Here is a 57,671-nt window from a genome sequence, read left to right as displayed (position 1 = left end):
CCTCCTAGCTTCTTTTTGAGCAGGATGGTGACCAGCTCTACCAGGTCGTCCTCGTGGATAAACTGCCATTGAGGGTCGTGTCCGCTGGCCCGAATCATTACCGGGGTAAAAAGGACGGTCAGTCCCCCGGCAACGATGTGGGGGCCGGTTACGGTGACAGTACGCACGATGGTAACACGGGTATCCGGGTTCTTTGCCATGAAGTCCTGAAACATCAGATCGACTTTGGCCTTGTCATTGGGGTAGAGGAAATCGGGGGTAGGCCGCAGCGGCGCGTCCTCGGGAATCGATTCGGGATTATCGGCATGTGCCCCATAAGTGGTATGGCTGCTCATGTAGAAGAGTTGACTTACCGATGCCTTCTTGCAGGCTTCGAGGAAGTTCTGCGACCCCTGGATATTAATGCTATGGGTGCCAGCCTCATCGTGAATGGGTGTGACCTGAAAGGCCAGGTGCAGTGCGGTGTCGATCTGGTTATCGGCGAAAATATCGGCAAATGGCTTTCGCACATCCTGCTGGTAAAATTTCAGCTTAGAAGAGGCAGCGCCTGGCTCCCTGACATCGAGGCCGATGATGCGCTCCACTTCACCTTCCTGCTCAAGCCTGTTGAGCAATCGACCACCGAGGTATCCCCCTACGCCCGTGATAGCGACATTTTTCATGCCTTCCCCCTGTTCTACGCTTGGCCGTAGTATGGCCCTCTTAGAGTACTCTGTCAAGACGTACTCATGTTAGGAATCTATATTAATATCTACCGATCCATGAATATGGCCGCTTCTTATCTGACAATAATGGCCATCCACATGATTTTTATTGCCCCTCGCCTAATGCCCCCAGCCTGCATCCAGCCAACCCTTATACCTGACAGCCCGCACTACGGTATTGACATGTGTCAAAGCCTCCCTACAAAAATCCACATTTTTGTCAGGGTTTTCCCCACAAAAAAATATACAGACTTTCCCCACAAAAAATACAGACTTTCCCGACAGACAAATGGCGAATCTTGTGTTAGCCTAATATATGAGCCTTGCACCATAGGCGCTTCTTGCAAGTAGCCACAATCACAGCGGGTAAAACTGGGGATTCACACAAAAAAGAATATCGGCTAAAGAAGTATGGTGAATCTATGGTTTTGCCCAAAATAAACCTTCAAGCGAGGCTTAAAAGCCCATCGCTGGAGGCTTTTCCCCTCTGGTAATGTCGCATTTTGTAGGACTTAAGCTAACCATCTAGAAGTGGCCATATGGATGGGATTCTGAACGTAGCGAGGGCAATCTAAGATGTCATTTAAGAGCCTGGGGTATTTTGTCTTTAGGCACCGCCGAGCGGTTATATACGTCTGGTGTGCTCTACTTGTCGTGGGTGCAGTCGTGGGACCAATGGCGATGAATGCCCTTGCTCCCGGTTCCAACCATACAACGTCGGGAGAGGCTGCCGATGGATACAGAATTCTCGAGCAAGAGTTTGGCATCAGACCCACCGTACTTTCGATAGTATTTACCAGTGATAGCTTGCGGGCCGATAATCCACAGTTTATGGATGAGATGGATCAGGCTCTAGTCGGCCTGCAGGATATTGAAAAAATAGACTCTCCCATTACCTATCGTAGTACTGGTGACCCACGGTTTATCTCCGCTGATGGTCATGTTACTTATGCGGTCATTGGTGTAGATGGAGACCTAAGTGAGGGTACTATGTTGGTATCCGATATCAGGGAGGGGCTTCAGCCGCAGCCCCATCTTACCACGTACGTCACTGGCGAAGCAGCCCTATGGTATGATGTTGAACAGTCTGTTATGACTGACTGGAAAAAGGCGGAGATATATACTTTCCCTCTTGTAGCCATCATCCTCATCCTAGTCTTTGGTAGCCTTGTGGCTGCCGGGCTCCCCCTAGCCATAGGTGCTGCCAGCGTAGCACTTTCCATGGCATTGGTATTTATCATGGTCCAATTTACTCCGATATCCACTTCAAGCATGATTGTAATAGTGTTTATTGGGCTCGCTATTAGCATAGATTATGCCCTGATTATGGTAACCCGCTTTCGGCAGGAGTTGAGAGCGGGGAAGGGAATAGAGGAGAGCCTGGCTACTACCGTTGATACATCAGGCAAGGCCATATTCTATGCAGCACTCACCAGCATGATCGGTTTTGGCGCGCTCATAAGCTACAATATGAGTGCGTTTAGATCCCTTGGTATTGGTGGGGTGTCAGTGCTTATAATGGCACTGGCAGCAGGTTTGACACTAGTCCCTGCCATTCTATCTGTCGTAGGGCCCCGTATAAACCGGCTGGCCATCTTCCGGCCATCCCAACGAGAGGGTAAATTCTGGTATAGGCTGGCACGGTGGGAGATGAGGCACCCAGCTATAGTTCTCTTAATAGTAATACCGCTTATCGGATTACTCTCATGGCCGGTATTAAGCCTTAATATACAAAACACGGCAGCCAGTGACGTTACAGAATCAAGCGAGGCGAGGCAGGGTTTTGAAGTTCTAAGTGAGGGATTCGGCGCTGGTGAGCTGGCACCTGTCCAGATTGCTGTTACTACCCGCAGCACCATCCTCGATACAGATAAGGTGGCTGCTCTCTATGATTTCACCCGGGAGGTGGAAGAGCACAAGGAGGTTAGCCGTATCGAGAGTATAGTCAACCTGGACCCATCGATAACCAATGAACAATACCAGTTCATGTATGCCGATCCCGACTCAATTCAAGATCCACAAATAAAGGGTATTCTTAGTCAATTAACCACGGACCAAGCAACCCTGGTCCAGGTATATACCAAGAGCGATCCTCTTTCCCCTGAGGCTGAAGAATTAGTGACCTACATACGCGAGCTTGAGCCTGATGGATTAACAATTCATGTTACTGGTTGTACGGCTCTTCATTTAGATTCGATGGATCAGGCATATAGCTATTTCCCATGGATCCTGCTTATTATTGGATCAACTACTTTTCTGGCCCTATTATGGCTGTTTAAATCTATACTGCTGCCAATCAAGGCTATCGTGCTCAATGTAGCTAGTGTCGCTGCCGCCTATGGCATTGTCGTCTTCATTTTTCAACAGGGCCATTTCAGCGGCGTGCTTAATTTCACATCAACCGGAGGTATAGAACCTGTTATACCGATAATGGCTTTCTGCGTTATTTTTGGATTAAGCATTGATTACGAGGTATTCCTACTCAGCAGGATGAGGGAGGCATGGGTGAAAACCGGGGATAACACCAGAAGCGTGGGTATTGGGTTAGCGCGGACAGGCCGGGTAATCACAGGTGCTGCTGCTATTATGGTCGTAGTCTTTGGCAGCCTAGTTATAGGCGATGTGCTTTTTTTGAAGATTATCGGTGTAACACTAGCTCTGGCCATCTTCATTGATGCTGCGATCATACGGGTCTTTATGGCCCCTGCGCTGATGCGCATCATGGGAAAGTGGAACTGGTGGGCCCCTGCCTTCCTGGAGCGGTTGTGGACACCCCGGGGTGCTGTAGGGATACCTGAATTGGCACCTGGCAAGGCGATAGAGTTCGCGTTGCGAATGAGGGGTGTTTCGCGATCATATAGGATTGGGGATGGTGAAGTGAGAGCGCTTAAGAACGTTACGCTCGATGTGGCACGTGGGGAATTTGTAGTCATCGTAGGGCCAAATGGCTCGGGCAAGACCACCTTGTTGAACCTGGTTGGCGGGATCGAATCTCCTACCTCAGGGAGTATCAAATCGAATGGAATCATGGCTACCAAGCTCAATAATAAAGGTTCAACCGCTTACCGGCGTAACATCATCGGCTTCATTTTCCAGTCTTTTAACCTGGTACCAACGCTAACAGTTAGGGGAAACGTCGAGTTTGCCATTACATTAGTCAAAAGGCCGAGAAATGCCCTGAAAGTGTTGAAGCTCTTAGGGCTCCAAGAGCATGCTGACCATTATCCGAATAAGCTCTCCGGCAGCGAACAGCAGCGGTTAGCGATAGCAGTGGCCTTGGCAAAGGATCCGCCTATACTTCTGTGCGATGAACCGACCGGCGAACTTGATTTTGAGACCGGAAAGCGAATCCTGAGCATACTGCGCAAAATAAACCATAAGTATAACAAGACTGTTATTATTGCCACCAATAATCCTCTTATTGAGCAAATAGCCGATCGCGTTATACGACTTCTTGATGGTGAGATCATTGAGGATAAGCGTAACTACTCTCCTATAGAGCCAGGAGAATTGCGTGCAGAATCCCCATGAGTAAACTTATTTAAATCTCTATTTGAAACCTATGGTCCAGATGTCCATAAATCAATGGAGGTGCACCGTGATAAAAACTGAAAAATGCGAGCCGTAGATTTAACGCCACCAACACTTGGCATCGCATTTTGGATATATTGGATATATACGATGGATTATAATTATCGGCTGTAAGCACTACACTATGGGTTTTTGGGATTACTGGCTCAAACTCGTACTCACGAGTATTAGGAAAGTAGCATTGAATTCTCTCCTTAATATTACAAAAAACACAGAACCTCTTTCAGATGTACCTCTTAGTTTGAAGAAAGTGTGAGCTAAAAAGCCCAGCCAGGCAGATTATAGAGGGCTACCCGATAATGGGTGGCCCCCCTGTTATATCCCCCACAGCCTACCTCAATACCGCTTTAACTACAAAAAGCATACTATTCACTTTGTGACCGGCATCGGTAGGGCCGGCAAACCATTCAAGGTGTTCCATATTATATTATTGGGTAGCATTGACGACTTCTGCCTACAATGCTAGAATGTAAATGAATTAACAAGCTTATCTATTATTAAGTATTAAGGTAGTCAAGGATGGTAAAGGCATCTTGCCCTAAACACGGTATAGACCTATCAGCCAAAAGGCCATGAGCAGGCAAGCTGGCTGCTGAAGAATATGAATTGAGCGAGGCGTCAATTATAAAATACCAAGTCAATCCAACAAGCGTTGCCTGTAGTTTATCACTTCCGCAACATAGTAGTAGAACCGCCACTTCGTGAGCTATTCTCGGGTGTCGGTTTTTTGTGACTTTTATCACCAACGGCTTTCCTTTATACTGTTAAAATAACAAAGGGGGTAGAAATGGCTAAACCGAAGGTGGCTTTTTACTGGTGCGCTTCATGCGGTGGCTGTGAGGAGACGGTGGTTGACCTCAATGAAGATATTCTCAAGGTAGCGGACGCCGTTGACATCGTTCTATGGCCAGTGGCACTGGACTTTAAGCGAAAGGATGTCGAGGCGATGGCCGACGGCGAGATAGCGGTGAGCTTTATCAACGGGGCAGTGAGGACAGAAGAGCAGGAGGAGATGGTAAAGCTGCTGAGACAAAAATCCGGGCTTATCGTTGCCTTCGGTGCCTGCGCCCATCTCGGCGGGATACCGGGGCTGGCAAACTTCTGGAACCGTGAGACGATATTTCAAAGGCAATATATAGAAGTCCCCACCATGGAAAATCCGGAGGGAGTCACCCCACAAGTTAAGACCACGGTTGATGTTGGCGAGCTCACCCTGCCCGAATTCTACGATACGGTAAAAACACTGGACCAGACCATCGACGTAGATTACTACCTGCCGGGGTGTCCGCCGCCGCCGGATTTGATAATGAACGCAGTAACCGCCATCCTCGAGGGAAAACTCCCGGAGAAAGGGGCGGTGCTTGCCCCGAATATAGCCCTGTGTGATAGTTGTCCGAGAAAGGACTCAAGGCCGGATAAACTGTCGATCAAGGAGATAAAGCGGCCGTGGCAAATCAAGATTGACCCGGAGAAATGCTTCCTTGACCAGGGATTGATCTGCATGGGGCCGGCTAGCCGTTCCGGGTGTGGGGAGACCTGCATTAGAGCCAACCAGCCATGCCGCGGTTGCTTCGGCCCGGTGGATGGCGTTACCGACCAGGGGGCAAAAGGGCTTTCCATGATCGTCTCCATTCTCGGGATTGAGGAGGAGGAAAAGATGACGGAAGAAGGTGTCACAAAGTTGATCGAGGGGATTGCCGACCCGGCGGGAACATTCTACAGGTTTAGCCTCCCCGCTTCGCTTCTGGTAAGAAAGAGAATGTAGGGCAGAGGAGTTATAGATAGCATGAAAAAGATAACCATAGATCCGATAACCCGGCTTGAGGGCCACGGCAAGATAGAGATATTCCTCGATGATGCTGGCGAGGTGGCTAGGGCTTACCTTCAGATACCAGAGCTTCGTGGCTTCGAGAAGTTCTGTGAGGGAAGGCCCGCCGAGGAGGTGCCCCGAATAACCACGATGATTTGCGGGGTGTGTCCCACCGCCCACCACATGGCGGGGACCAAGGCCCTTGACGACCTCTTTAAAGTGGAGCCGACTTCGGCGGCGAAAAAGATAAGGGAGCTGATGTATAACGCCTTCCAGTGCGAGGACCACATACTGAACTTCTTCTTCCTCGGCGGCCCCGACTTCGTTGTCGGCCCCACCGCGCCTGCGGGGGAGAGGAATATACTCGGTGTCATTGCCAAGGCGGGAATGGAAGCCGGCGGCAAGGTCATCGAGGTAAGAAAAAGGATGCGCAACGTTCTGCGTATAATCGGTGGCAAGCCAGTCTCCCCCACCTGCGGCCTGCCCGGTGGCGTATCAAAGGGAATCAGTGAGGATGAAAAGAAGACCATCATTGAAGCCGGGGACTACGGCGTTGAGTTCTGCCAATTCGCACTTAAGCTTTTCGATGATATCGTGCTTGGAAATAAAGACTATGTTGACCTGGTCACCGGGGATGTCTATAAGCACCGAACATATTACATGGGGATGGTGGATGCGAATAACAAGGTGAACTTCTACGACGGCGATATCCGCGTTGTGGACCCGAACGGCAAAGAGTTCGCCAAGTTCAAGCCACAGGAATACTTAAGTCACATCAGGGAGCACGCTGAGCCCTGGACCTACGTGAGATTTTCTTTCCTAAAGGATGTCGGATGGAAGGGATTCGTGGATGGGGAGGACAGCGGTGTCTTTCGAGTGGCTCCACTCGCCCGCCTCAATGTCGCCGACGGCATGGCCACGCCGCTGGCTCAGGAGGCCTATGAAAAGCTGTTTTCCACATTAGGCGGCAAGCCGGTTCACAATACCCTTGCGTTCCACTGGGCCCGACTGGTGGAGGCGCTATACGCCGCTGAACGGGTGCAGCAACTGGCAAATGACCCCGAGATAACCTCTCCCGACATCGTAAACCTGCCCACCCAGACCCCCAAAGAGGGAGTGGGTATAGTGGAGGCGCCGCGAGGAACCCTGATCCACCACTATGAAACCGATGACAAGGGAATCATTACCAAGTGCAACCTGATCGTAGCCACGCAAAATAACTCGGCGGCGATTAACATGTCGGTGGAAAAAGCAGCCAAGTTGCTGATCCACAAGGGCGAGGTCCCCGAGGGGATCCTCAACATGATCGAGATGGGCTTCCGCGCCTATGACCCCTGTCACGCCTGCGCCACCCATTCACTGCCGGGGAGGATGCCCCTTGAGCTAAATATATATGACTCCCAAGGGGACTTGGTGAAGAGATTACGCAGAGGCCAATAGAGAGGAGAGCGGGGAATAAGAGAGCGTGTTGAGGAAGTATTTTACGAACACTGGATAGATATCTCTACCTCCCTGTCGGAAATCGTGCCCTGCGGGAGAGGACATTAAGTACAGCGATGCTGCGATTGCTTGCCTTCCTTTGGTCCCCGAGTAGGCCTCCCGGCAGATAATAAATAGCGATGTTGAAAACTATGAGAAGAACCCCCTATTTACAATATACAACTATGTTTGCTATCTCTGTCCAAAGGAGTGCAATAATATTTTGAAGACTATACCAAAGGCAGTGAGACGTTATATAGAGCTATGATCTTTCTCCGCTTGCTAGCGATTACCGCTACCGCGCGCTCAACGAAGGACTTTCCTTCACCACGCTGTAATTGTGTAACAGAGGCAAGTTTAAGGGGTTGGATTAGCCGGTGTCGTTTTGGCTAAAGCATATCCATTTACGAGTCGAACTGAATGAGTATAACTGATGCGATTAACCCTTCGCCCTCAAGTGAACTGCAGAATTTTGTAGAAAGCCGAAGCGGGCAGAAGGTGCTGCGCTGTTACCAGTGCGGAAAATGTAGCGCCGGATGTCCCGCGTCCTACGTCATGGACATGGGCCCGCGCCAGGTTATGCGGGCCATACAGCTCGGACTAAAGGAGAGAGTCCTGGAGAGCTCTACTATATGGCTCTGTATCTCCTGCCAGACCTGCTCCGCCCGCTGCCCCAACGAGATAGATATTGCCCGGGTGATGGAATCGCTGCGGTTGCTTGCTGCTGCTGAGAAAAGCAAACCGGCTGAAAAAGGCATCGAACTCTTCCACAGGCTCTTCCTCGTCATTATCCAGCGCTTCGGCCGTATCCATGAGCTTTCTCTCGGTGTTTCATACAATTTGCTGAGCAGACAACCTTTCGCCAAAATCACGACGCTGCCAGCTATGTTCGCAAGGGGCAAAGCACCCGTTTTGCCACCCAGGGTTAAAGGGGCTGCTGAAATTAGAAATCTATCCGCCAAGGTAAAGGCCATGGAGAATGAGCCTCATAAAAGGGATGCAGAATGATACCGGATACCTTCGCATATTATCCCGGCTGTACCCTGCACTCCACAGAAAAGGAGTACGACGTATCGGCCCGTTTGGTATGTGCGAAGTTGGGACTTAAACTGCAGGAACTGGAGGATTGGACCTGCTGTGGAGCCTCCTCAGCTCATACCATCAATGAACTTTTAAGCATCGCCCTACCCGCCCGTGACCTACAGAAGGCGGAGAAAATGGGGCTTCCCATAGTGGCTGCCTGTGCCCTGTGCTTCTCACGTTTGAAGCATGCTGCCCACGCACTAATAGACAAAGAAAAGCTGGATTTGATTAATAACCTTCTCGGTAATGAGTTTCACAATACCACCGAGGTTTTTCACCTGCTTAAAGTCTTATACGAGAAAAGGGATGCCATAACCCCGAGCAGACCGCTCGGCAGCTTGAAGATTGCCTGTTACTACGGTTGCCTGCTGGTTCGCCCCCGCGAAATAGTCGATCTAGATGATGTTGAGGACCCTCAGATTATGGATCGGCTGATGGAGAGGCTGGGCGCTGTAACTGTGGACTGGGGTTTTAAGACAGAGTGCTGCGGTGCCAGCCTGCCTATCACCAAACCTGAAATGGTGTTAAAGCTTTCACATCGCATACTCTCCCAGGCAAAGCAGGCAGGTGCCGACTGTGTGGCGGTGGCTTGCCCCATGTGCCATAACAACCTGGACGCCTACCAGAAGGATATGAAAAAGAAATATAGCGATGAGTTTGAGTTGCCGGTGCTTTACTTCACCCAGCTTGTGGGGCTTGCCCTGGGCTTCTCGCCCAAGCAACTGCTCCTCGACAAGCACTTCACCAGCCCACTACCCATGCTTAGAGATAAGGGACTGGCAGATGAAGGAATCGCTATAGCAGAGGTTAGCCATGGCTAGGACCGGGGTTTTTATATGCCACTGTGGAACCAACATCGGCGGCACGGTGGATGTCTCCAAAGTGCTAGAGGCTGCCAAGAGCATGCCAATGGTAACCTTTATCGATGATAATACCTATACCTGCAGTGAACCAGGGCAGGCATCCATCCACGATGCCATAATTGAGAATCGGCTGGATCGGGTGGTTATTGGCAGCTGCTCACCCCGAATGCACGAGAATACCTTCCGCAAAACCGTTGCCTCAGCGGGTATTAATCCCTACCTTCTAGAGATAGCCAATATACGAGAGCATTGCAGCTGGGTACACGGGGATGATAAGGAAGCAGCCACCGAAAAGGCTATCGAACTGATCCGGATGGCAGTAGCCAAGGTTGCCGCCCTTGAACCCCTTTCCCCCGGGCAGGTTGGGGTCACCAAACGAGCACTTGTCATCGGGGGTGGCATCGCCGGGATCCAGGCAGCCCTGGACATCGCCAATGCCGACTACGAGGTAGTCTTAGTAGAGCGTGAACCTAGCATTGGGGGGCGCATGGCTCAGCTGGATAAGACATTTCCCACCCTGGACTGCTCGGCCTGTATTCTCGCCCCCAAAATGGTCGATGTGGCGCAGCAACCCAATATCACCCTCCTCACCTATGCTGAGGTACAGGATGTAAGGGGCTTTGTGGGTAATTTCGAAGTAAACATCCTGCAGAAAGCGAGGAGGGTAGACCATACCAAATGCACTGGCTGTGGCACCTGCTGGCAAAAGTGCCCGGAGCGAGCACCATCGGAGTTTAACTTGGAGATGGGGAAACGCAGCGCAATCTACGTCCCCTTCCCCCAGGCGGTCCCGCTCAAGCCGGTCATCGACACCGAGCACTGTGCCCATTTCAATTACCTGAAAGCCAAGGAAGAGGGCAAGGAATTACCCGACTGCAATATCTGCCAGCAGCTCTGCCCGGTAAGTGCCATCGATTACGAGCAGGAAGACCAAGTCATCTCGGAGAGGTTTGGTACCATTATCGTTGCTACCGGCTATCAGACCTTCGACCACAGTGTCTACCATGAATACGGAAGCGGCAGGTATCCCGATGTCATCACCGGCCTGCACCTAGAGAGACTGCTAAGCGCCTCGGGCCCCACCGATGGGGAGGTAATCCGCCCCTCTGACGGGCTGCCACCGAAGACGGTGGTCTTTGTAAGCTGCGTGGGCTCGCGGGACGAACAGAAGGGACGGCCCTACTGCAGCAAGGTCTGCTGTATGTATATGGCAAAACAGGCCATCATGCTCAAAGAGCATGACCCCGATGTGCAGTGCTATAATTTCTATATCGATATTAGGGCAGGGGGCAAGGATTTCGATGAGTTTTCCCGGCGCGCTCAGGAGGAGTATGGCACCATATACCTGCGTGGTCGAGTATCCAAAATCTACGAGGAAGGCAAGAAGCTAATAGTATTAGGCGAGGACTCTCTCATCGGGCGACCGGTAGAGATTGCCGCTGATCTAGTCGTGCTCGCCACAGGGATGGAGCCCAGCATTGGCGCTGCCGACCTGGCCCAGAGACTTAATATCAGCTACGACACCTATAACTTCTTCATCGAGGCGCACCCCAAGCTACGCCCGGTGGAAACTAACACCGATGGCATATTTCTCGCTGGCTCCTGTGTCGGCCCACGGGATATCCCGGAAAGCGTCGCCCAAGGTGGCAGTGCCGCTGCTAAAGTCACAGCTCTCTTTAGCCAGGATGTCCTGACCACTGATCCCATGGTAGCCACTATCGATCCTATGAAGTGTAGTGGCTGTCTTCTCTGCACCCAGGTATGCCCCTTCAATGCTATCGACACCCAGGTCACCCGGGATGGCCGTACCATCGCGGTAGTTAATGAGACCATGTGCAAGGGCTGTGGCCTGTGTGTTGCCAGTTGCCGTTTTGGGGCCGCTGACCTACGTGGCTTCACCCAGCAACAATTACTGGCCCAGGTAACATCACTATGGCAATAGAATATCAACCCAAGATAGTCGGTTTCCTGTGTAACTGGTGCAGCTACGCCGGTGCCGACCTGGCTGGCACCAGCCGCATCTGCTACCCCCCGAATATCCGCATTATCCGCGTGCCCTGCTCGGGGAGGGTCGATCCCCTGCTAGTGGTTAAAAGCTTCCAGCAGGGGGCCGATGGTGTCCTGATCGCTGGCTGCCATCCCGGCGACTGCCACTACACTGAAGGTAACTACTATGCTCGCCGCCGCCTTGCTCTGCTTCGCACTTTCCTGGAGTACATAGGCATTGAAAAGGAAAGGTATCGAGTGGAGTGGGTGTCTGCCTCCGAGGGGAAGAAATGGGCCCAGGTGGTTTCCTCATTTACCGATGAACTCCATAAGCTGGGACCAAGGGAAATGACCTTGGTTAAAGGAACCGGGTGATGGACTTAAGCGAACAGATCCGTAACAAAGCTAAAGAGCTCCTTGAGAGAGAAACTGTAGATTGCATCATCGGCTACGAGCGTGCTACTGACGGAGTCGGCGCACGTCCACTGTTCGCCTATAGGCCAGAAGAGGTCGATCGGCTTATCTTCGACCAGACCTGCACCCATAATCTAGCCAAGTACCTGCTCAACCGCAAAGATAAAGCTACTGCCATCGTGGTCAAGCCCTGCGATTCCCGGGCTATCAATCTGCTTCTCAATGAGAGCCAGATTCAGCGGGATAAGCTGTTTATCATCGGGGTAGCATGTCCCGGAATAGTGAAGACTGATCGGGATAAGACCAGTGAAGAACTGCAGACCGCCTGCCAGGTCTGCCAACAGCATACACCGGTAATCTATGACTTTCTGGTGGGAGAACCGCCGGCGTCGGAGCCGGATGTAGCGGAGGCCTATGCCGATGTTTCTGGGATGGAAGGCCAATCAGCGAAGGAGAGACGAGCGTTCTGGGAAGAGCAATTCAGCCGATGTATACGCTGCTACGCCTGCCGTCAAGTTTGCCCCGGTTGCTATTGCCCCGAGTGTTTCGTTGAGCGACTGGACCCCTTGTGGGTAGGCATCAGGATAGCCCCGGAGGAAAACGAGGTATGGAATACCATACGCGCTTTTCATCTGGCCGGGCGCTGCATCGCCTGCAATGAATGCGAGCGGGTTTGCCCGGTAAATATCCCGCTCAGCCTGCTCAACCGCAAGCTGGAGAAAGAGGTGAGGGAGCTTTTCAATTTCCATGCGGGAATGGACGCCGAAACCCCAGCTCCCTTCGCAACCTATAAGAAAGAAGAGGCTTTTCCTGGGCTAGGATGAACATCGATCTGGGTAAAATCGACTCCATAATAGAGCCCTACAAAGGCAGGCAGGGTTTGCTGATCTCTCTATTGCAGGATATCCAGGCCGAATGCAACTATCTGCCTCAGGAAGCGCTGATTAAGGTCAGCCAGGCCTTAGAGCTCCCCCTTAGCCAGGTATTCAGCGTGGCCACCTTTTTTAAGGCTTTCAGTCTGGAGCCTAGAGGACGTCATATAATCATGGTCTGCCTGGGCACTGCTTGCCACGTAAGGGGTGGGGAGAGGCTGGCACAAAAACTGGAGAGAGATTTAGGCATAAAGCCTGGTGAGACTTCGCCGGACTTCAGCTTCACGCTGGAAGCGGTGAATTGTTTGGGGTGTTGCGCTTTAGGTCCGGTTGTGGTTATCGATAGCAAATATGAGAGCAAGGTGGACTCTGCCAAGCTCGATAAAATATTGAAAAGGTATCAATCAGAGGCTAACGAGGGCTAATGGTGCCAGAAAAAGTGCTGGGAAAAAGGATAAACAGTCCCCTCGAACTGGAAGCTCTGGGGCAGTCAATAGTTGCCAAGAGGGACCCCGATAAACCCTGCGTAGTGCTATGCGCCGGGACAGGCTGTCGTGCTGCCGGTGCCGAAGAGGTGGTGGATGCTTTTAGGGAAGAGATCAAGCAGCAGGGTTTGGGGGATAAGGTAGAGGTAAAGGCGACCGGCTGCCACGGTTTTTGCGAAAGGGGGCCACTGGTGGTCCTGCGACCAAAAAAGATTTTCTATCAGCAAATAACCAAAGAAGATATCCCGGAGATCGTTTCCGAAAGCCTGGTCAATGATAACATAGTGGAGAGGTTGCTTTATACTGACCCGGCAACAGGTAAGAAGATAGTATATGAAGATGATGTGCCCTTCTATAAGAAACAAACGCGGATCCTTCTCGGAGCCAATGGAGAGATCGACCCCACCGAAATCGATGATTACATCGCTATCGGCGGTTATTCCGCTCTGGCTAAGGCCCTTTTCCAGATGTCCCCGGAGGAGATTATCGAGGAGGTAAAACAGTCGGGCCTGCGGGGGCGGGGGGGTGCAGGGTTCCCCACCTACAGAAAGTGGGAATCCTGCCGCCACGCCAGAGGTGCTATCAAATACGTCATCTGCAATGCCGATGAGGGAGACCCCGGTGCTTATCAGGACAGGAGCCTCCTTGAAGGAAATCCCCACAGTGTTCTGGAGGGGATGATCATCGGTGCCTATGCCATAGGCTCCCATGAAGGCTACATCTATGTCCGCAATGAATATCCCCTGGCAGTAAGACATATCGAAAGAGCGATCGAGCAGGCAGCAGAGTATGGATTGCTGGGTGAAAACATCCTCGGGTCCGGCTTCGATTTCAGCGTAAGCATAAATAGGGGCGGGGGGGCCTTTGTCTGCGGGGAATCGACGGCGCTAATGGCTTCACTCGAGGGTAAGATAGGAGAGCCAAGAGCAAAGTACATTCATACCGTGGATAAGGGCTTATGGGATAGGCCAAGCAATCTCAATAATGTCAAGACCTGGGCCAGCGTTCCCCTGATAATAAATAAGGGTGCCGATTGGTACTCCCAAATGGGAACGGAGGGGACCAAAGGCACCATGATATTCTCACTGGTAGGAAAGGTAAATAACACCGGCTTGATAGAGGTCCCCATGGGAACAACCTTGAGGGAAATAATCTACGATATCGGTGGAGGAATCCCCGGGGGGAAGAAATTCAAGGCAGTGCAAACCGGGGGACCTTCGGGGGGCTGCATCCCTGAGGGGCTTCTCCATCTACCGGTAGATTTCGATGCGCTGACCAAAGCCGGGTCGATGATGGGTTCCGGCGGGATGATAGTAATGGATGAGGACACCTGTATGGTAGATATAGCCAGGTATTTCCTAACCTTCCTTGAAGAGGAATCCTGTGGCAAGTGTGTACCCTGTCGAGAAGGGATAAAGCGAATGGGACAGATACTAACCGGCATCACTCAGGGAAAGGGAAAGGAAGGGGATATCGAGATACTGGAGGATCTAGCCGGTGTCCTCCGTGATGGTTCTCTTTGCACTTTAGGAACAACAGCGGCCAACCCTGTCCTGACCACTCTTCGTCACTTCAGAGATGAATATGAGGCACACATCAAGGAAAAGAGATGTCCTGCTGCCGTTTGCCAGGAGCTGATCCAGTATTCCATTATCGAGGAGAAGTGTCCTGGATGTGCTCTGTGTGTAAAGGCCTGTCCAGAGCAAGCGATAACCCTGGTAGCGAAAAAGCAGCCGGTAATCCTGGATCAGAGCAAGTGCATTAAATGTGGAGCATGCTACGATGTCTGCAAGCTCGGGGCAGTGGCAAAGCGGTAAATCATGGTAACCTTAACTATCGACGGCAGAGAAATAGGGGCAAGAGAAGGGGAAACCATACTGGAGGCGGCAAGCCGCGTCGGTATCGAGATACCCGCCCTCTGCTACCACGAGGCCATTTCCCCTTACGGGGCCTGCCGTCTGTGCACCGTGGAGGTAAATCAAAGGGGGCGAGTCAGACTTGTGGCCTCGTGTCTCTTCCCCGTGGAGGAGGGACTGGAGGTAAAGACCGACTCCGAGAGTGTCAGGAAGCTACGCAAAGGGATAATGGAGCTGCTTCTCGCCAGCTGTCCCGATTCCGAGAGGATACAGAGTTTAGCCAGTGAAATGGGAGTCGCCCAAACCAGGTTCGCACTCGAAGATAAAAATTGCATCCTCTGCGGCCTGTGTGTACGGGCCTGCCAGGAAATATCGGAGAAGAGCATAATAAGCTTCGTTGGTCGGGGGACTAAAAGGAGGGTTGCCACCCCCTTCTATGTTCCCTCCGAGGAGTGTATCAAGTGTCAGGCCTGTGCCTATATTTGCCCTACCCGAGCCATCAGATTCGAAGAAGGCAAACTGGTATTGCCGACATAGATTAGAGGACGGGGAAGTGACACAATTTATATCTAAGAAAGACCTGCTCACCTGGTTGGGTCAATTGATGGACGAACGCAATCTAGTAGCGCCTATCAAGGTGGATGATTTGCTCCTTTCCCGCAAGATCGACCGGGTAGAGGATATCGTCTTCGACTTCGACAATACCACCTTATCTCCCAAAGAGTGGTTCTTCCCTCCTTCTGAAACCCTGTTCTATATTAACAGGAAGAACGGGCAGGTAGAATTAATACCAGCAGCTATAGAGAGAGAAACAGCGATATTTGGCGTTCGCCCCTGCGATGCCCGGGGTATGGCCATGAACGATTACCCCTTCCTAGAGGAGCCGGCGGATGCATTGTACCGGCAACACCGTGATAAAACTACCCTCATCGGTCTAGCCTGCCTCACCGCTTGCCCCGAGTGCTTCTGCACCAGCATGGGCAGCGGTCCCCACGACCCAGCTAATTTGGATATCCTGCTCACCGAGGTAGCGGACGGCTATATCGTTCAGGTGCTTACGGATAAGGGTAAAGCCCTGTTGCCTGACAAACTGATAACCACGACGGATGTATCACCTCCCCCGGCTCCGGCCCCCTCAGAAGTCCCCAGCGAGGGTATTTCGGAGAAGATGAGACGAGCCTTCGACGACCCCTTCTGGGACCGGCTGGCCGATAGATGCATCCATTGCAATATCTGCGCCTATGTCTGCCCCACATGCTACTGCTTCGATGTTCGGGACTACACCGATAAAGCCAGGATCGAGCGGGTGCGTAGCTGGGAGAGCTGCCAGTCCCCGGGGTTCACCCGCATTGCTGGCGGCTATGACCCCCGCTCCACCAAGGGGTTTCGACTCAGGCAGAGGTTCGCCCACAAGCTATTTTACTTTCCCGAGCAGTTTGGAGCCTTGGGCTGCGTCGGCTGTGGCCGATGTGTCAGGGCCTGCCCGGTAAACATCGATATTCGTGAGATAATACAGGATGTTCAGCAGCTTGGAGTAAAAAGTGAAGCCTGAGAATCCGCTTCTGCCCTATTTAGCTACAATACAAGATGTGATTAACCTCACACCTGATGTTAAGCTATTTAAGCTAGAGCTGAATGACCCCGATATCAGAGACAGTTTCGACTATAAGCCGGGGCAGTTCATCTTCGTCTCCGCCTTCGGAGTGGGCGAGGCGCCCTTTGGCCTAACCTCAGTATCGCACCGCAAAGACGGCCTGGAGGTTGCCATAAGGCAGGTTGGCACCGTTACCGCTTCCCTTCACCAGCTTGAGCCGGGGGCGATCGTGGGGGTGCGGGGACCCTTTGGCAACCACTTCCCGCTTGATGACTATAAGGGGAAAATCATATTCATTATCGGCGGCGGCATCGGCTTTGCGCCATTGCGTCCGATAATCACCACCATTCTCGACAATAGAGATAACTATGGAGACCTGGTCATCATCAATGGAGCGCGCAGCCCTCAGGACCTGGTCTTCGCACCTGAGTTCGATGCCTGGGCAACGGCACCCGGGACAAAGCTGGAGCTCACCGTCGATGCCGGTGACGATAAATGGACCGGTAGAGTAGCCCTGATTCCCGCAGTGGTGAGTGAACTCAAGCTCTCACCGGAGAATGCCATTGCCATTACCTGCGGCCCGCCTATCATGATCCACTTCACCCTTATTGAGCTAAGGAAGCTGGGCTTCGCCGATAACCAAATCATAACCACGCTAGAGGGCAAGATGAAGTGCGGTTTGGGCAAGTGTGCACGATGTAATGTGGGTGAGAAGTATATCTGCCAGGATGGCCCCGTCTTCTCTATGGAGCAGATCTCAGAGCTAATCGAGCAATTTTAAATCGGATTAACGTCCTTAGAATCCTGATGAGGAAACAAGATGAAAAGCGTCGCCAATATATATACAGCAATATAAGGAGGTATACCATGCGGGAGAAGGTAGAAGCAGCTCTAACTGAGATAAGGCCGTCATTACAGGCAGATGGCGGCGATGTCGAGCTGGTGGATGTGACCGATGGTACGGTCACGCTGAAGCTGACAGGCGCCTGCAGCGGCTGCCCGATGGCAACCCAGACGTTGCATCAGGGGATTGAGCGCGTGCTCAAAGAGCAGATACCCGAGATCAAAGAAGTGATTGCCGTCTGATTATATCCTTCGCAGTCCGCTTCTAGTGCATTGGGCCCAGGGAATTGGCAATATAAGAAGGGCAAAATTAAAGGTGAAGACGCTCGTTTTGGGAATCGGGAACCCGATCGTAACCGACGATGGCGCCGGCCTCAAGATAGCCCAGCAGATCAAGGAAAGAAATCCTGAACTGGAAGTGATCGAGGCCTGTTCCGGCGCCCTGGGGCTGCTCGATGATGTAGCCGGTTACGATAAGCTTATCATTATCGATTCGGTTATGACTGAAGGGGGCCAACCTGGGGAACTGTATAAGCTGGAGCTGGAGGATTTGCAACCGACCCTGGAACACGCCACATCTCACGGCCTCGATATCGCCAGTGCGTTCAAACTAGGGAAGGGACTGGGGTACAAGATGCCCCAATCAGTCATCATCTACGCTGTCGAGATAAAGGATAATACCAACTTTGGCGAGGAGTGTACCAAAGAGGTTATGGAAAAAATACCCCTTATTGCCCGGAGAATAATGGAGGAGGAGAATCTATGAGTGAGTTTATCGACAAAATCACCGGGCTTGGCCCGCCCAGCGGTACCAAAGTGAGTGTCCAATGAACGATAATAAGGAGAGAGGAGGTAAATTGAGCGAGCAAATCACTGAAGAAATGGTGGCCGTCAAAGTAACGGAGGAATCTTGTAGCACGTGCGCGATCTGCTACTCCGTTTGCCCTTATGAGGCAATAAAAAAGGATGCCGAAACGGGCAAGGCCATCCTGGAAATAGAAAAGTGCCAGGTATGCGGCCTCTGCTATTCAGCATGTCCTTCCAAGGTCATCGACATCATCTATTATGACTTAGATTCCCTGACCGGGTATCTGGATCGGGCAAAGCAGAAATATGACAGTGACACACTGGTGATTATGTGTAAAGGAAGCGCCCCCGACCTTGCCGGGATCGAGAGGCAATTCGGGGTGACAAAGTTCATCCCGCTATCCGTGCCCTGCGTGGGGCGTATTACCGTAGAGGTATTCCTCAAGGCTATAACTACGGGAATAAAGAAAATCCATGTCCTCGCCTGCGATGAGGATTACTGCCGATATCAGCGGGGAAGCCCCGTCGAGGGACGTCGAATCGCCGCTCTCAACATCTTGTTGGAGCAGCTCGGCTACGGCAAAGAGGCGATAACCCTGAAGCGGAATAGCCTGAAGGTACAGGTGAAAGAAGACCTGTGCATCGGCTGCGGCAATTGTGTCTTTTACTGCCCCTGGGATGCGCCCAGGCTGGTGAGCCCGGGGATCGTTAAGATCGATATGGACGCCTGTCACGGCTGCGGCCTGTGCGTCTCGATGTGCCCGGCCTTCGCCCTGGACCTGGAGAATTGGGAGAAGGATCGCATTTCAATGTTGATTTCCCAGTTCGCAGCAGAAATGGCCCCGCCCAGGATTCTGGTATTTTGCTGCCAGTGGGCTGTATTCCCTGAGCTTGAGGACGAGCCCGACAAGCACACGCGCTATATCTACCTGCCCTGTGCCGCCAGGGTTGATACCTCTCATATAGTGGAGGCTTTCCATACCGGCGTCGATGGCGTTTTAGTGGCTGCCTGCGCCGAAGATGACTGCAAGCTGGAGAAGGCGGGTGGGAAAGCCCAGCGTCCGGTAGAGGCACTCCAGAAAAGGCTGGGTGAAATAGGCCGTGGCGAGCAACTCAACTTCTGCACCGTAGCGCCACGATACCCGGAGGCGTTTAAGAGGGAACTAGCGCAGTTCAGCGAAAAAATTGCCGATATTTATGTAAGGGAGTCAGCATGATAGTTACGACGCAGAAGCCTTTGGATGAGATCCTGGATTTTGTCTCCCCCTATAAAAACATCCTGATCGTTGGTTGTGATGGCTGCACCCAGCCACCGCGAGGCATAAGAGAGGCGGGGACCTTGAGCCAATTGCTCGATCTTGGCGGCAAGCTGCGAAATAAGGAGTTCGCCTTCAAAGTGAACACGCTGGTGAAGCAATGCGATTCCCACTTGACCGCGGTTGCGCTTAAGGACATGATAGATGGCGATGTAGAGGCAGTGCTCTCGCTGGCCTGCGGACTAGGGCCGCAGACTATAGCCAGTCTCTACCCCGAGCTTCCAGTATTTCCAGCGCAGAATACCGTCTTCATGGGTTCTCAGGAAAGGGAAGCGGGCACCCTGGAAGAGAGGTGTGCCGCCTGCGGCGACTGCGTCCTGGGCCTGACCGGGGGCATTTGCCCGATTTCCAGGTGTGCCAAAAGCCTGCTCAACGGCCCCTGCGGCGGTTCGCAAAACGGCAAGTGCGAGGTCGACCCGAATAAGGACTGCGCCTGGGCGCTCATTATAGAGCGCCTGGATAAACTGGGGAGACTCTATGTATTAGAGGAAATCCAGCCTGCCAAGGATCACCAGGCAGTGGCAAGACCGGGCAAGATAACGCTATAAACAGTTCATGGGAGTAGCCCCTGTGGTGCTCATCAACGAGGGAAAAGCGGCCAGGATAAGTGTGCGGGGGGTAGTGCAGGGGGTAGGCTTTAGACCCTTTGTTTACCGGCTGGCTCACGAGCACAGTTTAAAAGGCTGGGTGCGTAACACCTCGGGAAATGTCGAGATCGAGGTGGAAGGAGATAGGGAGAGGATAAGGAATTTCATCACGGACATCGAAGCGAAAGCCCCTCCCCTGGCTCGAATTGAAAATGTCGCCGTCACCTTCCAGCCCTCGAAGAGCTACACCGGGTACGAGAAATTCGAAATATACCAGAGCCTGAGCCAGGAAGGAAAATATCAGCTAGTTTCGCCGGATATCGCTACCTGCGAGGACTGCCTCAGGGAGATCCTCTCCCCTACCGACCGCCGCTACCGCTATCCCTTTACCAACTGCACCAGTTGTGGCCCGCGATTTACCATCATCGAGGATATACCCTATGACCGCCCCAAGACCACCATGCATAGGTTCCAGATGTGCCCCCGGTGTCAGCAGGAATACGACGATCCCCTGGACCGCAGGTTTCATGCCCAGCCCAACGCCTGCCCCCAGTGTGGCCCCAGCCTGGCACTGGTCGATAGCCAAGGTAACCCGGTGGGGGGTGAGGATGCTACTTCGGCAGCCAGCGAACTGCTTAAGGCAGGGAGAATCCTGGCGATCCGCGGCCTGGGCGGATTTCAGCTTGCCTGCGACGCCACCAGTGAGGAAGCGATAGCCCTGTTAAGGAGCAGAAAAAGGCGCCCCTCCAAACCATTTGCCGTTATGGTAGCCACCCTGGAAGATATTGAAAGGCACTGCCTGGTGTCGCCCGAGGAGAGGAAGCTGCTTAACTCTCCAGAGTCACCCATCGTTCTCCTGAGGTGGCTGCAGAGCTCATCCGATATCTCAACGTCAGTGGCTCCAAATCTGAGGTACCTGGGGGTCATGCTGCCCTATACCCCGCTACACCACCTGCTGCTAAGGGAGAGCGCTATCCCCCTGGTGATGACCAGTGGCAACCTCAGCGAGGAACCCATCGCCAAAGATAACGATGAGGCGCTAAGGAGACTTGGAGGGATTGCCGATTATTTCCTGCTTCATAACCGCGATATTTACGCACGTTACGACGATAGCGTCTCTATAGTGGAAGGAGTGCCCCGGGTTATGAGGCGCGCCCGGGGATACGCACCATATCCAATTTTACTACCTTTTCTATCAAAGCAAATCCTTGCCTGCGGGGCTGATCAAAAGAACACCTTCTGTCTCACCAGAGGGGAGCATGCCTTCCTCAGCCAGCATATCGGGGATATGGAGAACGAGGAGACACTGGAACACTTTGAAAACACTATCGATCTTTATAAAAAGCTGTTTCGCATCGCCCCGGAGGCTGTCGCCTATGATATGCACCCGGAATACCTCTCCACCAAATACGCCCTCGAGCTGGGTGCAGAGCAGGGTTTAAGCCTTATCCCGGTGCAACATCACCACGCCCATATCGCCAGCTGCCTGGTGGAGAACGGGGTCGAATCACCCGTTATCGGGGTTGCCTTCGATGGGGCGGGGTACGGCAGCGACGGCACGCTCTGGGGAGGTGAGTTCCTGATAGCTGACCTGCGCCGCTTCCAGAGGGCGGGGCACCTGGAGTATGTGCCCCTGCTCGGAGGTGAGGCGGCGATTAAGAAGCCTTATCGCATGGCGCTAAGCTATATCTACACTTTACTGGGAGAGCAGGACCAGAAATTATCGTTGGACGGTCTTCCCGTCAGCAAGCTCCATTCCGCCGAGCTTGACCTGCTTAAACAGCAGCTAACGCGAAGGATAAACTGCCCTCTTACCTCTAGTGCGGGGCGGCTTTTCGATGCCGTTTCCGCCCTGGCCGGGGTGAGGGAAGAGATAGAATACGAAGCCCAGGCCGCCATCGAGCTGGAGATACTGGCTGCGGATGAAGGGGATGAGTTCGAGGGGAAACCCTATCCCTTTTCTGTTGTCGAGCATCAGGGAATGAGGGTTATAAAGTTAGGGGAACTAATCGCAGCGATAGCCGAGGATGTTATGAATCAAACCCCTATCCCCATTATATCGCTCAGGTTTCATCAAACTGTGGCTCTAATGGTCCTCGAAACGTGCAAATCGATCGCAATGGAGAGCGGTATAAATAAGGTAGCATTGAGCGGCGGCGTTTTCCAGAACCGCCTGCTCCTCAGGTTGGCTACCGCTGCTTTACAGGGGGAAGGCTTCAGCGTCATAACCCACCATCTGGTGCCCTGCAATGATGGTGGAATCTCCTTGGGACAGGCAGTAATCGCTAATTTTTCTCGTTTAAGTTAATATGGTAAGGTAGAAGGCGTAATCTATAGCAAAAACGAATTTAAAAATGGGTGAACTGTAAGAGTGCGGAAAACGAAATATGTGCCTTGCCATCCCGGTTCTAATTAAATCTATAGAAGATAAGGAGGCTGAGGCTGAGATCGGTGGCATCAGCCGCCGCATCAGCCTGTGGCTCACCCCGGAAGCCGAAGTAGGGGACTATGTGCTGGTCCATACCGGCTATGCCATAAATGTCCTGGACCAAGAAGAGGCTGAGGAAACCCTGAGGCTCCTGGAGGAAATAGCTGAGGTGGGTGGGGAGGAAGGTTGAGATTTATTACCGAGTACCGGCGCTCTGACCTGGCCCAGGGGCTGATTTCACAGATTCAACACAGTGCGAAAACCCCGTCACGTTTCATGGAGTTCTGCGGGGGCCATACGGTAACCATCTTCAGATATGGCATCCGCCAGGTTTTACCCAATACCATTGAAATGGTATCCGGCCCCGGTTGCCCCGTTTGTGTTACCGCAAACGCCGATCTGGATAAGGCAATCGCCCTGGCTCAAATCCCGGATGTAATCATCACCACCTTTGGCGATATGCTCAAGGTCCCCGGCAGCCGCACCAGCCTGCAGGAACTAAAGGCTGATGGCGCCGACGTCCGCATGGTATATTCGACCTCGGACGCCCTAAAAATAGCTGAGGATAATCCCAGCAAGGCTGTGGTATTCCTTGGCATCGGGTTTGAGACCACCGCCCCCACCGTCGCCGCCGCTATCCTTCAGGCAGAGGACAAGCGGATAAGTAATTTCTATGTCCTTTCGCTTCACAAGCTTTGCCCCCCGGTTATACGGGCCATTCTGGACTCGGGCGAGGTGGAGCTTCAGGGTCTGGTATGTCCCGGACACGTGAGCGCCGTTATCGGCTCCCACCCCTGGGAGTTCATCGCCCGGGATTATCACATCCCCTGTGTCGTCTCCGGTTTTGAACCGCTGGACATATTGCAGTGCGTCTCCATGCTGGTGGCTCAGGTTGAAACGGGACGCTCTGAAGTAGAGATCGCCTATCGAAGGGGTGTGCGTCCCGAGGGCAACCGGGAGGCTATTAGACTTATGGAGCAGGTATTTGAGACTGGCCCTGCCTCCTGGCGGGGGATGGGGGAGATTCCCCATAGCGGCCTAAAGATTAGAGCCGGGTATCAGCACTTCGATGCCGGGCTCGCTTTTGACATCCACCCCGGCCCGCCCTATGAGCCCGAGGGCTGCATCTGCGGCGACATCCTGCGGGGGGTTAAGACGCCCCTCGATTGTCAGCTCTTCGGCAGTGTCTGCACCCCACAGTATCCGGTAGGGCCGTGCATGGTCTCTTCCGAGGGCACCTGCGCCGCCTATTACAATTATGGGGAGTAAAGGTAATGGGAGTGTTTTAAAAAAGGTCCCGTGACAGGGGAGCTCGTTAGGGAGTAGCGATGCAGGGAGAGTCTAAAAAGATACTGCTGGCCCACGGCAGCGGTGGGAAGCTGGCTCATGAACTGGTGGCGAAAAGCTTTGTCGAGGCACTCGCCAACCCGGTTCTGGATAAGCTCGATGATTCGGCGGTAATTGATTTCAGCGGCAGGCTGGCCTTTACCACCGATAGCTACGTGGTAAGCCCGGTCTTCTTCCCCGGCGGTGATATTGGAAAGCTCGCCGTCTGTGGCACGGTTAATGACCTGGCCATGTCAGGTGCCAGACCGCTCTATTTAAGCCTTTCCTTCGTAATCGAGGAGGGCCTCCCCATGAGCGAGCTAGAGGAAATCGTTGGGTCTGTTAAGAGAGCATCTCAGGAAGCGGGGGTGAAAATCGCCACCGGAGATACCAAGGTGGTGAACCGGGGCAGCGCCGACAGGCTCTTTATAAATACCTCGGGCATCGGCGTAATACCTGATGGGGTCGATATCTCCGGAAGTAACGCCAGGCCGGGAGACAGGGTGCTTTTAAGCGGAGCCATCGGCGAGCATGGAATAGCGGTGCTCAGCCGCCGGGAAGGTTTGAGCTTTTCCACACAGCTGGAGAGCGATTGTGCCCCGCTTAACCGCCTGGTAGCTGAGATGCTCAACGCCAGCCTAAATATTCGTTGCCTGCGAGACCCCACCAGGGGAGGGCTGGCTACTACCCTTAATGAACTGGCAGAGCAGTCGGGGGTAAGCATAAGGATCGAGGAGGAAAGGGTCCCGGTGCGTGAAGAGGTGCTCGCTGCCTGCGAGATGCTGGGCCTTGACCCGCTTTATATAGCCAATGAAGGTAAGCTGGTGGCGATAGTCAAGGCGGAGGATGCAGATATAATCCTTAAAGCGATGCGCAGGAACCCCTACGGAAGAGAGGCCGTCACAATTGGTGAGGTAAGTGCAAAAAAACCGGGACGGGTTGTAATGAGGACCACGATTGGGGCCTCCCGAATAGTAGATATGCTGGTCGGCGACCCGCTTCCCAGGATATGTTAAAATGCATGAACTGGCCATAACAGAGGCCGTGATCGGGCTTGTCAGGGAACATGCGGAGAAGGCCGGCGCCAGGAAGGTGGGCAGAATAAATCTGGTCGTTGGAGAGCTGACCGGCTTTGTGGGCGACTGCGTGCAGTTCTATTTCGACCATATGACCAAAGGTACAATCATGGAAAACGCCGAGCTGACCTTCAAGACTATTGCCACAACCGGTCGATGCCGGGACTGCGGTAAAGAATTCGAGATCGTGGAGATGGACTGGACCTGCCCGTCCTGCAAAGGCAACAGTATACAGCTTGTCGGCGGCAACGAGCTGTTCGTAGAGAGCATTGAGGTGGAAGAGCATGGAAATAAAGGTTCTTAAAGACATTTTGGGCGCTAATGAGCAGATCGCCAAGCAAAACCGCCAGTTGCTGGATAAAAACAGCGTATTTGCGGCGAACGTGATGTCTTCGCCGGGCGCCGGCAAGACCAGCCTCATCCTGGAAACAATAAAGCGGCTGAAAGGGGAGACCAGGATCGGCGTTATCGAGGGCGATGTAAGCTCCAGCATAGATGCGGAGACAATAGGTAGTGAGAACGTGCCGGTGCTCCAGATAAACACCGGCGGGGAATGTCACCTCGACGCCAATATGACCCAGCGGGCGCTCGATAGCATGCAGCTTCAGGATATCGAGCTACTATTCATTGAGAACGTGGGCAACCTGATCTGCACCGCGGAATTCGCCATCGGCGCGCACAAGAACCTGGTGATCGCCAGCACCCCCGAGGGAGATGATAAGCCATTAAAATATCCGCTGATGTTCACCGTAGCGGATGTCGTGCTCATAAACAAGATCGACCTGCTTCCGCACCTGCAATTCGATACGATGGCCTATAAAAAAGCGGTTAAAAACCTGAACGACAGGGCGGAAATCTTCGAGGTCTCCTGTACCACCGGCCAGGGTGTGGACCGGTGGCTCGCCTGGCTCCGGAACCAGATGCGCCTTTTTAAAAACCCCAAAAATCGCTAAATCAGTCCCCCAATCACTGAGAGATTGCTGAAAAAGAGGTGCAGGATACTTCCTGCTGGGGGTCTGGGGGTATCCCCCAGATTTAAAAGTCCCCCAAGATTGGGGGATTTAGGGGGTTGATCAAGAATATTTCAGCAATCTCACTAAATTCAATGTGGGGATTGCCACCCCCGAGGCCGACAGGTCGGCCGACGCTTCGGCCTACATCGGGGTCTCTCTCAGAATCTCTGGAATCTGACGCGGGGAAACACAGAGTCGGAGCGGATGCTCCAACCTACACATAAACAAAGACCCCTGCCCACAATATAGGCCTCAGGGGCCCCTCCTTCGTGGAAGGTTTATAGCCTTTTGTCTGGCAAATAAAACGGGGATTGGAAATATATCCTAACCCCCGTTATCTTCTCGTCTATTCTTGGAGCGCCTACGCCGTACGCCTCCTCTTCATTATCACCACGACCGCCATGGCCAACGCCATCAGCGCCGCCAGCCCCAGCCACGGCATAAGTATCTGCAACCTGTCCACCGGGTAAACCTCCCCCCCGACGATCAGTGCTCTTCCCGGTTGAGCAGGGGCTCCCGGCTCCTCGATCACCCAGTTAGCGGTCCCATCGGCGTCCCCCAGCCCGCCATCGGTGATTGTGAGGGTCAGCACGTTGTCGCCGTCATCGTCACCCAGAAGCGATGTCACATCCACCCATGTGTTGTTTTGGCACTTCCAGTACTCGGTTCCCACCGGGACAGCCTGGGGTAGGGTGATATTGATGGTCACCGTGTCGCCTGTGAAGCCTGTTACATTGAACGAGAGGAAGCCATGTGTGAATTCAAGATTCGGTTTTCCCTCCTCGGGGCAGGCCAGCGAACCTTCACCTACTGCTGTCAGGTTTTCCATTACGCCTGAGGACACACAAAGCTCGACTGTGCCCGTTGCGGTGGCTGTAGCTACCTCATCGCAGCAATCACCTACTTCATAGGCGCCGATGTCGCACTCATCTCCCTGCGGGCGGGAGACGCCGCGCTGGTCGGTGGCCACGGTACAGTTTCCGCCGGTGCAGCCGTCGATTGCCAGGCTGCCAATCCCCAGAGCGTGTGTGAAGGTGGGACCTCCATTATCCCGAAGCTGACCGAGGAGGGGGTCAGGGTCGCCGTCCGGGTCACCGACGATGTTTTCGCCTGCATCAGTATAGCCGCCATCGATATCGTCGGGTGTGTTGCCATAGACGATGGTACACGTCATCGTTAAATTTAAAACAGAATCATCATTATTAATGCCGCCGCCCTCGTCGGCGGTGTTGTCGCTTATGGTGCAGTTGATCATCGTCAAATTGCCTATATTATAAATGCCGCCGCCCTCGTCGGAGGTGTTTCCGCTGACTGTGCAGTTGGTCATCGTCAGCTCACCGTTGTTAAAAATTCCGCCGCCGCTCATCGCGTCCCCGGCAGTGTTGCCGCTGACGGTGCACCTCACCATCACCATCGTCATCTCGAATCCATTAAAAATGCCGCCGCCGCTATCGGCTGCGATGTTGCCGCTGATGGTGCAGTCGGTCATCGTCATCTCGTCTTCGTTATCAATGCCGCCGCCCCTGTAACTAGCGGTGTTGCCGCTGATGGTGCAGCTGGTCATCGTAACATTGCCCATGTAATTATAAATGCCGCCGCCATTTTGTGCGGTGTTGTCGCTGACGTTGCAGCTGGTCATCGTAACATTGCCCTTGTAATTATAAATGCCGCCGCCATAGCCGCCGCCGCCATTTCCCTCAGCGGTGTTGCCGCTGACGGTGCAGCTGGTCATCGTCAGGGTATCCTCGTATCCATTAAAAATGCCGCCGCCGCTTTGATTGGCGGTGTTTCCGCTGACGGTGCAGCTGGTCATCGTCACATCGCCCCCATCTCTATAAATGCCGCCTCCCAAAGAATTAGCCTCATTTTCACTTATGGTGCAGCTGGTCATAGTCACATTGCCACCTTTGTTATGTAGGCCGCCGCCATCTACGGCGGTGTTTCCGCTGACGGTGCAGCTGGTCATCGTAACATTGCCCATGAAATTATAAATGCCGCCGCCATAGCCGCCGCCGCCATTTCCCTCAGCGGTGTTGCCGCTGACGGTGCAGCTGGTCATCGTAACATTGCCCATGTAATTATAAATGCCGCCGCCGTTTTCGCCTGCGGTGTTGTCGCTGACGTTGCAGCTGGTCATCGTCAGAAGACCATCGTTATAAATGCCGCCGCCCCTGTCGCCGCCGATGGCATCTCCATAGGCGGTGTTGTCGCTGACGGTGCAGTTGGTCATCGTCAGGGTATCCTCGTTATAAATGCCGCCGCCATTGTACTCAGCATAGTTTCCGCTGACGGTGCAGCTGGTCATCATCAGCCCACCTCCCGTATCCCCCCTGTTAAAAATGCCGCCGCCATCACCATCACCATCTCCATAGGCGGTGTTGTCGCTGACGGTGCAGTTGGTCAGTGTCACATCGCCCCCGTCTCTATAAATGCCGCCTCCATAATCAGTAGCCTCATTTTCACTTATGTTGCAGCTGGTCATAGTCACGTTGCCACCGTTGTTATATAGGCCGCCTCCGTTTTCTGAGGTGTTGCCGTTGCGGATTGTCATGCCGGACATATCGACCGTGGATTGGTTTATATAAAACACGCGAGAGGTATTATTGCCGCTGATTTCAAGAAAGGCCTCGCCGGGACCGGTGATGGTAAGGCTTTTATCAATAGTAAGTTGACCGCTGGTCAGGGTGATGGTGCTGCCCGTGAGCGTGTCAGAGAAGTTAATCGTGCCACCGGTAATGGAGTCAGCAATCGCCTGTCGGAGCGAACCGAGACCGCTGTCGTTGGTATTCATTACTTCAATGTTCAAAGCCTGCGCTGGACTTGCCGGAATTATTACTGTTGCCAGCGAGAACACCAGCGCCAGCGCTGCTACCATCGAAATGGCAGTGAACCTCCATATAGAACAACTCAACCCACTACTCTTCATTCTCTTACTGCATTAAGCTATTACTATGCTCCCATTAAAGCGCCCGGATTACATTTGAAAGTCTATTAATTGCCCGTAGACGGCTAAACTATCAGTGTTCGTCAAACAATACACTTGATGGTGCCTGATTGTCAACCCAGTTTACTCGTCCATTACATTTTTAACATGACCACTAGCCTGCTGTGGATGTCATTGCGAGCGGCCTGTCTTTTCCCACCCACCCACCCTGAAAGGTTTTTCTGGGGGACACCCCCATACCCCCGTCAGAGGGGAATCCCCCTCTGCACTCCCCCTTTGTTCCGCCTGCCCTGGAATGCATTTCTGCTCCGAGGCCAATATGCCAGCCAACACTCCGGCTCAAGGCGTGGGGGCCCCCCCCAACCTGGGCCGAAGCGTCCCCCCGTTTATCTGGTTGACAAACCACAGTCACAAATTGTAAGATGATTACCTGGTTGCCATGAGTAGACACACATCAGCAGAGACAGATTAGCCAGATGGAAAAGGGACCTAAAGGTAAATCCCCCGAGCCTCAGGAGGAGCCCAGATACACCAGTGGCGGCATTCCAATCAAGGGCGTCTACACGCCGCAAGATATCAAGGACCTGGACTACACCAAGTATATAGGCAACCCCGGGGAATACCCCTTTACCCGAGGCATATACAGCGGTTCGCGGGGTATCATATTCGCCCAGCGGCCGGTGCTGGGCTTCGGCCTGCCCGAGGAGACCAACAAACGGATCAAATACCTGTTTAACTACGGGATGGCGTCCCCCAGCGGCATGCCCAGCTACAACCTCACCATGGATATGACCAGCGCCTACGGCTTCGATTCCGATGACCCCCGCATGGCCCAGTGGGTTGGTGTATCCGGCCCGCCCTGCAACTCGATCGAGGACAGCGAAGCCATCCTGGAGGGGATCCCACTCGAGGGGGTTTATCACGGGGCACTCTCCTATGCCCCTAACTGGCGGGTGTCTCACTATATCGCAATTGCCGACAATCGCGGTATACCGCGAAGCAACCTGCTGGGGGCCACCCTGAACGATTCGCTGCACGGACCCATCGGCGAGGGTGTCCACCTTTTTCCGCCGCGCGCCTGCCTCAGGCTCATAGTCGATACACTGAAATTCGTCACCGCAGAAATGCCCCGTTTCAGAGCCTGCGATGTTCAGGCATACTCCAGCCGCGAGGCAGGTTGCACCGCGCCCCAGGAGGCCGCTTTTGCCATCGCCGACATGATAGAGGTGGTACAGGGCTGTCTGGAAAAAGGCCTTGATATAGACGAGCTGTCTCCCCACCTCACCTTCTTCTTCGCCTGCTACAGCGACTTCTTCGAGGAGGTGGCCAAGTTTCGTGCTGCCCGCAAGGTATGGGCACAGGTAATGAGGGAGCGGTTTCACGCCAAATCCGACAAGAACCTGCGCATGCGCATCCAGGTAAAGACATCGGCCTCCACCCTCCCGGCACAGCACCCGCAGCTCAACATATTCCGCTCCGGCCTTCAGGCGATATCTGCCATCTTCGGAGGTGCCAGCGGTCTCAACATCACCTGCATGGACGAGGCGTTCAGCGCGCCCACCGAAGAGGCGGCACGCATCGCCCTGCTCACCGGTAAGGTTATCGAGCACGAGACCGGGATCGTTAGTGTGGCAGACCCGCTCGCCGGCTCCTACTATATAGAGTACCTGACCCATGAGATGGAGAAAGCCATCCGGGAATACCTTGAAAAAATCGAAGCGATGGGCGGTTATATCGCTGCCCTGGAGAGGGGCTACCTGCAGCGAGAGATCGCCGCCGCCAATGTGAAACAGTCCTATGACCTTGATAGCGGCAAACAGGTTATCGTCGGACTCAACCGGTTTCAGCCCGAGGAAGGTGAGGAAGCTCCCATCGATATCTTCGAGCAGGACCCGATGAGAACACACAGGATAATGAGTGAGCGGCTGCAGAAGCTGCGGGCCGAGCGAGATAGCGGGCGGGTCCATGAGGTGCTGGCCGAGTACAGGGAGGCCGTCACCGGTGATAGAGATATGATGCCCGTAATGGTCGAGGCGGCCAAGGCTCACTGTACCACCGCCGAGGTCTTCGGCATACTCAAGGAAGAGCTGGGCGAGGACAAGAGTTGCCTCATCCCGCCCGATTGGTTTTCCACGGTTTAGGAACTGTCAGGTGACATCGAAGCGAAAAATACGGATTTTACTGGCAAAGGCAGGGCCGGATACCCATGTCAGGGGGCTCTCCATCCTGATGGTGAGACTTCGGGATGCCGGCATGGAGACCATATACACCGGCCTTTACCAGACACCGGAAACCATTGTCGCCGCCGCGATCCAGGAGGATGTCGATTTTATCTTCCTGAGCAGTCACCTCGGCCGCCACATGGCACTGGCAGAGCAGATAATAGCGCTGCTGAAGGAGAAGGGGGCGCAGCACATCTCCCTGGCAGCAGGGGGTGTAATTCCCCCAAAAGACTTCCCCGCGCTCAAGGCACTGGGGGTCAAGGGGGCCTTCCAGCCACATACGCTGACCGGCACGGTGATCGACTTCGTTAATGAGCAGGTATCAGCAGCACAGGAGAAATGATCCCGGATTATCCCTAAATTTTACCAGCCCCGTTTAATCAAGGAAGGAGAATAGCATGTCATTTGTTTTCAGCGATGAAGAGGAGCTTTTCCGGCGACAGGTCCAGGAGTTCGCCCGGAAGGAACTGGCACCCAGCGCCAGGGAGCGCGCCAAGAAGACTAAAGTTGACATGAAAATCGTAAAAAAGATGGCCGACTTGGGGCTCCTGGCGATGAATGTCCCCGAGAAGTACGGAGGCCAGACGGTCAGCTGGGTTACCGTAGGCATTGCCATCGAGGAGCTGTCAAAGGCGGATTTCACCGTCGGCGTACTGCCGATAGGCTCCTGCGGCTTCCTGGGCCAGGCGCTCTCATATGCGCCCGATTACCTGCAGGACAGGTGGTTCAAGCCTCTTATCCAGGGCGATATACTCGCCTGCCTGTGCCTGACCGAGCCAGACTGCGGCTCTGACGCCGTGGCCCTAAAGACCAGGGCGGTGAAGGACGGCGACTACTACGTCATAAACGGGGAGAAGACCTCGGTTAGCTGGGGTATGCAGGCCAAGATCGGGGTTATGTTCGCTAAGACCGACCCCGAAGCCGGGGCCAGGGGGGTAAGCGCCTTCCTCCTTCCCATCGACACGCCCGGGCTTACCAAGTCCGCTATCCCCGATATGGGCTGGCCCTCGGCACAGCGCGCCTCATTCTTCTTCGACGATATGCGCATACCCGCCGATCACCTGCTGGGGGTGGAGGGCCAGGGCTTTTACCTGGCCATGGACGTGATCGGTGTGGTGCGGGTGGCACTGACGCTGCAGGCCATTGGTCAGGCCGAGGGCGCGCTGGAGGAGGCCATCGAGTATGCCAAGCAGCGCACCGCCTTCGGGCGACCCCTGGCCAAATTCCAGGCTATATCCTTCAACATAGCCGAGCAGGCCACCAAACTCGAGGCCGCCCGCCTCCTCTGCTACCGGGCCATGGGGCTCAGGGACAAGGGCGAACGCAACCTCAAGGAAGCCTCAATGGCCAAGTGGTATGGCGCCCGCGCTGCCATGGAAGCCTGCCACGAGGCGCTGCTCGTCCACGGACAGATAGGCTTCAGCGAGGAGTGCCCCGCAGAGCAACGGCTGAGGAACGTGATCGGCTGCGAGATCGGGGACGGCACCGCCGAGATAATGAAGCTAAATATCGCCAGGGAGATAATCGGCAAGGAATTCCAGCCTATGTAATTCCCCCGCGAATTAATAAAAAGCCAGCGCCCATTTCATTGAAACGCTGGCTTTTTGTTGTGCCCTGGTTCTAGTCTTCCATCCAGAACTCCCACTGGCAGGGGATCTCGTCCGGGCTCTTTCGCGGCGGCAGCTTCGTCGCCTTACACTTTATCTTAGGATTGACATACTCGGCGCTCAGCGGGATCAGGGGCCCGTCCAGCTCGTTGCACGCCAGGTTCTGCAGCCAGGTATCATTGTGCCGCTCGCAGTACTCCAGCGTGCGGCACTTGGTCACCGTCAGTTTACCATGCTTCCCATCCTCACTGACCTCGAAGTCGATATCGAACATCGCGGCAAAGCCGGGGTCGACCTGCCAGCACTTGAACAGGGCAGCGATGTCATTCCCCTGGATGTTCATCCACTTCCGGGGGCGATCGATCTCATGCTTCCAGTTGGTGTCCCACACCTCCTTGGAACACGAGACGGCTACGTCATCGCCGTACCTCTTGCGGATGACGGTGGTCCACATCCCGTCGGCCCCCAGATACAGCTGGCCAGCCATAACCAGAAGCTTCTCCAGCGCCTCTGAGGTAAGGTCGCGCGGCTTGAAGTTGGGGTCGAAAGGGCCGCTCATATCGGGTAGGTCTCCCATACTTTCCTCCTTCTATATTTATTACTAGCTGAAAAGCTATGTCTCTAGTCTGAACTCCCACTGGCAGGCGATATCATCCTTGCTCTTTCGTGGAGGCAGCTTTAGAATGTTTGTCGTTATCTTGGGATTGAAGGTACGAGCTGTCTCCGCAATCAGGGGCTTGTCCAGCTCATTACATGCCAGGTTCAGCAGCCAGTCGTCGCCGTGCCGCTCGCAGTACTCCAGCGTGCGGCATTTTGTCACCGTCATCAAGCCGTAGTTACCGCCATCCTTAAGTTCGTAATTGATATCGAACATCACGGCAAAACCGGGATCGATCTGAAAGTACTTGAACATGCTGGCGATATCGTTCCCGTGGATATTCATCGCCTCCGTCGGCCTACGCATCTCCTGCTTCCAGTTAGTATCCCAGACCTCCTTGGAACATGAGAGCGCCGCGTCATCACCGTATCTCTTGCGGATAACCGAAGTCCACATCCCGTCAGCCCCCAGGTACATCTTGCCTGCTGCGACAAGCAACCTGACCAGCGCCTCCTTGGAAAAGTCGGTGAGCTTCAGGTTGGGGTTAAACGGGCCGCTATAGTCTTCCAGGTCCGGCATAGTATCCTCCTTCTGGCTCATAACTATACTTCCAAGCTTGAACTCCCACTGGCAGGCGATCTCATCCTTGCTCTTTCGCGGGGGCAGCTTAAGCGGCCTGGTTTTTATCTCCGGGTTGAAATGGCGTGCCGTCTCCGGGAGCATAGGCCTATCCAGCTCATTGCAGGCCAGGTTCATCAACCACTCATCGCCATGGCGCTCGAAGTATTCCAGCGACGGGCAGCGCTTCACCGTCATCAGGCCATATTTCCCGTCATCGCTGAGCTCGAAGTCGATATCGAACATCACGGCGAACCCGGGGTCGACCTGAAAGAACTTGAACAGGGAGGCGATATCGCCCACCCCGATGTTCATCGCCTCTGTAGGGCGGCGCAGCTCCTGCTGGCCGATGGTGTTCCACACCTCCTTGGAGCAGGAAAGGGCTACATCATCGCCATATCTCTTGCGGATAACGGTGGTCCACATGCCGTCCGACCCCAGGTACATCTTGCCCGCTGCCACCAGCAGCCGCAACAGCGCCTCTTTGGAGAAGTCGGTGAGCTTCAGGTTGGGGTTAAACGGGCCGCTATAGTCTTCCAGGTCCGGCATAGTATCCTCCTTCTGGCTCATAACTACGCGTCAAACTTGAACTCCCACTGGCAGGCGATCTCATCCTTGCTCTTGCGGGGAGGCAACTTAATTGGCTCCACCGCTATTTTGGGGTTGAACCTTTTCGCTATCCACCTGAACGCGGGTAAGTCTATCTCCTCACATGCCAGCTTCTGTAAAGCGGTGTCATTGTGCCTCTCGAAGTATTCCAGCGAATTGCAGCGGGTAACGGTCATTATGCCGTGGTTCTTGCTCTTTAACTCAAACGTAACGCGCGGCTCAAAACCGGGCGGGGGCCCAACGTATATCACCGAGAACGCCGGACCGAACTGGAGGTACTTGAACAGGGTGGGGATGTCGTCCCCCTTGATATTCAGCGCCTCCACCGTCTGACGTATATCGATCTCCAACCCCTTTGAGAACCAGACCTCCTTATCGTAATCGAAAGCCGTCTTATCGCCGTACTTCTGCCTCATGAGGCCTGTCCAGACCCCATCTATCCCCAGATAGAGCTTGCCCGCTGCCACCAGCAGTCTTATAAGCGCCTCCCTGGAGAAATCGGGAAGGGTCAGATCGGGGTTAAACTCTCCGCTATAGTCGTGTAACTCTCCCAAGGCAACCTCTTTCTTTGGGAGACTGCTGAAGAAGTCTGAATCAACCCCCTATATCCCCCAATCTTGGGGGATTTTTAAAGCTGGGGGACACCCCCAGACCCCCGACAGGAAGTATCCTGCACCTCTTTTTCAGCAGCCTCTTTGTAGGAAATTACTACCGCTCATTGTTACTGTTACTGAAGTAACTAGTCGGGTAGATACCTTCTTCGCTAATCCTCCAGCTTATACTCCCACATGCAGACCGGGACTTCGTTCGGGCTTTTACGCGGCGGCAGCTTCAGCGGGCTTACCTTTATCTTGGGGTTGAAATGATCGGCATAGTCCTGGAAGGCCGGCGGCTCCAGGTCATGACACAGCGGCTTGATCCTGCCCGGGTCGGTCTTCTCGAAATAGAGCAGTGAGGGACAGCGGTAGATGGTCATTATGGCATATTTAGGGTCCCTGATATAGATGTCATACTGGTACAGCCCGTCGGTGTAACAGGGATCCAGCTGCACCGCTTTGAACATGGTGTAGAGGTCGTTCCCCTGGATATTGGCGGTTTTCTGCAGTCCGCCGAGCACATGCCGGACTATCCTGCGCCAGACCTTCATCTCCCACTCCCACGCCTTCTCCGGGCCTACCTCCTCAGCTACGGTGGAATACCATAGCCCGTCCATCAGCTCGTAAAGCCTGCCGTATTCACAGAGCAGTTTCCCCAGTAGTTCCTTGGAGAAATCTTCATATCTGAAATGCCTTATAAACTCCCCGCTATAATCGTTGCGCTCTTCCATGTCTACCTCCTTCCAGCTTTATCGTATTGCACAATGTTCCCTGGATCTTTAAAATCCTGATCACACCTCCTTGTCTGGCTTACCCAGTGTAAACACACATTAGCCAGCCTTAAAAATCTGGCCGTAGATTCCCCCATCTATCTCCAGTATCTTTCCAGTCACCCAGCTAGATGCGGGAGAGCTCAGATATATTGCCGCCAGGGCTATATCCTCCGGAGTGCCCATGCGATCCAGCGGGGTGCCGCGGATAATCCTATCCTTCGCCGGTCCCAGCGTCTCGGCGCTGGTTTCGGTCCAGACGGCGCCGGGGCTGATACAGTTCACCCTTATATGGGGAGCCAGTTCAAACGCCATCGTCCTGGTGAGGTGATTCATTCCAGCCTTGGAAACACCGTAGGCAATCATGCCCACCGCCGGCTGGTCGCCCGCCCGGCTGGAGATATTGACGATTGAGCCTGCTTTCTGCTCCAGCATGACTTTGGCCACTGCCTTGCTGCAGAGGAAAGCGCTGGTCAGGTTCTGCCTGATCTGGAACTCCCAGGCGCGCTCGCTGGTCTCTATCGCCGGCTTGAGGTAGCCGGCCCCGGCATTGTTAATCAGGATGTCGATACGGCCGAACTCCTCCACTGCCTTGCTCACCATACCCTCCACCTGTTCGGCCTCGCGGACATCGCAGGGGACAGCAATTGCCCTTCTACCCAGGTTACGGATTTCTGAGGCTACCGATTCTATCTCGCTAATAGTACGGGCAGCACATACTATATCGGCACCGGCCTCGGCGAAGCCGAGAGCTATCCCCCTGCCTATACTCCTTCCCGCCCCGGTGACGACGGCCACCTTACCGGTTAGAGCAAACTTATCCAGTATCATCTTGGCACGGCAGTAGAATTTTAACAAAAAGAGGCATTACAGGTCAACCGCTACCGGGGATTAGGGAATAAGGGAACTGGCGATTGGTAATGGCTTATTGATATGCGAGCCGAAGGCCCGGCAGCCGCCGGAGTAGTAAAGAAATGATGCGGATTTCCGTAAGGAAGTACCAGCCCTCAACCTGCGAGGCAAGGCTCCATGAGCAAGCCGACTTCCTCTTCGACCCGAATTGGCCTTACCACTTTTCTTGCTGCAACCTAGCGATGAGCCAAGTTCGTAGCCGCTCGTCTAGCTTGCCTACCCATGACTCGATTTTACGGATGTCGCCACTAACTATGGCAGCCTTTTCCTCGGGAGTTAGCTCGTATTCCTTAAGCGCTTCGGCAGGATTTTCTGCAAGCCGAGCAAAAAAGTCATTGTCTTGAGTTGCTCTATCCAGCACCGCAAGCACTGCCCTGACCGCTGAGACCTTAAACTCGGGTATCTTAGCCACCGGATCCAGGGCGGTGCTGGTCAAGACATTTGCCGGCGACTCACTCCAGTGGAAGGCCATGAATGCAAGCCCTGGCGGGGTCTTATCCGTAACATGAACCTCAGTCTCGATCTTCCCTCGCTCCGAGGCTAGGGTTACTGAGTCGCCATCCACAATCCCTAGCTTCAGCGCATCATCCGGATGAATATCAACCTTGCCACTGGGATGAAGCTCATCCAGCACTTCAGACCGCCGGCTCATGCTGCCTGTATGCCAGTGCTCCAGCACCCTGCCAGTAGTGAGGATCAGGGGATAGCCTTCAGATATCGACTCCGCCGGAGGCTTATATTCGACGGCATGGAACTTGCCACGGCCACGGGTGAATTGGCCCTCGTGAAGTGTAGGGGTTCCCGGATGTTCCCGGTCACGGCATGGCCACTGCAGGCCATAACCATCCAGCCGATGGTGATGGATACCGCCATATATAGGAGCAACTGATGCAATCTCCTCCATTATCTTCTCTGTACTCTGGTAATCAAAGGCATACCCCATCCTCTCCGCCAGTTCAGAGAGGATCTCCCAATCCGGCTTGGCATCTCCAGGTGGGTCAACCGCTTTCCGCAGCTTCTGTACCCGTCTCTCGGTGTTGGTAAAGGTGCCATCCTTTTCAGCAAAAACGGCAGCGGGTAATATGACATCAGCAATCACTGCCGTATCAGTAGGGAATATGTCCTGAACCACCAGGAATTCGAGATTTTTCATCGCCTCCCTCGCATGGTCCAAAGAAGGTTCGCTCATTAGAGGATTTTCACCCACCACATACATGGCTTTAATTTTCCCCTGGTAAGCAGCCTCCATCATCTCGGTAACTGGCAGCCCAGGCTTCTCGCTCAAGGAACATCCCCAAGCTGATTCGAACTTGAGCTTGACATCGGGACTATCTACCTTCTGATAGCCAGGGTAGACGTTGGGGAGGGTACCCATGTCACACGCTCCCTGGACATTATTCTGGCCTCTTAATGGACTGAACCCCGTGCCTTCGCGTCCCATATTGCCGGTGAGCATCAACAGGTTGGCTACGCTCTTGACATTGTCCGTGCCCGTGGTGTGCTGGGTTATCCCCATGCCATAGAGGATCGCTGCCCTCTCGGCACTGGCAAAGAGGCGGGCCGCCTTCACTATGTCAGCCTGTGGAACACCGGTTATCTCCTCGGCCCTCTCAGGAGTGTAACCCTTGACAGTCTCTGCTAGTTCCTCAAAGCCCTCGGTACGCTCCTCAATGAACGTGGTGTCATGCAGGCCCTCGGAGATAATCACATTCATCATGGCATTGAGTAAGGCCACATCCGATCCCGGTTTATGGGGCAGGTGAACTGTAGCCAGGTTGGAAAGCTCAATGGCACGAGGATCGGCAACGATTATCTTTGTGCCGCGTGACTTTACCCCCTGGCGGATGGTGCGTCCGATAATGGGATGACACTCGGTCGTATTGGAGCCGATTATGAAGAGGAGATCGGACTTGGCAAAATCAGCAATGGAGTTGCTCATAGCCCCGTCACCGAAGGCGGCTATGGCACCAACCACCGTCGAGGCGTGACAGAGACGGGCGCAGTGATCAACGTTGTTGGTGCCCAGCACAGCGCGAGCGAATTTCTGCACTAAGTAGTTCTCCTCGTTGGTGAACTTGGCAGAACTAAGCACCCCGATGCTATCCGGCCCGTGTTTCTCCTTGACCTGGGAAAGCCTCTCCGCCACCAGTTCCAGGGCCTCATCCCAGCTGGCCTCGTGGAAGACCTCCCTGAAATTGCCATTAACCTTTATGTCCTTGCCCCGACCTTGGTTTCTAATCATGGGCTTGGTCAACCTGTCAGGGTGACTCACGAAGTCGAAACCGAAGCGTCCTTTAACGCAGAGGCCACCGTGGTTTACCGGGCTGTCCATATCTCCCCGTACGCTAACGACTTTATTGCCACGAATGCCCAAATACAGCGAACAGCCAACCCCGCAATAGGGACAGATCGTTTTAACTTCACGCAAGGCCTGCTTTTCATGCTTGGGAACCAGGGCCCCGGTTGGACACCTTGCCAGGCACTCGCCGCAGGATTCGCAGATCGATTCCAGTATCGGCTTATCGCCCGCGGTTACCACTCTCGCCGAGTAGCCGCGGAAGGCTAAGCCAATGGCACCGACGCCGGCTATCTCGTGGCAGGCACGCACACATTTACCGCACAGGATACATTTGTTGAGGTCTCGCTCGAATGCCGGATGACTACGGTCAATAGGAAGAACCTGCGTCCCCTTTCGCAGTTTGTCGAAGTGCTCCTGATCGATGTCCAGATAACGTGCGATATTTTGTAACTCGCACTGCTGGTTCTTAGCGCAGGTGAGACAATCACCATGATGATTGGCCATGATGAGTTCCATGGTGATGCGGCGTGACTGGTTTACCCTGGGTGTCTCTGTATGTACCACCATTCCGTTAGTAACCGGGGTTGTGCAGGAAGTGGGCAAGCCACGCATACCCTCGATCTCAACCACACAGAGTCGGCAGGCTCCGTAGGGATTCATGTCAGGGTCATAGCAGAGGGTTGGGATGTAGATACCCGCGCTTCGGGCTGCCTCCAACACCGTCATGCCCGCGCTGGCTTCTACATACTGGCCATCGACGCTTAATGTAATCTTCTCCGTTCTGATTTCCGTTCTGGTTAATGTACTCTTTTCCATCATCGCATACCTCATTCATCAGAAGATCCACTGGTAGCCCCTACAGCTGACTTCGTTCCCGTAACCGCGATGGGTTCGCTTGGAACCGTTACTTCCTCGCCGGAAACCTTCGACACAGCACTAAACCGGGTCGGGCAAACCTCGAGGCAAGTACCGCACCTGATACACTCATTCTGATCTATAATGTGCACCATCCGTTTACCACCGGATATGGCATCGGTCGGACACGCCCTGAGACATATACCACAACCTTGACACGTATCTGGATTGATATAGAAGGAGATCAACTCCGTACAGGCCAATGCCGGGCATCGTCTCTCATTTATATGGGTCTCGTATTCATGCCGGAAATAACGAATGCTAGTAAGTACGGGATTGGGTGCTGTTTGACCCAAACCGCATAGCGAACCATCCTTAACCGATTCAGCTAGTTCCTGCAACAATTCAATATCCCCCGATCTACCCTTCCCATTTGTTATGTCCTCCAGAATATCTAGTATTTGTTTGGTTCCCCAACGACACGGTATACATTTGCCGCAGGACTCGGCCTGAGTGAAGGTAAGGAAAAATCTAGTCATATCGACCATGCAGGTGTCCTCATCTATAACCACCATCCCTCCGGAGCCCATTATCGAACCTGCCTTCGCTAACGATTCATAGTCAACCGGAAGGTCTATTAAATCCTCTGGTATGAAACCGCCTGATGGGCCGCCAGTTTGAACCGCCTTGAGTCTTTTGCCCTCAGGGATGCCTCCACCGATGTCATAGACGATCTCGCGCAGGGTAATCCCCATCGGAACCTCTACGAGCCCTGTACGGACGACTTTACCCGCCAGAGAGAAATTCTTTGTGCCTTTGCTTTTCTCGGTACCATAGCCTGAATACCACTTGGCACCCTTCTCTAGGATGGCTGAGACATTACTCCAGGTCTCCACATTGTTAATATTCGTTGGCTTTCCCCACAAACCGTACTGGGCAGGGAAAGGGGGCCGGGAGCGGGGCATCCCTCTGCTACCTTCGATGGAAGCCATAAGTGCCGTCTCCTCACCACAGACGAAAGCACCTGCCCCCTCTTTCATCTTAAGGTGGAAGCCGAATCCTGAGCCCAAAATGTTATCGCCCAGTAGCCCATATTCCCTCATCTGCTCTATGGCAACCCCGAGCCTCTTAATCGCCAACGGATACTCGGCTCGGATGTAAATATAACCTTCTGTAGCACCTATGGCATAGGCACCAATGAGCATTCCTTCCAGTACAGAATGTGGATCGCCTTCAAGGAGTGCTCGATCCATAAATGCTCCTGGGTCACCTTCATCAGCGTTACATATTACATACTTAATATCACCTGGCGCATCGTGGCAGAACTGCCACTTAACCCCGGTGGTAAAACCGGCACCACCGCGGCCACGTAGCCCCGATTTCTTGACCTCTTCAATCACTTCCCCGGGGTTCATTTTTACGGCATTGACCAAGCCCAGATAGCCACCATTAGCGATATACTGATCGATGTTTTCTGGGTTAATATTGCCACAGTTACGTAAGGAGATGCGGACTTGTGGCTTGAGCACCGGTAGGTCAAAGAGCTTGGGAATGCCTTCTAAAGCCCCCTCACCACGGGTACCCAGAGCTAGATCTGCACGTGGATTGCCGGCGATTAAATAGTCCTCAACGATTTCAGATACAAGCTGGGGTGTAAGATTACCATAGAATACGCTCGGTTTGCCTGGTATAATTACCTCGATTAGTGGTTCGGCAAAGCATAGGCCTATACAGCCAACATGGGTAACATCTGCTTGAACATTATACTCAGCTAGTTTTTCGGTGAGTGCCCCTATAACATCTTCCGCACCTGCTGCTATGCCACAGGTTCCCATACCTACCAAGATGCGAGGCTTTTCGCTGCGTTGCATGGCATCCCACTGCGATACCGCGTTGCCTTGAATCTCCTTAAAGTTAATCACAGCTCCTCCAACTGTTAAATAGTCTATTCATCCTTTGGGCCATTAGATCTGCTGCTATCCAAAATAGCTTTCACTTTTTGTGGTGTTAGCCGGCCATGAACATGACCGTTAATTACCATAGCAGGTGAGAGTGCGCAGGCACCGATACAAGCTACAGTCTCCACACTGTATTCAAGATCTGGTGTAGTTTCGCCAGGCTTTATACCCAGTTGGCTTTCTACTTCCCGCAGAATGCGGGCACCACCGCGTACATAGCAGGCAGTCCCTCGGCACACCTTAACAATGTTTCGACCCGTCGGGACAAGCTTAAACTGGGCATAAAATGTAGCCACCCCAAAAATAGTGACCTCTGGCAGATGAAGGAATTTGGCTATACCTTTTATAGCTGTCTCCGGCACATAGCCAAAGGCTTGCTGGACTTTCTGCAGGATCGGAATAAGCTCGCTTCCATTGCCGCTATAAGTGGATAAAATCTCACTTAATCGCTCCTCAAAAGTAGCTTCGTGCCCCGGCTCGAGCACTTGAGTATCTTGCACTGCTGAAGTGTTCACCATTTCTTACGCCTCATTATCTACCACTTTTCCTGGCTCAACCGGCACCAGAGCCAGGTTGCCAGTCGCCTATCCAGCTTGCCGACCCAACCCTCGATCTTCTTTATATCGCCACTAGCCAGTGCGGCTCTCTCCTCAGAGGTTAAGGTGTAATACTCTGCCAGAGCCTCGCTTGGATCATCCGCCAAACGTGCTAAGAACTCACTCTCCTCAGCAGCCCTTTCGAGTATTGCCAGTATCACCTCTTTCCCCTGGAGAACCTCTGTAGAAATGGACTCTCTTGCTTTCGGGGCCTCTTCTGGCTCTACAAGCTTAGCCACTTCCCTTGTTAGGGCACCAACCTTGACACCTTTTTCCTCCTTTGTTTTTCCCTCCTTGATCACCCTTGCCCTATGTTTAGTTTTACTTTGCATAACCATTTTCATTCTCCTTCCTCTATCTTTTCCTCCTATTCCTATGTATACGATACCAGCTTCTGAGTTACCAGTCATCGACCTTTTGGGCACCAATCTAGAGCCTCGGGGCCAATTTTAGGTATGGCCAGAGGTACACCGGTGGGTGTACTAAAGTACACTATGCAGATAGGGAGAAAAAGAATTCGTCCTGTTGCCACAATAGGCCCCAATGCAGTAAAATCAACCCGTGGCAAGAGTACAAAGCGGCCCTTCTTAAAGAAGCCGTTTTGAGGACACCGATGATAAAGATCAGGGTAGTAATCGCCGATGACCATCCGTTGCTGCGAGAGGCAATGCGAAATACCTTCGAACGTCACGAAGATATAGAGGTAGTGGGTGAGGCAGGTGATGGAGAAGAGGCAGTCAATCTGAGTTCAAAGTTGAAGCCAGATATAGTGATAATGGACATCGTGATGCCAAAGCTTAACGGAATCGAGGCAACCAAGCGTATTAGGGAGATAAGCCCTGCTACCGCGGTGCTGATCCTAACCGCCTATGATGATGATCGCTATGTAATCGGCTTGCTGGAAGCAGGGGCAGCCGGTTACCTGTTAAAGAGCGCCCGTGGCCAGGCGCTAGTCGATGCTGTTCGTACTGTGAGCGCGGGTGAGTCAGTACTTCATCCTGCTATAATTGCCAAAGTCCTAAAATACGGCGTAAGGACGCGGGGAGAGGGTAGTGAACACAGGGCAGAGAAACAACTTAGCGACAGGGAGCTACAGGTCTTAAAATTGGCTGCTAGAGGCATGGGTAATAAGGATATAGCCAAAGAACTCTTCCTCAGTGTCCGTACCGTAAAAGCTCACCTATCCAGTATCTTCAACAAATTGGATGTCGCTTCGCGTACTGAGGCGATACTTAAAGGGGTAAGGGAAGGCTGGCTTACCTTGGAGGATTTGCCTTAGGTATCCAAAAAGGAGGCTAACCGTTAGTAGCCCGCTATTAAAAATAGCCTATAAGGGGTAGTCATGACCCGCACTCGACAGGACAAGGATGAAACGAAAGACCAACTCATGAATGAATTGGTAACACTGCGGCAACGAATTGCTAAACTGGAAGCATTGGAGATCAAGCATAAACAGGTGGAGGAGGCGCTACGGGAGTCGGAGGAGACATACCGGGCTTTGGTCGATCATATGACGGAAGGATATATGATTGTTCGTGGCAATCGGATATGGTTTGCCAATAAAAGATGGTCTGAAATTCTGGGAATACCCGCTGAGAAGCTAATTGGATCAAATTACTGGAAACTCGTTCCACCTGAGAACCAAGAACAGACAAAACAAATCTTTAAAGAGATCACAGAAGGAGGGGAGACACCTAGACTCTGGGAATTCGTGCACCCGGTGGCGGGTGGGCGTTGGGTCCCCATTGAGGTTAGCATCCGTGAGGTCATCTATAAAGGCAAACCTAGTTACGCCGTTGTCTTGAGGGACATCACCAAGCGCAAGCAGGCAGAAGAAGCAGTCAAGGAGTCAGAAAGGCGCTACCGAGAGCTTTTTAACAGCGCCAGCAATGCTATAATCATTCGCGACCTGAAGGGCAATATTTTCGAGGTCAATCAGGCAGCGTCGGACCTCACTGGATACACGGTCGATGAGTTAACAAATATGAACATCTCCCAGCTCCTTATACCTGAGAGCTTCAAGGTTGCTATGGAAAAGCAACAAAGGAAGATAGAGGGCGAAACCGCCAGCCAGTGCTATGAACTGGGGCTCGTCAGAAAGGATGGGACGGGAGCGATTATCGAGACGATGATCAGTATAATCAGCGATGGCGAGCAACCTGTAGCTGTCCAGAAAATTTCCATAGATATAACCGAGCGCAAGTGGGTAGAGAAGATGCTACAGGAGAGTGAGAATGTACTGTCACAAATAGTCGAGGGAAGCTCGGTAGCGACCTTCGTAATAGACCAGGAGCACAGAATCACCCACTGGAACAGGGCTTGTGAGAATCTCACCGGTATTTCTGCAAGTGAAGTAGTCGGCACCAAGAGACAGTGGTCGCCTTTCTATTTCGAAGAAAGGCCGATCATGGCTGACATTGTAGTGGATAAAGTACCTGATGAAGATATAGCAAGGTATTACGGCGTAAAATATAGTAAATCGGCTCTTATAGAGGGAGCATACGAGGCTGAAGATTTCTTTCCTCACTTCGGAACGAGCGGGAGGTGGCTTTTTTTTACCGCAGCGCCACTTAGAGACCATAAGGGAAATGTTATGGGGGCAATAGAGACATTACAGGACATCACCGAGCGCAAGCAGGCAGAAGAAGCGGTTAAGGAATCGGAAAGGCGTTACCGTGACCTGTTTGACAGCGCCAGCGAGGCTATCTTTATTCGTGACTTGAAGGGCTTCATCCTTGAGGCTAATCAGGCGGCGTCAGACCTCACCGGTTACACAGTCGGTGAGCTTGCCACTATGAACATCCGGCAATACTTGACACCGGCGAGCTTCGATATTGCTATGGAGATGCAGAGAAGGCAGATAGAGGGCGAAACCGCCAGCCAGCGCTTCGAGCTAGAGATAATCAGGAAGGATGGGGCAAAGGCGATCATCGAGGTAGCGATCAGGCTGATCACTGGAAGCGGAAACGGGCAGCCGACGGGTGTCCAATGTATAGCTAGAGATGTCACTGAGGAGAGGAAGATGCGGGAAGGCATGCACTTCTACCTCCAGAAAATTCTGGTGGCCCAAGAGGAGGAGCGCAAGCGTATCGCTCGAGACCTGCATGATGATACCAGTCAATCCCTGTTGCTGCTAACACACCAGCTAGACGCAATAGCCTCCGAGCCCAAGAACAAGCTAGCTAAGCCAGTGCGGGAGAAGTTGAATGAGGCATATAATTTAGCTGTGGAGACCTTGGGCGGCTTGCGGCGCTACGCTCAGGAGTTGCGGCCGGCCATACTGGATCACCTGGGTTTGGTAGCGGCGATGGAATGGATGGCCGACAAGTTAATTACAGAAGACAACATCGACGCCGATGTTCAGCTAGACATGCAAAGGCAGGACTTACCGCACGAGGTCCAGTTGATACTGTTCCGTATTGGCCAAGAGGCTCTGGGCAACGTTAAGCGACATGCCGAGGCATCAAAAGTAGTGATCCGCTTGGAGTCGGGGTCGGGGAAAATAAAGATGATCATCGTAGATAATGGAAAAGGTCTGGCCCAAACACAGGTAAGCGACCTCAGCATCGCGGGGAAGTTGGGTATTATGGGTATGCAAGAGCGAGCTCAATTACTCGGTGGCACACTGAAAATCGAATCGGAGTTGGGCAAGGGTACAGCCATAATCGTAGAGATCCCGCTTGAAGGGCTGACATTTTAGACACCCTTGTCTAGAGAGACCAAGCTAACATACAAGCAAGCACGGTGAGGCTTTGGCGACAGTAGCGCCACGTAGACTCCATACCCGATTTCAGCTTACTGACTACTCCCAGATAATCCATGAATGTGAAGCAATACATATATTCTGCTAAGTATTTATATGTAAGCCAGTAGCAAATCAGCTCGCAGATTTTTTTATAATCCTGACAAGACCACGTTAGAACCAGACCCAGAAAAGCCCAGCGCTGTCCCCCTGCCGATACTCCTCCCCACCTCAATGACGATGGCTATCCTACCGGTTAGATCAAGCTTTTACAGGCTCATTTTAGTGTCGTGGTAGGACTCCGGTAGGAATAAGAGCGCCGGGTCAACCGCCACCGGGGATTGAGGGGATTAGGGAACTGGTGATTTGTGATGGCTTATTGCTTCATGTTTGAAGTGATATATCACCTATACACCATGCGAGTATACTTATTTGACAAACCAGTGAATTCTATCTATCCTGTGAGACATCATAGGGTCGAGGCCATACCGCGAATATGCCAGAGCGTAAATACACCGGCCTAGCAATACAGGCAAATAATCTATCCTTCAATTACAAAAACATCAAGGCAGTTGACCGGCTGTCGCTGGAGATTCCAAGGGGCATAAGCTTTGGGATTCTCGGACCCAACGGCTCGGGGAAAACGACTCTTATCAGGCTCCTGGTCGGTTTGCTAAGGCCGCAGTCCGGCACTATCCGCACGCTGGGAAGACCTCCCTCCCGCCAAATGTCTCGCAACATGGGCTATATGCCGCAGCTCGCCTCGCTATATGCCGAGCTGTCAATAGCCCAGAATGTAGATTTCTTCGCCCGCATTTACGGGCTGATGGACAAGGCTAAAAGACGCAAACAGGTTGATGAGGCGATCAAGCTGGTGGGACTGTGGCCCCGCCGCAGGGACTCGGTGCAAAAGCTGAGCGGGGGCATGAAGCAGCGGGTCAGCCTCGCCTGTGCCATAGTCCACAGGCCGCCGCTTTTATTCCTGGATGAGCCCACGGTAGGGGTTGACCCCAAGCTGCGGGTTACATTCTGGGAGTACTTCGAAAGGCTGACCAGAAGGGGCGTCACCATAATCATCTCCAGCCATACCATGGATGATGCCGCCCACTGCGACCGCCTGGCCTTCCTGCGTGGGGGCAGGATAATCGCCCAGGGCACCCCCCGCGAGCTGAGGGAGGCCACCGGAGAGCCTGAAGCCAACCTGGAAGACGCCTTCCTCTATTTTGTCCGCTACAGGGAAAAGGGTGATGATTCCGAGTAATACCGTGACCATTGCCGCCAGGGTGGTGCGCCAGTTAGTCCGGGACCGCCGTACAATAGTGATCATCTTGGTCGTGCCGGTGGTGATAATGACCCTCCTTAACTACAGCTTCCCTGAGGAAAGCCATGCTCTGGACGGTGCCTACCCTGCGCTGCTGGCAACCATGGGGCTACTCCAGAGCTTCCTGATCACCGGCATCAGCTTCCTCCGTGAACGCTCTCAGGGCACCATGGAGCGCATGATGGCATCACCGGCGTCGCGCCTGGATATGGTGCTTGGCTATCTGCTCGGCTTCTTTGTATTAGCGGTGATTCAGATCCTGGTCGTGGTACTATTCACTATATATGTGCTGGAGGCACATCACGAGCCTGGGTCTCTGTGGCGGATCTGCGTATTTCAAATCTTAGTGGTGACTGTGGGAGTTAATCTGGGCATCTTCATCTCCGCCTTTGCCCGTAACGAGTTCCAGATGGTTCAGTTCATCCCCCTGATCATATTCCCGCAAATACTCCTCTGCGGGGTTATTTGGGACGTGGGCCAGATGCATACCGCCCTCCAGTGGATAGCGAAATTTCTCCCGCTTAAATACGCGGTGAACGGAATGCAAGACATCATGCTCCAGGGCCAGAGCCTTATAGATGTAGGTTATGAGATAGGGATACTTGCCGCTTTCGCCGTGGTTATATCCTTCCTGGCAGCGATGACGCTGAGGAGAAGGGCCGCTTAACCGCTAAAAGAGAAGCCCCCGCTGCCTTTTACAGCGGGGGCCATTATCCTTTCTTGATCTGAGACTTCGATTATTCGCTACGCTGCTACCTTACCCTCACGGGGCACCGCCGATATTTTACCCCTCTCCGGTATGTACCATGGCGACGGGTACCACCAGTCGCCCGGCTCGGCGATCCCATCCTCGATGAGGCTGTGCATCAGGTTGTAGGTGTTGGCCATCAGGCACAGCCCGCCGGGGTGCGCCGCCGTCTGGTGGCACAGGTAGAGCCCGTCGATGGGGGTGCGGTAGCGAGCCATCTCGGGCAGGGGACGCTGGGTCCACCACTGGTCATCGCATTGGCGGGTGCCGCAGTATGTGCCGCCTATGAGACCGGTATTACGAAACTCCGACTCATAAGGGGTGTTGGCCCAGTGGTAAACGATGTTGTCCGAATCGAGGTTCTCTATCACCTGGCTGAAGGCCTTACGCATGTAAGCGTTCATCTCCTCTTTCTTCTTGTCTATGGCATCCGGACTCTCCACGTGATACTCCGGCGGGGGAACAAGGACATAGAAAGGAGACATAACATATTGACCGGGTCGGGTGCATTGCGGATGGTGGACGTTGAACCTGTTGGAGGGGGTTCCCAGCCACATCAACCTCTCCGGCGGCACAGTAGGGTCGCCTTTACGACTATCCACATCCGCTACATGCTCAAAGTAGATCTCCCGCGAGTCGCAGGGGTAGGGCCCGATACCAGCCTCGTCTCCCATAAGCTCGCTGCGGAACTGGGGGCGGGCGCGGAGCTTCTCGCGGGTGAGGATGTGGCTAACGTAGATGCTCCCCCCCTTGAGACTGATGTCATTGACGCGCTGCAGGAGGCTCTTGTCCACGTGCTGCGGCCCGATGAGCTTATTAAAGGTCTGCTTGAGGTCAACATCGCTGATCACCGCCTTGTCCGCCCATATCGTCTTCTCCGCTGTAGCGGCATCATCCCTGAGGCGTACCCCCACCGCCCGTCCGCTTCTGACGATGATCTCATCAACCGGGCAGCAGGTGCGGAACACCGCACCATGGTCGACGGCACAGCGAAAGATGGAGTGGAGATAGCCGTGCATGCCCCCGCGGGGAGCGCTGACTCTACCAGCTAGACAGAGAGTTATATTATAGGCGAGGGTAGGGATGGCCATTCCCTCCCAGTGAGCGGCGGACCCTGAGTACCAGCATATCATCGCCTGCTGTATCTTGAAGTGCTCGGTCTCACAGTACTCGTCCATGAGGTCAAACAGGGTCATCTCAAGGAGCTCCTCGGTCCACAGGCCAGGGTCGTGCTTCTTGTAGACCTGCATAAAGGGGATGGTCTCCGCATTTACCTCCACCTCCGGGGGGTGAGGCGGGCACCAGAAGGTGGCGCGCAGCAGCTCGTACAGGAACGGGGGATCGGTGAGCATGCCGGTTATCCTGGCCCAGCCCATTATGTCCTTTTCGCTCATCGGCAGCATCCCCTCGGTGGTCAAAGCACCCCTGCCCACCTGCTTGGTTAGATCCTCCATGAATGGACTCCAGTCCATTCGGAAGCCGTACTTCCAGAGCTCTAGCTGTTCGAATCCGGGGGCCGGTCCGCCATACATCAAGATGGCATGGGGATTTATACGCACCCCGGCTAATGGCTCGGTGCTCTCACACGCGCCGCCGCACTCCACCCTCTCCTCCAGCACGCACACGCTCAGCCCGCACTTGGCGAGATAGGCTGCGGTTGTGACGCCGTTGAAGCCACCGCCTACAATTACAATATCATACCTTTCATCTGCGCTCATTTGGTACCCCTTTCCCGCTGAAGTAGAGGTATTATAACAGGCAAACGCTCCAAAAAGCAATATTTCCGCCGCTCCACGCACTTAAAGCCCGTTTCTATGTTGCAGATTACAAATGGAAGTCCCCCCGAGTCCGAGCCGACAGGTCGGCCGACACTTCGGCCTAGACCGGGGACGGGGGTATGGGATTATGAACAGGTTAGAGAATCATCCTCAACAACGCCCGGAGCCGATGCTCCAGGCTACCCGTGGGTCTCACCAGACAAGGGTTATAAAGGGGAGTCCAGAGGGGAACCACCTCTGGCGAAGGTTTCCCCGATAGTTCGGGGCAAATAAAACATCCCAGGGCGGCCGGGTGGGGGGAAACAGGCTCCTCCTCATTTTCTTCCTACAAAGGTGATTCCAGAGGGGAGCCACCTTGATATGACCGATACCAGTCATAGAACGTAACCGAAGAGATTGCCAAAACAGTCTCAATCAAAACCAATATAATGGTCGATAACCTGATTGGATTTGAGCGATCCCGATGGGGTTCGGGGCAACCTGCAATATCTCTCTGCCGGCTTCTATCCTGCTAACGCCCCGGGCTATCCACTAATTTTGTGGACAGAAAGAATCGAGCCTACTCTATGGCAGAGCTCACCAAAAAAGTGCAGGGCTGTAAGCCTGAGAAGATTGCGAGGGAATGTGAGGGAGGTTTGCCCAGAATCTTGTTGCTGGTTGCTGGCTCCGCTATCAGACCCATCACCGGAACGCGGTCCGCCTCCTCATGATTCAATGCGGTGAGAACGCGTTCTTTGAAGTCCATCACGAGGCGCTCCATTTCTTGATTATGTCCGTGCCCGTCACTGCATCGGGCGCAAAGGCATCTACACCTGCTTCCTTGGCAAACTGCTGCGTTAGCGCGGCTCCGCCTATGACGACTTTGACCCTGTCCCTGAGGTTCTGCCTGTTCAGTTCTTCTATAACCTTTCCTATCTCCATGTCCGTTGATGTTAGGAGACAGGACATCCCGAGGGCAAGGGGACTGTGCTCCTTGACGGCATCAACGAACTTCTGAGTAGGTACGTCGGTGCCGAGATCGATCATATTAAAGCCTGCGCTCTTCGCATAGGTTATGAAGATGTTCTTGCCAAGGTCGTGCAAATCGCCCGCTACAGTGCCTATCACTATGGTCCCTGCTGTCTCCATCGCTCCGGCCTCCATCAGGGGCGACAGGATATTCATCGTCTCCTTGGATATCTCACCTGCATATACCAGTTCAGCCAGATACCACTCCCCGTCTTGAAACCTTTTACCCACAGTTTGTAACGCCTCGGTAACCGCATCTACAGCACCTTTAACAGCCTGGGGGTCGCCTGTCTGCGCTACCGACTTAGCAGCATCGACTGCAGCATCCATGTCAAGCTCTAATAGGCCGTTTTTTAGCCGCTCGTAAATGTCACCTGGTATTTTGCATTCCCCCCTATCACAATGTAGCATTCGATTCTAGCAAGCGGAGTTTACTATTGTCAAGCTACCAGTGTGTGGCGAGTGGGGATAACATAAGACGGCGGCGATTTCTTCTCACTTCAGCAGCTCCTTGGCCACACCAGCCTGGAGATGGTGAGAAGGTATGTAACTCTAGCCTCAGCCCAGGTCAGGGTTCAGCACAGGAAGTTTTCGCCTATGGACAAGATGAATCCGGGGAGGGTGAGGCTTGGACGGACTGGTAGAACCGGGGGCAGGAACGGGCGAAAAGTAAACAAAGGGTTGGTGGCAGCTTAGTGCAAGCTTGGTAAACTGAGGGTCTTACTGACACATCTCCCAGTCGGCGCAGACACAGCCTGTGTGCGTTATGATATATGCCTGATTGGCATCCAGACCATAAATGCCCAGGGCGCCAGCGCCGCTATCGGCATCGGAGGTGTAAGCCTCCTGGACTGACCATTCTTGCTTATGGAATATATTCTCCCCCGGGGAATGCTGTAATCGTACCGACAAGGTACTGCGCCAACAACTGCAGGTCTGCTACGTCAACACTGCCGTAGTCATTTACGTCAGCGGCTAGGAGGTCATCGCCGCTCAGCGTTATAGCCCCCATTATATGCTGGGCTATCAACTGAGAGTCTGCCGAATCAATTATATCATTGCCAGCACCCAGCGGGTGAACATCACCCTCCAGTCTGTCCGCAATACAAATACAATCGGTAACCGGAAATGGGGTTATTGGCTGGGGAAAGCCTAACGTCCCATCAAACATTGATATGACCTCGATATCTAGGTCGCTGCACTCTCCAGCGCCTCCCTTATTCAGTAACGTCACTGTCGCAAATGTTAGAGTGCCTGTTGGCCCGGGTGAATACCCTACGGCTGCTGACATGGTGGTGATGCCGCCCACCGTATTAGAATAAACTGTGCCAAGGTCTCCATCTGCGATATGGACTACTTCGGTAGAAGAGGTATCGACTGCAAGCGTTATGGTAGCTGAACCTATGCCCTGCGGGTCATCCGTATCTATTGTAATTTCGACATCGTCAGTCTGGCCCTCTGGCGCACTGGCGCAATCAATAGCTACCGAGGTGCTCGATGCAAGTATGGGTGTGGGTGTGGGAGTGGGCGTAGGTGTGGGTGTAGGGGTAGGGGTAGGTTTAAACGCAATCTTCTGGCAGATGGCTTCCTTGAACATGACAGTATTAAGTCCAACCTTATACACCCACCCGGGTGCGAATGGTGGGGCTATGGTACCGGGCTGGGGCCATACAATTTCATCCCGCAACCAATTTATGTCCGCGGGTATTATATCGCCGACGCCCTCAGAGCTGATCTCAAGCTGATGAATTCCGTGCTCTATATTTGCTATAGCGTTACCCCGTGCTATCTCTGTGGCGTCGTAATCAACCATAATATGTCCAACGTCACCGCTGATATTGATAATCTGTCTCGGAGTAGTGGAGAAATACGGAGAGTTGGTGAGTTTCACCACAGCCAGGTCTATACCGGCTTCTATAGGCGTTATCCCTTCAACCTGGATGATATTCAGGACTTCAGCAGCAACGCTATAACGGTTGCTGTTGGTGATGACAATGGGGGGGATTTCCGTCCTGGCTCCGCCGGGCAAGTCACCGGCGAACTGGATCACCGTTAGCTCCACGCAGTGATCGGGCATGCAACCGGGGTCAATGATAGCGTCGTAGAGCCCGTTTATCTCGGTGTTCCACTCTTGCGCGTCAATAGTGCCCGACCCATCCAGTAGCACTGCAAGCTGCCTATCTGGAACGCCACACGTAGGTACAGGCGTAGGCGTAGGCGTAGGTGTAGGCGTGGGAGTGGGAGTGGGGGTGGGAGTGGGAGTGGGAGTGGGGGTTGGCGTTGGTGTTGGGGTTGGTGTGGGAGTAGGGGCAATAACAACCTCTATTTTCTCGCAGACCGTGTCCGCAAACGCCTGAGCGTCGGGTACCACACGCACCCAGCCACCTCCATTGAAGGGAGGGGCGATGTAGCTGCCGGGCCACACAATACTAGCCCGCAACCATTCGCTGGGTGCACCCTCGATGCCGATGAACTCGGCATCGAACTCATCTTGATCGGGAGACATATCTAATAGGTCTAGAGCATAGTTACGGGCTGCCACGGCACTATCTCTGGCAGCTTGTAGGCAAGCGGGTTCTGTACAACCGATATTACCTATTGCCTCGTAGCCATCGCAAGCCTGACGAGCATCGCCATCCGTGACCAGATTGATGGCCTGCTTGATACTGGGGTTAAAATTCGGCGAGTTAAACACGGTGTAAGCAGCCAGATTGATCCCGCAGGCTATGGGCGTGCCACCTTTTGCCTGATTAATATCCCTGATAAATGATGCTACGCTGCCTACATTGGTCGCGTCAATAATCGTCGGGTATAGCTCGACTTCAGCCTTTGGCAGGTTATTGGGGGTTGTACCAATCCACCATCCGAACTGAATAATCGTCAGCTCCACTGTGCCGTCTCGTGGAAAGCAGTCAGGATTCTCGACTGCAGCGGCCAGCCCGTTTACTATCAGAGTCCAGCCATCATCGGAGATACTGCCCGACCCATCTAGGATGAAGCATAGTTGGGTCTGCACGCCGCCCGCGCTGGTAGAAGCCGGTTGACCCAATCCTATAATTGCTACGAAAAACAATATTGGTACAAAAAGTACAACCGCTACTCTTGATATGTAGTAGCCTCTTTTTCCCAGCATCGTCTTAGCCAGCTTCTCTATGATATCTTCCTCATAAACGATGATTTTCCTTCTGTCCTGAATGTCGAGCAGTTAGTCCGGGCGACGGAATCCCCCTTATACAGATATCATATAAGATGACTAATGTCAACTTACTTAATCTTATTCTTACTACCATTAAGTGCTATCAAGAATCAACAAGAGCCCTACACATACACTTGCTCTCCCAATCCTGGATATATACCTTTTTGTCCGACTAAGGAAGCCTTTGCCCGCCCCGGGGCCTGCTAATTTAAATTGGCGATTCATCCCTGGCACAAACGAGGTAAATCACCCCTAGTCATTGCGAGCGCAGCGTGGCAATCTCCTCATTGCATAAAGCATACATATCTGGGGATTGCCACGGCACTTCGTGCCTCGCAATGACGGGAAAATCTAGGGACTGCCTGCGGCGCGCAACACAACCGTCATTGCCATGAAAATAGCGCCCTGATATGTATGGACAGACTCTACACCCCTGTAATTCCCGCGCAACCCCTGTCATTCCCGCGCAGGCGGGAATCCAGGCCCATCGGTCTCCGTTGCCCTGCTTCCATAGTACTGACAGACAAAGCCGGTTCAAACATGCACCATTTTCATAACTCGCCCCTTGTCATTGCGACCCTGATTTAGGCCGAAGGGTCGGCCGACCTGTCGGCCTCGGGGGTGGCAATCTCAGCGTCTCACCACCGGGGCGTACTTCATCCCCCTGCAAATTGTTCCATTGTTTTAATCTTGAGATTCCGAAACAAGTTCGGAATGACATGAAAAGCGGTGATTTCTTATGGGCGCTCGCAGATACATGGTCGTGATACTAAGTTATAATGGTTGTCTGTGTCTGTGATATAATTCCAGTATACTTGTAGCTTTGGTGACGTTTTCAATGTTGCAGAGCTAATTTACCTCCTCGACCACTGCCGGGTGAAAGAACAAATAGTGAATAAAGGGGAAATAAGGGGGCCTACGATATAGATGCCGATAGAGAATGGGAGTTCGAGTAAGGCAATTTTATGGTCTAATGCTGAGCAATTGCCCATAAGCGTGATTTGCTGCCGAAACCATATGAAATCTGAAATCCGTCAAACAATAGAACGGGTTGTGAGAAATGGTCTCTGTACCGGATGCGGAACCTGCGTGGCCATCTGCCCCAGCTCGGCGCCAGAGATGGTAAGAGACGAGTCCAAGGGGACCTACCTTCCACAGCTAGATAATGAGAAATGCGATGAATGTGGGATATGCCTTGAGGCCTGCCCTGGCTATTACGTTGACATGGCCGGGCTGAACCTGGAGGTATTCGGCAAAGAGCCGGAAGACAGCCTGCTGGGTAACTACATAGGCTGTTACCTCGCCCACGCCACTGATTCCGAGATTAGATACAACTCAGCATCGGGTGGACTGGTGACATCGCTGCTGATCTTTGCCCTCGAGCAGGGCCTCATCGATGGCGCACTGGTGACGAGGATGAATAAATACAGCCCTCTAGAGCCTGAGCCCTTCATAGCCAGAACAAGAGAGGATATCCTTCTGTCCATGGGCTCCAAGTACTGTCCTGTGCCGGCAAACATTGCTCTCAGGGAAATTCTCGAAAGAGATGGGAAATATGCGGTTGTAGGGCTTCCCTGCCACATTAATGGTATTAGAAAGGCCGAAGCTGGCGACGAAACACTGAGGGAAAGAATAGACCTCCATTTCGGCATCTTCTGTTCCCATACGGTCAGTTTCGATGGCACCGAATACCTGCTGAGGAAGCTCGGCATCAGAAGTGAAGAGTTGGCAGAAATATCCTACCGCGGAGGTGGGTGGCCCGGAAGACTGGGGATCAGGTTGAAAAATGGAAGCGAGAGGTTCATACCTAACCTGGGTCCGTTATGGAACAGTATTTTCAGCAGTTCTTTCTTTACCCCATCCTGCTGCCTGTCATGCGGTGACGTGACCAATGAATTGGCTGATATCTCCTTCGGCGACCCCTGGCTGCCGGCGATAGTTAAAGTGGAACGTGAAGGTAAATCGGTTGTAATATCCAGGTCGGAGCGGGGTGAAGCCCTACTGCATGCTGCAGGCTCAAAGGGGGCAATCGGATTAGAGGCCGTGGATGCCAAGGATGTCATCAGATCACAGCGGGTATTCTTGCATTTCAAGAAGGTGAATATCAACTGGCGTAAGGGGCCATCGCATGTCTCTGAGAACCGAGTTGATACGTCTTCAAGGACAGGGGCCTGCTTCTCCAATAGACTGATAGCATCTTCAACACTTATAAACAGCCGTATCGGCTCCTCCAGGGCAGGCAGGTTCCTATTGAGATATATCCCGCTCAAGGTTTTGCGTATGTATACCAACTCTTTCTATAAATACTACTCCAGGGTCATAAATAAGTACTTCGACAAATCAAGGTGAAATGCATTGAAAATTCTAATCTTGCACGCTCACTGGAGTAATCGGGGCGACGAAGCCGCCATAAGGGCGATGATCGATTCTTTGAGAGCAGAGCTTCCCGTCGAGAAGATGTGGATCATGATCGTGGGCTTGTCTGAGCAGTTCCCTTACGGTGATATTGAAATGCTTGAGCTTTATCCAACTTGGTTAGGGTTGGCCCGTCTAGTGGAGCGTCTGGACGCCGTATTCAATATGTTAACATTCGGGAAGTTTTCGCTTACCAGGCGGGGCAGAAGATTTATCCGGGCGGTGAATGAAGCAGATGTGGTGATTCATGCCCCGGGCGGTCCAACCATCGGCGATTTGAATGCGATGGGCGACCTTGGCTATCTGTATCGATTGCTGGTAGCAAAGGTGTTCAAGAAGAAGCCGCTGTTCTTCTATGCCCCTTCAATGGGTCCGTTTTCAGGGAGACTCAGGAACCGGGCCAGAAAATTTGTGCTCAGGAGAGCAGACGCCACAATACTCAGGGATGAAATCTCTTATGGCTATTTAAGGGATCAATTGGGGTTGGAAGCATGGGTAACCCTGGACTCTGCTCTCCAAAACGACGTATCCGAAGACTATATACAAAGATATGATAATCTCAAAGATACGTTAGAGCTGCTTGAAGGAAAGAAAACGGTTGGTATGGTGGTAACGAATCTAAAATGGCATCCCAGGTATAGACACTCTGAAGGTCTGGCGGAGAACATAATGGCCTGTTGCTCGGAGATTGTTAATTATCTGCTTGAGAAAGGATATTCCATATTGCTCATACCACAGATGTTTGG

47 protein-coding genes (2 of these 47 cut by a window edge) are annotated in these 57,671 nt (G+C 53.2%); 32 read left to right on the top strand and 15 right to left on the bottom strand.

All coding sequences use genetic code 11. The features are described from left to right. A protein-coding gene (locus tag VMX96_09330; GenBank protein HUU64099.1) for an NAD-dependent epimerase/dehydratase family protein crosses the window boundary here: on the bottom strand, positions 1 to 662 show its 5' portion. The gene continues 280 nt to the left of window position 1, outside the view; 662 of the gene's 942 nt are visible here — the first part of the coding sequence; the start codon lies at positions 660 to 662; its stop codon lies off the left edge, out of view. A 618-nt stretch (positions 663 to 1,280) separates the two neighbouring features. Between VMX96_09330 and VMX96_09325 the strand changes: the two genes are divergently transcribed. The 23 genes from VMX96_09325 to hypB all read left to right on the top strand — a co-directional run bounded on the left by VMX96_09325 (position 1,281) and on the right by hypB (position 26,073). Further along, complete coding sequence (locus tag VMX96_09325; GenBank protein ID HUU64098.1) at positions 1,281 to 4,235, top strand: MMPL family transporter; 2,955 nt, start codon at positions 1,281 to 1,283, stop codon at positions 4,233 to 4,235. An 847-nt stretch (positions 4,236 to 5,082) separates the two neighbouring features. Further along, positions 5,083 to 6,060, top strand: a complete 978-nt coding sequence (locus VMX96_09320; GenBank protein HUU64097.1) for an oxidoreductase — start codon at positions 5,083 to 5,085, stop codon at positions 6,058 to 6,060. 21 nt (positions 6,061 to 6,081) lie between these two features. Continuing rightward, positions 6,082 to 7,545: a Ni/Fe hydrogenase subunit alpha gene (locus VMX96_09315; GenBank protein HUU64096.1), complete on the top strand. Its 1,464-nt coding sequence runs from the start codon at positions 6,082 to 6,084 to the stop codon at positions 7,543 to 7,545. A gap of 459 nt (positions 7,546 to 8,004) precedes the next feature. Then, on the top strand, positions 8,005 to 8,592 hold the full coding sequence (locus VMX96_09310; protein ID HUU64095.1) for a 4Fe-4S dicluster domain-containing protein: 588 nt from the start codon (positions 8,005 to 8,007) through the stop codon (positions 8,590 to 8,592). Then, entirely contained in the window at positions 8,589 to 9,488 is a 900-nt protein-coding gene (locus tag VMX96_09305) for a CoB--CoM heterodisulfide reductase iron-sulfur subunit B family protein (protein HUU64094.1), read from the top strand. The genes VMX96_09310 and VMX96_09305 overlap by 4 nt, the downstream gene beginning before the upstream one ends. Next, a complete protein-coding gene (locus VMX96_09300) occupies positions 9,481 to 11,472 on the top strand; it encodes a CoB--CoM heterodisulfide reductase iron-sulfur subunit A family protein (protein HUU64093.1) in 1,992 nt (663 codons plus the stop codon). Before VMX96_09305 ends, VMX96_09300 begins: the two co-directional genes overlap by 8 nt. Then, positions 11,463 to 11,891, top strand: a complete 429-nt coding sequence (locus tag VMX96_09295) for a hydrogenase iron-sulfur subunit (GenBank protein HUU64092.1) — start codon at positions 11,463 to 11,465, stop codon at positions 11,889 to 11,891. Before VMX96_09300 ends, VMX96_09295 begins: the two co-directional genes overlap by 10 nt. Then, entirely contained in the window at positions 11,891 to 12,754 is an 864-nt protein-coding gene (locus tag VMX96_09290) for a hypothetical protein (protein HUU64091.1), read from the top strand. Before VMX96_09295 ends, VMX96_09290 begins: the two co-directional genes overlap by 1 nt. Continuing rightward, entirely contained in the window at positions 12,751 to 13,227 is a 477-nt protein-coding gene (locus tag VMX96_09285; protein ID HUU64090.1) for an NAD(P)H-dependent oxidoreductase subunit E, read from the top strand. Before VMX96_09290 ends, VMX96_09285 begins: the two co-directional genes overlap by 4 nt. Next, complete coding sequence (locus VMX96_09280) at positions 13,227 to 15,104, top strand: NADH-quinone oxidoreductase subunit NuoF (protein ID HUU64089.1); 1,878 nt, start codon at positions 13,227 to 13,229, stop codon at positions 15,102 to 15,104. Before VMX96_09285 ends, VMX96_09280 begins: the two co-directional genes overlap by 1 nt. 3 nt (positions 15,105 to 15,107) lie before the next feature. Next, on the top strand, positions 15,108 to 15,680 hold the full coding sequence (locus VMX96_09275; protein HUU64088.1) for a 2Fe-2S iron-sulfur cluster-binding protein: 573 nt from the start codon (positions 15,108 to 15,110) through the stop codon (positions 15,678 to 15,680). 16 nt (positions 15,681 to 15,696) lie between these two features. Continuing rightward, complete coding sequence (locus VMX96_09270) at positions 15,697 to 16,695, top strand: 4Fe-4S dicluster domain-containing protein (protein HUU64087.1); 999 nt, start codon at positions 15,697 to 15,699, stop codon at positions 16,693 to 16,695. Continuing rightward, complete coding sequence (locus VMX96_09265; protein HUU64086.1) at positions 16,685 to 17,518, top strand: FAD/NAD(P)-binding protein; 834 nt, start codon at positions 16,685 to 16,687, stop codon at positions 17,516 to 17,518. The genes VMX96_09270 and VMX96_09265 overlap by 11 nt, the downstream gene beginning before the upstream one ends. Positions 17,519 to 17,604: 86 nt before the next feature. Then, complete coding sequence (locus tag VMX96_09260; GenBank protein HUU64085.1) at positions 17,605 to 17,823, top strand: NifU family protein; 219 nt, start codon at positions 17,605 to 17,607, stop codon at positions 17,821 to 17,823. An 88-nt stretch (positions 17,824 to 17,911) separates the two neighbouring features. Beyond that, positions 17,912 to 18,346, top strand: coding sequence for a hydrogenase maturation protease (locus tag VMX96_09255; GenBank protein HUU64084.1), 435 nt, complete (start codon positions 17,912 to 17,914; stop codon positions 18,344 to 18,346). Positions 18,347 to 18,437: 91 nt separating this feature from the next. Next, the gene (locus VMX96_09250; protein ID HUU64083.1) at positions 18,438 to 19,604 is read left to right on the top strand and encodes a hydrogenase iron-sulfur subunit; all 1,167 of its coding nucleotides are present in this window, start codon (positions 18,438 to 18,440) and stop codon (positions 19,602 to 19,604) included. Next, positions 19,601 to 20,251: a methylenetetrahydrofolate reductase C-terminal domain-containing protein gene (locus tag VMX96_09245; protein ID HUU64082.1), complete on the top strand. Its 651-nt coding sequence runs from the start codon at positions 19,601 to 19,603 to the stop codon at positions 20,249 to 20,251. Before VMX96_09250 ends, VMX96_09245 begins: the two co-directional genes overlap by 4 nt. Before the next feature lie 7 nt (positions 20,252 to 20,258). Then, the gene (hypF, locus tag VMX96_09240; protein ID HUU64081.1) at positions 20,259 to 22,598 is read left to right on the top strand and encodes a carbamoyltransferase HypF; all 2,340 of its coding nucleotides are present in this window, start codon (positions 20,259 to 20,261) and stop codon (positions 22,596 to 22,598) included. 79 nt (positions 22,599 to 22,677) lie between these two features. Then, positions 22,678 to 22,908: a HypC/HybG/HupF family hydrogenase formation chaperone gene (locus VMX96_09235; protein ID HUU64080.1), complete on the top strand. Its 231-nt coding sequence runs from the start codon at positions 22,678 to 22,680 to the stop codon at positions 22,906 to 22,908. Next, positions 22,905 to 23,987, top strand: coding sequence for a hydrogenase formation protein HypD (gene hypD / locus VMX96_09230; protein ID HUU64079.1), 1,083 nt, complete (start codon positions 22,905 to 22,907; stop codon positions 23,985 to 23,987). The genes VMX96_09235 and hypD overlap by 4 nt, the downstream gene beginning before the upstream one ends. 59 nt (positions 23,988 to 24,046) lie before the next feature. Further along, complete coding sequence (hypE, locus tag VMX96_09225) at positions 24,047 to 25,060, top strand: hydrogenase expression/formation protein HypE (GenBank protein HUU64078.1); 1,014 nt, start codon at positions 24,047 to 24,049, stop codon at positions 25,058 to 25,060. Between the two features lies 1 nt (position 25,061). After that, entirely contained in the window at positions 25,062 to 25,424 is a 363-nt protein-coding gene (hypA, locus tag VMX96_09220; protein ID HUU64077.1) for a hydrogenase maturation nickel metallochaperone HypA, read from the top strand. Continuing rightward, positions 25,405 to 26,073, top strand: a complete 669-nt coding sequence (hypB, locus tag VMX96_09215) for a hydrogenase nickel incorporation protein HypB (protein ID HUU64076.1) — start codon at positions 25,405 to 25,407, stop codon at positions 26,071 to 26,073. The genes hypA and hypB overlap by 20 nt, the downstream gene beginning before the upstream one ends. Before the next feature lie 421 nt (positions 26,074 to 26,494). On the opposite strand, the gene VMX96_09210 is transcribed toward hypB, so the two are convergent. Next, positions 26,495 to 29,044 (bottom strand): right-handed parallel beta-helix repeat-containing protein, encoded by a 2,550-nt coding sequence (locus tag VMX96_09210; protein HUU64075.1) that lies wholly within the window; start codon positions 29,042 to 29,044, stop codon positions 26,495 to 26,497. 509 nt (positions 29,045 to 29,553) lie between these two features. Here VMX96_09210 and VMX96_09205 point away from each other — a divergent pair. Genes VMX96_09205 through VMX96_09195 form a run of 3 tightly spaced genes read left to right on the top strand, consistent with a single transcriptional unit; the run spans position 29,554 to position 32,849 of the window. Next, the gene (locus VMX96_09205; GenBank protein ID HUU64074.1) at positions 29,554 to 31,218 is read left to right on the top strand and encodes a methylmalonyl-CoA mutase family protein; all 1,665 of its coding nucleotides are present in this window, start codon (positions 29,554 to 29,556) and stop codon (positions 31,216 to 31,218) included. A gap of 10 nt (positions 31,219 to 31,228) precedes the next feature. Next, complete coding sequence (locus tag VMX96_09200; protein ID HUU64073.1) at positions 31,229 to 31,642, top strand: cobalamin-dependent protein; 414 nt, start codon at positions 31,229 to 31,231, stop codon at positions 31,640 to 31,642. Between the two features lie 55 nt (positions 31,643 to 31,697). After that, positions 31,698 to 32,849 (top strand): acyl-CoA dehydrogenase family protein, encoded by a 1,152-nt coding sequence (locus VMX96_09195; GenBank protein HUU64072.1) that lies wholly within the window; start codon positions 31,698 to 31,700, stop codon positions 32,847 to 32,849. 70 nt (positions 32,850 to 32,919) lie between these two features. Here VMX96_09195 and VMX96_09190 read toward each other — a convergent pair whose 3' ends face one another. The 9 genes from VMX96_09190 to VMX96_09150 form a co-directional block, all read right to left on the bottom strand. Beyond that, positions 32,920 to 33,483 carry a DUF6125 family protein gene (locus VMX96_09190; GenBank protein ID HUU64071.1) on the bottom strand — a complete coding sequence of 188 codons (564 nt, stop codon included), beginning with the start codon at positions 33,481 to 33,483 and terminating at the stop codon, positions 32,920 to 32,922. 36 nt (positions 33,484 to 33,519) lie between these two features. Then, positions 33,520 to 34,671: a DUF6125 family protein gene (locus VMX96_09185; protein ID HUU64070.1), complete on the bottom strand. Its 1,152-nt coding sequence runs from the start codon at positions 34,669 to 34,671 to the stop codon at positions 33,520 to 33,522. 23 nt (positions 34,672 to 34,694) lie between these two features. Continuing rightward, complete coding sequence (locus VMX96_09180; protein HUU64069.1) at positions 34,695 to 35,285, bottom strand: DUF6125 family protein; 591 nt, start codon at positions 35,283 to 35,285, stop codon at positions 34,695 to 34,697. Between the two features lie 209 nt (positions 35,286 to 35,494). Continuing rightward, a complete protein-coding gene (locus VMX96_09175; GenBank protein HUU64068.1) occupies positions 35,495 to 36,058 on the bottom strand; it encodes a hypothetical protein in 564 nt (187 codons plus the stop codon). A 99-nt stretch (positions 36,059 to 36,157) separates the two neighbouring features. Further along, positions 36,158 to 36,928 (bottom strand): glucose 1-dehydrogenase, encoded by a 771-nt coding sequence (locus VMX96_09170; protein HUU64067.1) that lies wholly within the window; start codon positions 36,926 to 36,928, stop codon positions 36,158 to 36,160. 235 nt (positions 36,929 to 37,163) lie between these two features. Then, positions 37,164 to 40,127: a formate dehydrogenase subunit alpha gene (gene fdhF / locus VMX96_09165; protein HUU64066.1), complete on the bottom strand. Its 2,964-nt coding sequence runs from the start codon at positions 40,125 to 40,127 to the stop codon at positions 37,164 to 37,166. Between the two features lie 8 nt (positions 40,128 to 40,135). Continuing rightward, positions 40,136 to 42,034: an NADH-quinone oxidoreductase subunit NuoF gene (locus tag VMX96_09160; GenBank protein ID HUU64065.1), complete on the bottom strand. Its 1,899-nt coding sequence runs from the start codon at positions 42,032 to 42,034 to the stop codon at positions 40,136 to 40,138. Positions 42,035 to 42,108: 74 nt separating this feature from the next. Further along, positions 42,109 to 42,639 (bottom strand): NADH-quinone oxidoreductase subunit NuoE, encoded by a 531-nt coding sequence (gene nuoE, locus VMX96_09155; GenBank protein ID HUU64064.1) that lies wholly within the window; start codon positions 42,637 to 42,639, stop codon positions 42,109 to 42,111. A gap of 17 nt (positions 42,640 to 42,656) precedes the next feature. After that, positions 42,657 to 43,061, bottom strand: a complete 405-nt coding sequence (locus VMX96_09150) for a hypothetical protein (protein HUU64063.1) — start codon at positions 43,059 to 43,061, stop codon at positions 42,657 to 42,659. A gap of 269 nt (positions 43,062 to 43,330) precedes the next feature. Here VMX96_09150 and VMX96_09145 point away from each other — a divergent pair, with 269 nt between their 5' ends. From VMX96_09145 to VMX96_09130, 4 genes are all read left to right on the top strand, one after another. Continuing rightward, on the top strand, positions 43,331 to 43,996 hold the full coding sequence (locus VMX96_09145; protein ID HUU64062.1) for a response regulator transcription factor: 666 nt from the start codon (positions 43,331 to 43,333) through the stop codon (positions 43,994 to 43,996). A gap of 63 nt (positions 43,997 to 44,059) precedes the next feature. Continuing rightward, positions 44,060 to 46,417 carry a PAS domain S-box protein gene (locus VMX96_09140; protein ID HUU64061.1) on the top strand — a complete coding sequence of 786 codons (2,358 nt, stop codon included), beginning with the start codon at positions 44,060 to 44,062 and terminating at the stop codon, positions 46,415 to 46,417. Between the two features lie 538 nt (positions 46,418 to 46,955). Beyond that, positions 46,956 to 47,720, top strand: coding sequence for an ABC transporter ATP-binding protein (locus tag VMX96_09135; protein HUU64060.1), 765 nt, complete (start codon positions 46,956 to 46,958; stop codon positions 47,718 to 47,720). Next, positions 47,707 to 48,447, top strand: coding sequence for an ABC transporter permease (locus VMX96_09130; protein HUU64059.1), 741 nt, complete (start codon positions 47,707 to 47,709; stop codon positions 48,445 to 48,447). The genes VMX96_09135 and VMX96_09130 overlap by 14 nt, the downstream gene beginning before the upstream one ends. A gap of 77 nt (positions 48,448 to 48,524) precedes the next feature. Here VMX96_09130 and VMX96_09125 read toward each other — a convergent pair whose 3' ends face one another. From VMX96_09125 to VMX96_09110, 4 genes are all read right to left on the bottom strand, one after another. Beyond that, positions 48,525 to 50,246: an NAD(P)/FAD-dependent oxidoreductase gene (locus VMX96_09125; protein HUU64058.1), complete on the bottom strand. Its 1,722-nt coding sequence runs from the start codon at positions 50,244 to 50,246 to the stop codon at positions 48,525 to 48,527. Positions 50,247 to 50,865: 619 nt separating this feature from the next. Further along, on the bottom strand, positions 50,866 to 51,051 hold the full coding sequence (locus tag VMX96_09120) for a hypothetical protein (GenBank protein ID HUU64057.1): 186 nt from the start codon (positions 51,049 to 51,051) through the stop codon (positions 50,866 to 50,868). Continuing rightward, a complete protein-coding gene (locus VMX96_09115; protein ID HUU64056.1) occupies positions 51,051 to 51,725 on the bottom strand; it encodes a cobalamin-dependent protein in 675 nt (224 codons plus the stop codon). The genes VMX96_09120 and VMX96_09115 overlap by 1 nt, the downstream gene beginning before the upstream one ends. A gap of 454 nt (positions 51,726 to 52,179) precedes the next feature. After that, complete coding sequence (locus VMX96_09110; protein ID HUU64055.1) at positions 52,180 to 54,330, bottom strand: VWA domain-containing protein; 2,151 nt, start codon at positions 54,328 to 54,330, stop codon at positions 52,180 to 52,182. A 1,197-nt stretch (positions 54,331 to 55,527) separates the two neighbouring features. On the opposite strand from VMX96_09110, the gene VMX96_09105 reads away from it, so the two are divergent. Next, on the top strand, positions 55,528 to 56,859 hold the full coding sequence (locus VMX96_09105; protein ID HUU64054.1) for a Coenzyme F420 hydrogenase/dehydrogenase, beta subunit C-terminal domain: 1,332 nt from the start codon (positions 55,528 to 55,530) through the stop codon (positions 56,857 to 56,859). Positions 56,860 to 56,865: 6 nt separating this feature from the next. Then, a protein-coding gene (locus VMX96_09100; protein HUU64053.1) for a polysaccharide pyruvyl transferase family protein crosses the window boundary here: on the top strand, positions 56,866 to 57,671 show its 5' portion. The gene runs 439 nt beyond the window's last position; the window shows 806 of its 1,245 coding nt (coding positions 1-806); it begins with the start codon at positions 56,866 to 56,868; the stop codon falls past the right edge of the window.

It is taken from the genome of Dehalococcoidia bacterium, assembly GCA_035528575.1.
GTDB lineage: Bacteria > Chloroflexota > Dehalococcoidia > E44-bin15 > E44-bin15 > DATKYK01.
Note: the sequence above shows the minus strand (reverse complement) of the source record. Positions and strands in the feature narration are given on the sequence as shown.

Bases quoted from the DNA above. Each gene is read 5' to 3' on its own strand.
- VMX96_09325 (HUU64098.1), top strand. From the start codon at position 1,281: ATGTCATTTAAGAGCCTGGGGTATTTTGTCTTTAGGCACCGCCGAGCG.
- VMX96_09320 (HUU64097.1), top strand. From the start codon at position 5,083: ATGGCTAAACCGAAGGTGGCTTTTTACTGGTGCGCTTCATGCGGTGGC.
- VMX96_09315 (HUU64096.1), top strand. From the start codon at position 6,082: ATGAAAAAGATAACCATAGATCCGATAACCCGGCTTGAGGGCCACGGC.
- VMX96_09310 (HUU64095.1), top strand. From the start codon at position 8,005: ATGAGTATAACTGATGCGATTAACCCTTCGCCCTCAAGTGAACTGCAG.
- VMX96_09305 (HUU64094.1), top strand. From the start codon at position 8,589: ATGATACCGGATACCTTCGCATATTATCCCGGCTGTACCCTGCACTCC.
- VMX96_09300 (HUU64093.1), top strand. From the start codon at position 9,481: ATGGCTAGGACCGGGGTTTTTATATGCCACTGTGGAACCAACATCGGC.
- VMX96_09295 (HUU64092.1), top strand. From the start codon at position 11,463: ATGGCAATAGAATATCAACCCAAGATAGTCGGTTTCCTGTGTAACTGG.
- VMX96_09290 (HUU64091.1), top strand. From the start codon at position 11,891: ATGGACTTAAGCGAACAGATCCGTAACAAAGCTAAAGAGCTCCTTGAG.
- VMX96_09285 (HUU64090.1), top strand. From the start codon at position 12,751: ATGAACATCGATCTGGGTAAAATCGACTCCATAATAGAGCCCTACAAA.
- VMX96_09280 (HUU64089.1), top strand. From the start codon at position 13,227: ATGGTGCCAGAAAAAGTGCTGGGAAAAAGGATAAACAGTCCCCTCGAA.
- VMX96_09275 (HUU64088.1), top strand. From the start codon at position 15,108: ATGGTAACCTTAACTATCGACGGCAGAGAAATAGGGGCAAGAGAAGGG.
- VMX96_09260 (HUU64085.1), top strand. From the start codon at position 17,605: ATGCGGGAGAAGGTAGAAGCAGCTCTAACTGAGATAAGGCCGTCATTA.
- VMX96_09245 (HUU64082.1), top strand. From the start codon at position 19,601: ATGATAGTTACGACGCAGAAGCCTTTGGATGAGATCCTGGATTTTGTC.
- hypF (HUU64081.1), top strand. From the start codon at position 20,259: ATGGGAGTAGCCCCTGTGGTGCTCATCAACGAGGGAAAAGCGGCCAGG.
- VMX96_09235 (HUU64080.1), top strand. From the start codon at position 22,678: ATGTGCCTTGCCATCCCGGTTCTAATTAAATCTATAGAAGATAAGGAG.
- hypE (HUU64078.1), top strand. From the start codon at position 24,047: ATGCAGGGAGAGTCTAAAAAGATACTGCTGGCCCACGGCAGCGGTGGG.
- hypA (HUU64077.1), top strand. From the start codon at position 25,062: ATGCATGAACTGGCCATAACAGAGGCCGTGATCGGGCTTGTCAGGGAA.
- hypB (HUU64076.1), top strand. From the start codon at position 25,405: ATGGAAATAAAGGTTCTTAAAGACATTTTGGGCGCTAATGAGCAGATC.
- VMX96_09205 (HUU64074.1), top strand. From the start codon at position 29,554: ATGGAAAAGGGACCTAAAGGTAAATCCCCCGAGCCTCAGGAGGAGCCC.
- VMX96_09195 (HUU64072.1), top strand. From the start codon at position 31,698: ATGTCATTTGTTTTCAGCGATGAAGAGGAGCTTTTCCGGCGACAGGTC.
- VMX96_09190 (HUU64071.1), bottom strand. From the start codon at position 33,483: ATGGGAGACCTACCCGATATGAGCGGCCCTTTCGACCCCAACTTCAAG.
- VMX96_09185 (HUU64070.1), bottom strand. From the start codon at position 34,671: ATGCCGGACCTGGAAGACTATAGCGGCCCGTTTAACCCCAACCTGAAG.
- VMX96_09175 (HUU64068.1), bottom strand. From the start codon at position 36,058: ATGGAAGAGCGCAACGATTATAGCGGGGAGTTTATAAGGCATTTCAGA.
- VMX96_09170 (HUU64067.1), bottom strand. From the start codon at position 36,928: ATGATACTGGATAAGTTTGCTCTAACCGGTAAGGTGGCCGTCGTCACC.
- fdhF (HUU64066.1), bottom strand. From the start codon at position 40,127: ATGATGGAAAAGAGTACATTAACCAGAACGGAAATCAGAACGGAGAAG.
- VMX96_09160 (HUU64065.1), bottom strand. From the start codon at position 42,034: ATGCAACGCAGCGAAAAGCCTCGCATCTTGGTAGGTATGGGAACCTGT.
- nuoE (HUU64064.1), bottom strand. From the start codon at position 42,639: ATGGTGAACACTTCAGCAGTGCAAGATACTCAAGTGCTCGAGCCGGGG.
- VMX96_09150 (HUU64063.1), bottom strand. From the start codon at position 43,061: ATGAAAATGGTTATGCAAAGTAAAACTAAACATAGGGCAAGGGTGATC.
- VMX96_09145 (HUU64062.1), top strand. From the start codon at position 43,331: ATGATAAAGATCAGGGTAGTAATCGCCGATGACCATCCGTTGCTGCGA.
- VMX96_09140 (HUU64061.1), top strand. From the start codon at position 44,060: ATGACCCGCACTCGACAGGACAAGGATGAAACGAAAGACCAACTCATG.
- VMX96_09135 (HUU64060.1), top strand. From the start codon at position 46,956: ATGCCAGAGCGTAAATACACCGGCCTAGCAATACAGGCAAATAATCTA.
- VMX96_09130 (HUU64059.1), top strand. From the start codon at position 47,707: ATGATTCCGAGTAATACCGTGACCATTGCCGCCAGGGTGGTGCGCCAG.
- VMX96_09125 (HUU64058.1), bottom strand. From the start codon at position 50,246: ATGAGCGCAGATGAAAGGTATGATATTGTAATTGTAGGCGGTGGCTTC.
- VMX96_09120 (HUU64057.1), bottom strand. From the start codon at position 51,051: ATGGACTTCAAAGAACGCGTTCTCACCGCATTGAATCATGAGGAGGCG.
- VMX96_09115 (HUU64056.1), bottom strand. From the start codon at position 51,725: ATGCTACATTGTGATAGGGGGGAATGCAAAATACCAGGTGACATTTAC.
- VMX96_09105 (HUU64054.1), top strand. From the start codon at position 55,528: ATGAAATCTGAAATCCGTCAAACAATAGAACGGGTTGTGAGAAATGGT.